General features: G+C 53.0%; 65 protein-coding genes and 1 tRNA gene (1 of these 66 only partly in view). 41 read left to right on the plus strand and 25 right to left on the minus strand.

Annotated features, from left to right (window positions below; translation table 11 throughout):
• Positions 1 to 202, plus strand: partial view of an inositol-3-phosphate synthase gene (locus ACYOR7_RS06355; protein WP_294804210.1) — the 3' portion only. The gene continues 902 nt to the left of window position 1, outside the view; only the last 202 of its 1104 coding nucleotides appear in the window; its start codon lies beyond the left edge, outside the window; it ends in the stop codon at positions 200 to 202.
• Between the two features lie 96 nt (positions 203 to 298).
• Entirely contained in the window at positions 299 to 3853 is a 3555-nt protein-coding gene (locus ACYOR7_RS06360; RefSeq protein WP_479913431.1) for an AAA family ATPase, read from the plus strand.
• 31 nt (positions 3854 to 3884) lie between these two features.
• On the opposite strand, the gene ACYOR7_RS06365 is transcribed toward ACYOR7_RS06360, so the two are convergent.
• Positions 3885 to 4058 carry a hypothetical protein gene (locus ACYOR7_RS06365; RefSeq protein WP_158385245.1) on the minus strand — a complete coding sequence of 58 codons (174 nt, stop codon included), beginning with the start codon at positions 4056 to 4058 and terminating at the stop codon, positions 3885 to 3887.
• A gap of 307 nt (positions 4059 to 4365) precedes the next feature.
• On the opposite strand from ACYOR7_RS06365, the gene ACYOR7_RS06370 reads away from it, so the two are divergent.
• Positions 4366 to 4671: a hypothetical protein gene (locus ACYOR7_RS06370; protein ID WP_294804217.1), complete on the plus strand. Its 306-nt coding sequence runs from the start codon at positions 4366 to 4368 to the stop codon at positions 4669 to 4671.
• Here ACYOR7_RS06370 and ACYOR7_RS06375 read toward each other — a convergent pair.
• From ACYOR7_RS06375 to ACYOR7_RS06390, 4 genes are all read right to left on the minus strand, one after another.
• Positions 4668 to 5336 (minus strand): YqaA family protein, encoded by a 669-nt coding sequence (locus ACYOR7_RS06375; protein ID WP_294804219.1) that lies wholly within the window; start codon positions 5334 to 5336, stop codon positions 4668 to 4670. The genes ACYOR7_RS06370 and ACYOR7_RS06375 overlap by 4 nt on opposite strands.
• 34 nt (positions 5337 to 5370) lie before the next feature.
• Complete coding sequence (gene proS / locus ACYOR7_RS06380) at positions 5371 to 6801, minus strand: proline--tRNA ligase (RefSeq protein ID WP_479914452.1); 1431 nt, start codon at positions 6799 to 6801, stop codon at positions 5371 to 5373.
• 68 nt (positions 6802 to 6869) lie between these two features.
• Positions 6870 to 7163: a hypothetical protein gene (locus ACYOR7_RS06385; RefSeq protein WP_479913432.1), complete on the minus strand. Its 294-nt coding sequence runs from the start codon at positions 7161 to 7163 to the stop codon at positions 6870 to 6872.
• A 40-nt stretch (positions 7164 to 7203) separates the two neighbouring features.
• Positions 7204 to 8391 (minus strand): hypothetical protein, encoded by a 1188-nt coding sequence (locus tag ACYOR7_RS06390; RefSeq protein WP_479913433.1) that lies wholly within the window; start codon positions 8389 to 8391, stop codon positions 7204 to 7206.
• 144 nt (positions 8392 to 8535) lie between these two features.
• Between ACYOR7_RS06390 and ACYOR7_RS06395 the strand changes: the two genes are divergently transcribed.
• The gene (locus tag ACYOR7_RS06395) at positions 8536 to 9165 is read left to right on the plus strand and encodes an FAD synthase family protein (protein WP_479913434.1); all 630 of its coding nucleotides are present in this window, start codon (positions 8536 to 8538) and stop codon (positions 9163 to 9165) included.
• On the opposite strand, the gene ACYOR7_RS06400 is transcribed toward ACYOR7_RS06395, so the two are convergent.
• The 3 genes from ACYOR7_RS06400 to ACYOR7_RS06410 all read right to left on the minus strand — a co-directional run bounded on the left by ACYOR7_RS06400 (position 9153) and on the right by ACYOR7_RS06410 (position 11848).
• A complete protein-coding gene (locus tag ACYOR7_RS06400; RefSeq protein ID WP_479913435.1) occupies positions 9153 to 9866 on the minus strand; it encodes a DUF120 domain-containing protein in 714 nt (237 codons plus the stop codon). The genes ACYOR7_RS06395 and ACYOR7_RS06400 overlap by 13 nt on opposite strands.
• Positions 9867 to 11315, minus strand: a complete 1449-nt coding sequence (gene dnaG, locus ACYOR7_RS06405; RefSeq protein ID WP_294804230.1) for a DNA primase DnaG — start codon at positions 11313 to 11315, stop codon at positions 9867 to 9869.
• 95 nt (positions 11316 to 11410) lie between these two features.
• On the minus strand, positions 11411 to 11848 hold the full coding sequence (locus ACYOR7_RS06410) for a toprim domain-containing protein (RefSeq protein WP_294804232.1): 438 nt from the start codon (positions 11846 to 11848) through the stop codon (positions 11411 to 11413).
• An 88-nt stretch (positions 11849 to 11936) separates the two neighbouring features.
• Between ACYOR7_RS06410 and ACYOR7_RS06415 the strand changes: the two genes are divergently transcribed.
• From ACYOR7_RS06415 to ACYOR7_RS06440, 6 genes are all read left to right on the plus strand, one after another.
• On the plus strand, positions 11937 to 12620 hold the full coding sequence (locus ACYOR7_RS06415; protein WP_479913436.1) for a type 1 glutamine amidotransferase: 684 nt from the start codon (positions 11937 to 11939) through the stop codon (positions 12618 to 12620).
• A 39-nt stretch (positions 12621 to 12659) separates the two neighbouring features.
• Positions 12660 to 14783, plus strand: coding sequence for a 3-hydroxypropionate--CoA ligase (locus tag ACYOR7_RS06420; protein ID WP_479913437.1), 2124 nt, complete (start codon positions 12660 to 12662; stop codon positions 14781 to 14783).
• A gap of 70 nt (positions 14784 to 14853) precedes the next feature.
• Entirely contained in the window at positions 14854 to 15423 is a 570-nt protein-coding gene (locus ACYOR7_RS06425) for a hypothetical protein (protein ID WP_294804238.1), read from the plus strand.
• A gap of 286 nt (positions 15424 to 15709) precedes the next feature.
• A complete protein-coding gene (locus ACYOR7_RS06430; RefSeq protein WP_479914453.1) occupies positions 15710 to 16339 on the plus strand; it encodes a poly(R)-hydroxyalkanoic acid synthase subunit PhaE in 630 nt (209 codons plus the stop codon).
• Positions 16336 to 17505, plus strand: coding sequence for a class III poly(R)-hydroxyalkanoic acid synthase subunit PhaC (gene phaC / locus ACYOR7_RS06435; RefSeq protein WP_294804240.1), 1170 nt, complete (start codon positions 16336 to 16338; stop codon positions 17503 to 17505). The genes ACYOR7_RS06430 and phaC overlap by 4 nt, the downstream gene beginning before the upstream one ends.
• A 96-nt stretch (positions 17506 to 17601) precedes the next feature.
• A complete protein-coding gene (locus ACYOR7_RS06440) occupies positions 17602 to 19770 on the plus strand; it encodes a penicillin-binding protein activator (protein WP_479913438.1) in 2169 nt (722 codons plus the stop codon).
• Between the two features lie 1469 nt (positions 19771 to 21239).
• Here ACYOR7_RS06440 and ACYOR7_RS06445 read toward each other — a convergent pair.
• A tRNA-Ser gene (locus ACYOR7_RS06445) sits at positions 21240 to 21367 on the minus strand.
• Positions 21368 to 21447: 80 nt separating this feature from the next.
• Between ACYOR7_RS06445 and ACYOR7_RS06450 the strand changes: the two genes are divergently transcribed.
• Positions 21448 to 21879 (plus strand): hypothetical protein, encoded by a 432-nt coding sequence (locus tag ACYOR7_RS06450; protein WP_294807910.1) that lies wholly within the window; start codon positions 21448 to 21450, stop codon positions 21877 to 21879.
• On the opposite strand, the gene ACYOR7_RS06455 is transcribed toward ACYOR7_RS06450, so the two are convergent.
• Positions 21845 to 22162, minus strand: a complete 318-nt coding sequence (locus ACYOR7_RS06455; RefSeq protein WP_479913439.1) for a PqqD family protein — start codon at positions 22160 to 22162, stop codon at positions 21845 to 21847. The genes ACYOR7_RS06450 and ACYOR7_RS06455 overlap by 35 nt on opposite strands.
• Before the next feature lie 98 nt (positions 22163 to 22260).
• Between ACYOR7_RS06455 and ACYOR7_RS06460 the strand changes: the two genes are divergently transcribed.
• A complete protein-coding gene (locus tag ACYOR7_RS06460) occupies positions 22261 to 22671 on the plus strand; it encodes a Mov34/MPN/PAD-1 family protein (RefSeq protein WP_479913440.1) in 411 nt (136 codons plus the stop codon).
• 88 nt (positions 22672 to 22759) lie between these two features.
• Entirely contained in the window at positions 22760 to 24223 is a 1464-nt protein-coding gene (locus ACYOR7_RS06465) for a HEAT repeat domain-containing protein (protein ID WP_294807919.1), read from the plus strand.
• 46 nt (positions 24224 to 24269) lie between these two features.
• Here the strand turns inward: ACYOR7_RS06465 and ACYOR7_RS06470 are convergent, their stop codons facing one another.
• The gene (locus tag ACYOR7_RS06470) at positions 24270 to 24491 is read right to left on the minus strand and encodes a hypothetical protein (protein WP_294807921.1); all 222 of its coding nucleotides are present in this window, start codon (positions 24489 to 24491) and stop codon (positions 24270 to 24272) included.
• A 198-nt stretch (positions 24492 to 24689) separates the two neighbouring features.
• Here ACYOR7_RS06470 and ACYOR7_RS06475 point away from each other — a divergent pair, with 198 nt between their 5' ends.
• The 5 genes from ACYOR7_RS06475 to ACYOR7_RS06495 all read left to right on the plus strand — a co-directional run bounded on the left by ACYOR7_RS06475 (position 24690) and on the right by ACYOR7_RS06495 (position 28063).
• Positions 24690 to 25001 (plus strand): hypothetical protein, encoded by a 312-nt coding sequence (locus ACYOR7_RS06475; RefSeq protein ID WP_294807924.1) that lies wholly within the window; start codon positions 24690 to 24692, stop codon positions 24999 to 25001.
• A gap of 9 nt (positions 25002 to 25010) precedes the next feature.
• Positions 25011 to 25331: a hypothetical protein gene (locus ACYOR7_RS06480; protein WP_479913441.1), complete on the plus strand. Its 321-nt coding sequence runs from the start codon at positions 25011 to 25013 to the stop codon at positions 25329 to 25331.
• An 86-nt stretch (positions 25332 to 25417) separates the two neighbouring features.
• Entirely contained in the window at positions 25418 to 26161 is a 744-nt protein-coding gene (locus tag ACYOR7_RS06485) for an ATP-binding protein (protein ID WP_479913442.1), read from the plus strand.
• Positions 26162 to 26192: 31 nt separating this feature from the next.
• Positions 26193 to 27218, plus strand: a complete 1026-nt coding sequence (fen, locus tag ACYOR7_RS06490) for a flap endonuclease-1 (RefSeq protein WP_479913443.1) — start codon at positions 26193 to 26195, stop codon at positions 27216 to 27218.
• A gap of 110 nt (positions 27219 to 27328) precedes the next feature.
• A complete protein-coding gene (locus ACYOR7_RS06495) occupies positions 27329 to 28063 on the plus strand; it encodes an MIP/aquaporin family protein (protein WP_479913444.1) in 735 nt (244 codons plus the stop codon).
• Here the strand turns inward: ACYOR7_RS06495 and dps are convergent.
• From dps to ACYOR7_RS06510, 3 genes are all read right to left on the minus strand, one after another.
• Positions 28041 to 28646 (minus strand): DNA protection during starvation protein, encoded by a 606-nt coding sequence (gene dps / locus ACYOR7_RS06500; RefSeq protein ID WP_479913445.1) that lies wholly within the window; start codon positions 28644 to 28646, stop codon positions 28041 to 28043. The two genes, ACYOR7_RS06495 and dps, sit on opposite strands and share 23 nt — an antisense overlap.
• A gap of 261 nt (positions 28647 to 28907) precedes the next feature.
• The gene (locus ACYOR7_RS06505; RefSeq protein WP_479913446.1) at positions 28908 to 29795 is read right to left on the minus strand and encodes a DUF6414 family protein; all 888 of its coding nucleotides are present in this window, start codon (positions 29793 to 29795) and stop codon (positions 28908 to 28910) included.
• Positions 29796 to 29902: 107 nt separating this feature from the next.
• Entirely contained in the window at positions 29903 to 30625 is a 723-nt protein-coding gene (locus ACYOR7_RS06510) for a hypothetical protein (protein ID WP_479913447.1), read from the minus strand.
• 363 nt (positions 30626 to 30988) lie between these two features.
• On the opposite strand from ACYOR7_RS06510, the gene ACYOR7_RS06515 reads away from it, so the two are divergent.
• Positions 30989 to 31498, plus strand: coding sequence for an Hsp20/alpha crystallin family protein (locus ACYOR7_RS06515; RefSeq protein ID WP_294807445.1), 510 nt, complete (start codon positions 30989 to 30991; stop codon positions 31496 to 31498).
• Between the two features lie 16 nt (positions 31499 to 31514).
• Here the strand turns inward: ACYOR7_RS06515 and ACYOR7_RS06520 are convergent, their stop codons facing one another.
• Complete coding sequence (locus ACYOR7_RS06520; RefSeq protein WP_294807444.1) at positions 31515 to 31946, minus strand: archease; 432 nt, start codon at positions 31944 to 31946, stop codon at positions 31515 to 31517.
• Between the two features lie 78 nt (positions 31947 to 32024).
• On the opposite strand from ACYOR7_RS06520, the gene hisS reads away from it, so the two are divergent.
• Positions 32025 to 33293: a histidine--tRNA ligase gene (gene hisS / locus ACYOR7_RS06525; RefSeq protein ID WP_479914454.1), complete on the plus strand. Its 1269-nt coding sequence runs from the start codon at positions 32025 to 32027 to the stop codon at positions 33291 to 33293.
• On the opposite strand, the gene ACYOR7_RS06530 is transcribed toward hisS, so the two are convergent.
• A complete protein-coding gene (locus ACYOR7_RS06530) occupies positions 33290 to 33547 on the minus strand; it encodes a hypothetical protein (RefSeq protein ID WP_479913448.1) in 258 nt (85 codons plus the stop codon). The two genes, hisS and ACYOR7_RS06530, sit on opposite strands and share 4 nt — an antisense overlap.
• Before the next feature lie 387 nt (positions 33548 to 33934).
• On the opposite strand from ACYOR7_RS06530, the gene ACYOR7_RS06535 reads away from it, so the two are divergent.
• Positions 33935 to 34258 (plus strand): hypothetical protein, encoded by a 324-nt coding sequence (locus tag ACYOR7_RS06535; protein WP_479913449.1) that lies wholly within the window; start codon positions 33935 to 33937, stop codon positions 34256 to 34258.
• Positions 34259 to 34546: 288 nt separating this feature from the next.
• Positions 34547 to 34873, plus strand: a complete 327-nt coding sequence (locus ACYOR7_RS06540) for a winged helix-turn-helix domain-containing protein (protein ID WP_479913450.1) — start codon at positions 34547 to 34549, stop codon at positions 34871 to 34873.
• Between the two features lie 712 nt (positions 34874 to 35585).
• Here ACYOR7_RS06540 and ACYOR7_RS06545 read toward each other — a convergent pair.
• Both ACYOR7_RS06545 and ACYOR7_RS06550 read right to left on the minus strand, forming a co-directional pair.
• Positions 35586 to 35945, minus strand: a complete 360-nt coding sequence (locus tag ACYOR7_RS06545) for a hypothetical protein (protein WP_294807439.1) — start codon at positions 35943 to 35945, stop codon at positions 35586 to 35588.
• A gap of 42 nt (positions 35946 to 35987) precedes the next feature.
• The gene (locus ACYOR7_RS06550; protein WP_294807436.1) at positions 35988 to 36374 is read right to left on the minus strand and encodes a hypothetical protein; all 387 of its coding nucleotides are present in this window, start codon (positions 36372 to 36374) and stop codon (positions 35988 to 35990) included.
• A 218-nt stretch (positions 36375 to 36592) separates the two neighbouring features.
• Between ACYOR7_RS06550 and ACYOR7_RS06555 the strand changes: the two genes are divergently transcribed.
• From ACYOR7_RS06555 to ACYOR7_RS06570, 4 genes are read left to right on the plus strand one after another with little or no spacing between them, the layout of a single operon-like run.
• Entirely contained in the window at positions 36593 to 38308 is a 1716-nt protein-coding gene (locus tag ACYOR7_RS06555; protein ID WP_479913451.1) for a succinate dehydrogenase/fumarate reductase flavoprotein subunit, read from the plus strand.
• Position 38309: 1 nt separating this feature from the next.
• Positions 38310 to 38762 carry a succinate dehydrogenase/fumarate reductase transmembrane subunit gene (locus ACYOR7_RS06560; protein ID WP_294807431.1) on the plus strand — a complete coding sequence of 151 codons (453 nt, stop codon included), beginning with the start codon at positions 38310 to 38312 and terminating at the stop codon, positions 38760 to 38762.
• Entirely contained in the window at positions 38759 to 39118 is a 360-nt protein-coding gene (locus ACYOR7_RS06565; protein WP_294807429.1) for a succinate dehydrogenase/fumarate reductase transmembrane subunit, read from the plus strand. The genes ACYOR7_RS06560 and ACYOR7_RS06565 overlap by 4 nt, the downstream gene beginning before the upstream one ends.
• A gap of 11 nt (positions 39119 to 39129) precedes the next feature.
• Complete coding sequence (locus tag ACYOR7_RS06570; RefSeq protein WP_479913452.1) at positions 39130 to 39972, plus strand: succinate dehydrogenase/fumarate reductase iron-sulfur subunit; 843 nt, start codon at positions 39130 to 39132, stop codon at positions 39970 to 39972.
• Here the strand turns inward: ACYOR7_RS06570 and ACYOR7_RS06575 are convergent.
• On the minus strand, positions 39969 to 40340 hold the full coding sequence (locus ACYOR7_RS06575) for a metal-sulfur cluster assembly factor (RefSeq protein WP_479913453.1): 372 nt from the start codon (positions 40338 to 40340) through the stop codon (positions 39969 to 39971). The genes ACYOR7_RS06570 and ACYOR7_RS06575 overlap by 4 nt on opposite strands.
• A gap of 59 nt (positions 40341 to 40399) precedes the next feature.
• The gene (locus ACYOR7_RS06580; RefSeq protein WP_294805313.1) at positions 40400 to 40687 is read right to left on the minus strand and encodes a hypothetical protein; all 288 of its coding nucleotides are present in this window, start codon (positions 40685 to 40687) and stop codon (positions 40400 to 40402) included.
• 117 nt (positions 40688 to 40804) lie between these two features.
• Here ACYOR7_RS06580 and argH point away from each other — a divergent pair, with 117 nt between their 5' ends.
• The 10 genes from argH to ACYOR7_RS06630 all read left to right on the plus strand — a co-directional run bounded on the left by argH (position 40805) and on the right by ACYOR7_RS06630 (position 50295).
• A complete protein-coding gene (gene argH, locus ACYOR7_RS06585) occupies positions 40805 to 42298 on the plus strand; it encodes an argininosuccinate lyase (RefSeq protein WP_479913454.1) in 1494 nt (497 codons plus the stop codon).
• Between the two features lie 144 nt (positions 42299 to 42442).
• On the plus strand, positions 42443 to 43669 hold the full coding sequence (locus ACYOR7_RS06590; protein WP_294805309.1) for a LeuA family protein: 1227 nt from the start codon (positions 42443 to 42445) through the stop codon (positions 43667 to 43669).
• Positions 43670 to 43681: 12 nt separating this feature from the next.
• A complete protein-coding gene (gene lysW/argW, locus ACYOR7_RS06595) occupies positions 43682 to 43852 on the plus strand; it encodes an alpha-aminoadipate/glutamate carrier protein LysW (protein ID WP_294805307.1) in 171 nt (56 codons plus the stop codon).
• Positions 43849 to 44715 carry a lysine biosynthesis protein LysX gene (lysX, locus tag ACYOR7_RS06600; RefSeq protein ID WP_294805305.1) on the plus strand — a complete coding sequence of 289 codons (867 nt, stop codon included), beginning with the start codon at positions 43849 to 43851 and terminating at the stop codon, positions 44713 to 44715. The genes lysW/argW and lysX overlap by 4 nt, the downstream gene beginning before the upstream one ends.
• 13 nt (positions 44716 to 44728) lie before the next feature.
• Positions 44729 to 45877 carry a M20/M25/M40 family metallo-hydrolase gene (locus tag ACYOR7_RS06605; protein WP_479913455.1) on the plus strand — a complete coding sequence of 383 codons (1149 nt, stop codon included), beginning with the start codon at positions 44729 to 44731 and terminating at the stop codon, positions 45875 to 45877.
• A gap of 39 nt (positions 45878 to 45916) precedes the next feature.
• Positions 45917 to 46978 (plus strand): diphthine synthase, encoded by a 1062-nt coding sequence (gene dph5 / locus ACYOR7_RS06610; RefSeq protein ID WP_479913456.1) that lies wholly within the window; start codon positions 45917 to 45919, stop codon positions 46976 to 46978.
• Positions 46979 to 47017: 39 nt separating this feature from the next.
• Positions 47018 to 47500, plus strand: coding sequence for a pentapeptide repeat-containing protein (locus ACYOR7_RS06615; protein ID WP_294805299.1), 483 nt, complete (start codon positions 47018 to 47020; stop codon positions 47498 to 47500).
• A gap of 45 nt (positions 47501 to 47545) precedes the next feature.
• The gene (locus ACYOR7_RS06620; RefSeq protein WP_294805297.1) at positions 47546 to 48160 is read left to right on the plus strand and encodes a Rieske 2Fe-2S domain-containing protein; all 615 of its coding nucleotides are present in this window, start codon (positions 47546 to 47548) and stop codon (positions 48158 to 48160) included.
• Positions 48138 to 49769, plus strand: coding sequence for a cytochrome b (locus ACYOR7_RS06625; protein ID WP_479913457.1), 1632 nt, complete (start codon positions 48138 to 48140; stop codon positions 49767 to 49769). The genes ACYOR7_RS06620 and ACYOR7_RS06625 overlap by 23 nt, the downstream gene beginning before the upstream one ends.
• Positions 49770 to 49821: 52 nt before the next feature.
• The gene (locus tag ACYOR7_RS06630; protein ID WP_479913458.1) at positions 49822 to 50295 is read left to right on the plus strand and encodes a cupredoxin domain-containing protein; all 474 of its coding nucleotides are present in this window, start codon (positions 49822 to 49824) and stop codon (positions 50293 to 50295) included.
• Between the two features lie 12 nt (positions 50296 to 50307).
• Here ACYOR7_RS06630 and ACYOR7_RS06635 read toward each other — a convergent pair whose 3' ends face one another.
• Entirely contained in the window at positions 50308 to 50676 is a 369-nt protein-coding gene (locus tag ACYOR7_RS06635; RefSeq protein ID WP_479913459.1) for a hypothetical protein, read from the minus strand.
• A 100-nt stretch (positions 50677 to 50776) separates the two neighbouring features.
• Here ACYOR7_RS06635 and ACYOR7_RS06640 point away from each other — a divergent pair, with 100 nt between their 5' ends.
• A complete protein-coding gene (locus ACYOR7_RS06640; protein ID WP_479913460.1) occupies positions 50777 to 51025 on the plus strand; it encodes a hypothetical protein in 249 nt (82 codons plus the stop codon).
• A gap of 69 nt (positions 51026 to 51094) precedes the next feature.
• Positions 51095 to 51268, plus strand: a complete 174-nt coding sequence (locus tag ACYOR7_RS06645; protein ID WP_479913461.1) for a hypothetical protein — start codon at positions 51095 to 51097, stop codon at positions 51266 to 51268.
• Between the two features lie 21 nt (positions 51269 to 51289).
• On the opposite strand, the gene sso10a is transcribed toward ACYOR7_RS06645, so the two are convergent.
• Complete coding sequence (gene sso10a, locus ACYOR7_RS06650) at positions 51290 to 51577, minus strand: Sso10a family chromatin protein (RefSeq protein WP_294805286.1); 288 nt, start codon at positions 51575 to 51577, stop codon at positions 51290 to 51292.
• A 163-nt stretch (positions 51578 to 51740) separates the two neighbouring features.
• Here sso10a and ACYOR7_RS06655 point away from each other — a divergent pair, with 163 nt between their 5' ends.
• On the plus strand, positions 51741 to 52577 hold the full coding sequence (locus ACYOR7_RS06655; protein ID WP_294805284.1) for an alpha/beta fold hydrolase: 837 nt from the start codon (positions 51741 to 51743) through the stop codon (positions 52575 to 52577).
• Here ACYOR7_RS06655 and ACYOR7_RS06660 read toward each other — a convergent pair whose 3' ends face one another.
• The gene (locus ACYOR7_RS06660) at positions 52578 to 52892 is read right to left on the minus strand and encodes an AbrB/MazE/SpoVT family DNA-binding domain-containing protein (RefSeq protein ID WP_294805282.1); all 315 of its coding nucleotides are present in this window, start codon (positions 52890 to 52892) and stop codon (positions 52578 to 52580) included. It lies immediately after the preceding gene.
• Between the two features lie 90 nt (positions 52893 to 52982).
• Here ACYOR7_RS06660 and ACYOR7_RS06665 point away from each other — a divergent pair, with 90 nt between their 5' ends.
• Positions 52983 to 53852, plus strand: coding sequence for a DNA-3-methyladenine glycosylase family protein (locus ACYOR7_RS06665; protein WP_479913462.1), 870 nt, complete (start codon positions 52983 to 52985; stop codon positions 53850 to 53852).
• Positions 53853 to 53861: 9 nt separating this feature from the next.
• Here the strand turns inward: ACYOR7_RS06665 and ACYOR7_RS06670 are convergent, their stop codons facing one another.
• Positions 53862 to 54038 carry a hypothetical protein gene (locus tag ACYOR7_RS06670; RefSeq protein WP_294805278.1) on the minus strand — a complete coding sequence of 59 codons (177 nt, stop codon included), beginning with the start codon at positions 54036 to 54038 and terminating at the stop codon, positions 53862 to 53864.
• A gap of 140 nt (positions 54039 to 54178) precedes the next feature.
• Between ACYOR7_RS06670 and ACYOR7_RS06675 the strand changes: the two genes are divergently transcribed.
• Positions 54179 to 55339 carry a cation:proton antiporter gene (locus ACYOR7_RS06675; RefSeq protein ID WP_294805320.1) on the plus strand — a complete coding sequence of 387 codons (1161 nt, stop codon included), beginning with the start codon at positions 54179 to 54181 and terminating at the stop codon, positions 55337 to 55339.
• A 3-nt stretch (positions 55340 to 55342) separates the two neighbouring features.
• On the opposite strand, the gene ACYOR7_RS06680 is transcribed toward ACYOR7_RS06675, so the two are convergent.
• Positions 55343 to 55528 carry a hypothetical protein gene (locus ACYOR7_RS06680; protein WP_294805276.1) on the minus strand — a complete coding sequence of 62 codons (186 nt, stop codon included), beginning with the start codon at positions 55526 to 55528 and terminating at the stop codon, positions 55343 to 55345.
• Between the last annotated feature and the right edge of the window lie 36 nt (positions 55529 to 55564).

Below are 55564 nucleotides of genomic sequence, written 5' to 3' on the forward strand. Positions count from 1 at the left end.
GCTAAAAGTGGTGGACGCCTACAACTCGGCCGGCGTCATGATAGACGCGGCAAGGTGCGCAAAAATAGCAATCGACAGGGGGATATCCGGCCCGCTTGACAGCATATCTGCCTACTGCTTCAAGCACCCGCCAGTCCAGATGCCATATTCTGTGGCAAAGGCCAATTTCCTAGAGTTCGTAGAGGGCAAGCGGGAACGCTAGCCGCAGATCTGATTAAAAATACTTGACCAAAAGGAAGCGCGATTGAGTGCCAGCACAGATATTTAGCCCTGCGTAAAATCTCATCTCAGAACCCACTTGGTCCACATCAAAAAGCTCGAAGTGTACGGGTTCAAGTCGTTTGGATTCCGCAATACTATCGTGCAGTTTGAGAAAGGGCTAGTAGCCATCACGGGGCCAAACGGCTCGGGCAAGAGCAACATCCTTGACGCCATCATGTTTGCGATAGGTGAGAACAGCCCCAAGGCCATGAGGGTAGACAAGTTCCAGTCGTTATTCCACGACGCCAATAACCCCGGCCACAGGCTCATACGCGTCAGCGTCACGTTTGACAACGCGGACAGAGGGATACCGATGGACGAGGACGCAGTCACCCTTACAAGGGAGATGGAAGGCCAGAGCGGCGAGTCGCAATACCTGCTCAACGGGAAAAAGGTGTCCAAGACTGCCATAATGGAGCTGCTTGAAGTGGTGCTGTCGGCTCCAAACAAGCTCAACATCGTGCAGCAGGGCATGATAACAAGGATTTCAGAACTGAACTCTGAGGAGAGGCGCAAGATAATCGAGGACATTGTCGGCCTCTCGTATTTTGACGAGAAAAAGGCAGAGGCGCTAAAGCAGCTCGACGAGGCCGACAGGCGCCTTGAAGTCGCGTTTGCAAGGATGGGCGAGATCCGAAAGCGCATAGACGAGCTGGAGGCAGAGCGCAACGACCAGCTGCGCTACGAGCAGACGGGTTCCGAACTAAAGCGGTTCAAGGCGGTGCAACTTTCAAACAATATCAGGGTCGTGAGGAGCAAGCTTGCCACCAGCACGCAGATACTTGATGGCAACAACCAGCGTTCGGCGCAGCTTGCAAAGCAGCTGGACGAATTGCGGCAGGAGATAGAAGGGCTAGAGACTGAAAAGGCCAAGTTCATGGAGGAGGTAGATGCGGCAAACAAGGCCAAGGCGCAGCTTGCAAGCAGGACGGCTGCAATCGTCCACGACTCGGAACGCGCCAAGGCGATGCTCGGCGAGTCGCAGCGCAGGATTTCCGACATTGAAAGGAGGCTTCCACAGATAGAAGGAGGCAAGCAGGCAATTGCCCGTCGGGCAGAAGGCATGAAGGCAGACGCGGAAAAGATACAGACCTCGATGGCCCAGAAAAAGGAAGCGCTTGCCACCTTGCGCACAAGATTGGACCAGATAAACGTCCAGGTCGAGGAGGTCTCGGCCGTTATCTCACGCTACACTGGCCTGCGGCAGAAACTCGAAGGCAGGCTAAAGCGCGTTTCGTCGCTTGGAAATTCAGTCGAAATGTCTGCGGCAAGGGTAGAGGAAAAGATCAAGACCAACGCGTACAAAAAAGACGCCGGCGACTCGGCCCTTGCTTCCCTTGCGTCAGAGGTCGATTCTGCAAAAACTAGAATATCAGAGCTGCAAAAGTCGCTTGAATCAGACAGGTTGCACTTGCAGGAAACAACAAGTACACTCGATGCGCTCACAGAAACCAAGGCCGCGCTGGAACGCGAGCTTGCCGACTCTGCAGCGATACTTTCAAAGGCAGATACGATGGCGACCAAGTTCGAGGAGCGGGCAAGTGTGGCCAAGCACGCTATGAACGAGGACTTTGCAATCGCGGAACTCACAAAATACAGCGAGAAATTTGGCATCAAGGGGACCGTCCACGACCTGATAAGGTGGGACAAGGGCTACGAGCGGGCGGTGCTTGCTTCCGGCTCGGAATGGATGAAGGCGTTTGTGGTAGAGGACGTCAAGTCCATGATAGCAATCGCCGCATACGCAAAGGAAAAGAAACTCCCGCGTCTTCGCATAATCCCACTTGACATCGTCGGGCGCCACAAGACAAAGCCCGCAAAGGAGTTCAAGGGTGACACGAACGTGGTCGGGCGCGTGTCAGATTTTGTGTATTCAGAATATGAAGCATTACCCGAGTTTCTGTTTTCAGACGCAATCGTGGTCAGGAACTCGTCTGCGGCGTACGCGCTTGCAAGGCAGGGTTTCCGGACAGTGTCTGTGGAAGGCGAGCTGTTTGAGCCGGAAGGAGGCTCGATGGCACTTGACTTTGGCTCAAAGATCTCCGATCTGACAAAGGCCATCATCCTTGGCGACTCGGTCGAGTCGCTCCGGGACATGCTAAGCAGGCTGTCAAAGGTGGTGGAGAAAAAGAACGCGCAGCTGCGCGAGGCTGCAGAGCGCATCGCGTCGGCCGAGGGCGAGAAGATAAGGCTAGAAATCCAGATTTCAAGTAGCGAGACCCGCCTTGCGCAGGAATCATCGTCCGTTGTGGGCAAGGAAAAGACGTTGCTAGAGATGCAGGCGCATGGACAGGCGCTCGTACAGGAGGCAGAATTGCTAGTCGCAGAGCTAGAGAGATACAGGCGCAGGCTGGCGCTGATTTCTCCGACAGTCAACAAGTTGTCTTCTCGCCTGCAGGGAATCGACGAGTCGGCCGCAAAGGCGCGCCTTGCAGAGATAAACGTCGAGCGCAACCAGATAGTGAAGCAGGCAGACACCGCAAACATCGAGCTGAGCCAGATTTCAAGCTCGCTTGGCGGGATTGAAAGCAGGTTGGAATTCGACCAGCGCCAGCTTGCACAGATGGACGAGGAAAAAGAGCGACTGACGACGGAGCTTGGCCAGCGAAAGAAGCAGATGGAGGAGATGCAGGGCAAGTCGCAGGCGCTAGAGACTGAGCTAAAGGCGCTCAGGGACCAGGAGCAGCAGATAATCGATTCTTCCGGCAATGCCTACTCGGTCCTCCAGGAATACGAGCGCAAGATAAAGGGGCTGTCGGAGGAGGAGCGCAAGGTGTCAAAAGAGAACAATATCATCGAGCGCGAGTCCGCGCTCTTGCGCAAGGACGTATCTGACCTGACTGCGCAGGAATCCCGCCTAGTAAACGACCTCGTGTGGCTCGGGTACAAGAGCCTGCTTGACCCGATGGATGTTGAAGGCGCGATAAAAGAGCTGTCAGATGAGTACGAGCAAGTAAAGTCGAGGATAAACCTGCGCGCCGACGAGTCGTACGTGCAGGTGATGGAAGGCTACCGTGGCATGTCCACCCGGCGCAACCAGCTTGAAAGTGAGCGCAACTCTATCGTCTCGTTCATAGAGCAGATAGTTAAGGAGAAGAAAGAGATGTTCATGGACGCGTTTAGCAGAGTCGATTCTGACATACAGACGACGTTTTCCAAGCTGACTGGCGGAAGCGCAAGGCTTGAGCTTGAAAACCCGGAGGACGTGTTTGCCGGTGGCGTGATGCTGCTCGTGGCGTTTCCAGGCAAGGTCGCAAGGGAGTCGACCGCGCTTTCCGGCGGCGAGAAAACGATAGCCGCTACTGTGTTTTTGCTTGCTCTCCAGTCGTTAAAGCCGTCACCGTTCTACCTGATGGACGAGGTGGATGCGCACCTCGACGCGCAGAACACCGACAGGCTGTCAAAGATATTGGTAGAGCGCTCAAAGGACAACCAGATAATCATGGTGACGCTCAAGGACTCGACCGTGTCCAAGGCGACTCTAATTTATGGAGTCTATCCGAGGCAGGGCGTGTCGCAGGTAGTGAAATACAGGAATCCCGGACAGGTGCCGCTTGCGCAGATCAACAGCAGCACCGCTGAGGGCAACTAGGAAAAACGCGTTGCGATTCTACGAGGCTTACTTATAGCTCGTCTATAGAGAACTTGGACATGCATGACGTGCACTCGTAGATTTCCTTGCCCACGTCGCCGGAAACCTTGAACTTGACTATCGTGGTGCACTTGGGGCACTTGCCGTCTGTCATGCGGGCCCTGCTCATCGGCCGGGCTGCTGCCTTTCTTCTTCGGCTACCCATATTAGATTACACCGGCAAGTGGAACCACCGTTTTATAAACCAAATTGGGATTATTTTCTAGGGCAGGGTGGCGCACAAAGGTTAATAATTTGATAGTTTGACTATGATTGGCCACGAATTATCTGTTATGGACCTGTCTCTAGTGAATTCCGGTTTCGACAGAGGGAACTCCTGTTAGACCGATAATATATCGAGAGCACATTCTGCTTTCTTTACAGAGACCGGACCTCTCTCATCCATTACAGACATCATTAGGCAAATTTCTTGCCGCGAACGGATTTTATATCGAGTATGCCTCACAGATTGTGTGCTCCTTCCAGAATCCTGCTCCGTCAAGGTCGGTGGGACGGAATGCCGCCTGCCACCGTCCCACGTGGTTTCCATAAAGTCGCACGACGGCGAGTACATGGTCGCAGTGGTATGCGACGACCACAAAGACGGCCTTGAGCACAAGCTGGAATCCATGCAAAAAACAGGCAAGGCACCGGCTGGCAAAATCCACTTCCAGACGGTCAGGGCGGTAGTCACTGACTGCGTCGCAGGCATGGAAGAGGATTATGTCGAGATCGAGCTAAAGCGCGGCGTCAACTCTGACAGGAAAAACCCTAGCTAGTCTTCTTCCTTCTTTTCAGGATTGCCTTTTGTCTCTTCTTTCTCGTCTTCCTTGACGGCCCAGGGAAACCACCTGCCGATGAGCTTTCCCCAGTCTATCTTGAGCGAGAAGTAGATTATCACGCCCATGACAGCGATGCTTGCCACCGTGATTATCACAAGCGTCGTGTTGTCGGTGTTTGACACGACATCCTGCACGAGCGGCCTGCCAAGAAAGACCGTGCTCCACACTATCGCCTCGTTCATCACGACCTTGCCTGCAAACGTCGAAAGGGCGAACTTCCAAGGGCTATACCTTGCCAGGCCGAGCGGGATGTAGACGATGTCGTCCGGGATTGGAGTCGCGGCTGCAACAAAGGCCCCGGGCCAGCCATACTTGCTCACGAGCCTCTGCAACGGAAGCATCCGCTTTTGCGTCTTTTGGCTGAGCATCTTGCGGCCGTAATAGCTGGCAAAGAATATGATGGTCTTGGCGATGACCGTCCCAAGCGCGCTCACTATGGCTATCATGTGCGGGTCGAACTTTTCGCTCAGCGCGGCCGCAAGGATCACCGGAAAATACGGGACCGGAACAAACACTATGATGCTCCCAACAAAGCTTACCAGAAAGATGCCTAGGTATCCAAGCTCGCCATCAAGTGGGAACAGGCTTGCGATATCGACCAAGCGTAACTAGCTCTCGCGCTGTATCCCTTAATAATTAGTATGCCCTTCCAAACATGGCTACCTTTTTTGCGGCCTGCCCGCAGTAGATGCACTTGTCCGGCATTCCGTCCTGTTCAAATGGGATGACGCGGATGTCAGCCCCTGTCTCCTCCTTTATTGCCAGCTCGCACTTTTGGTCGCCGCACCAGCCAGCGCGCGCAAAGCCGCCCTTGCTTTCGATTATTGACTTGAATTCAGAGTAGCTTGCAGGGCTTGAAACATAGCCGTCAAGGAGCGCTTTTGCCTTGGCATAGAGTTCCTTTTGCACCTTGTCCAAAAGCTCATTTGTCATCTTGACAAGGTCTGCACGCGGTGACTGGGTTTTATCGCGGTTGTCGCGCCTAGCAAACTCAACCTGCCCCTTTTCAATGTCTCGGGCTCCGATGTTGATGCGCAAGGGCACGCCCTTTAGCTCCCACTCGTTGAACTTCCAGCCTGACGTGTACTCGTCTCTGTCGTCGACGTGCACGCGGATTCCTGCGCTCTTTAGCTCTTGCGCGATTTCATGTGCCTTTTCCTTGACTGCCTGCGCGTCCTTGTCCTTGTGTATGGGAACGATGACTACCTGTATCGGCGCAATCCTTGGCGGAAGTACCAGCCCCTTGTCGTCGCCGTGCACCATGATTATCGCCCCGATGAGGCGCCACGAGACTCCCCACGAGGTCTGCCACGCAAGGTGCTCCTTCGTGTCTTTGCCGAGGTATTTTATCTCAAACGGCTTTGAAAAGTTCTGGGCAAGGTGGTGCGAAGTTCCCATCTGGAGCGCTTTTCCGTCGGCCATCATCCCTTCAAGCGTCGTCGTGTACTTTGCGCCTACAAACTTTTCCTTGTCGCTCTTGAAGCCTCGGACTGCCGGGACGGCCAGGTGGTCCTCAATGAGCTCGCGGTAGATGGCAAGTATCGACATCACTTCCTTTTCCGCGTCCTCCTCGGTTGCGTGCACGGTGTGGCCCTCCTGCCAGAGGAACTCTGACGTGCGCACAAACGGCTTGGTCGCCTTTATCTCGGCGCGAAGCGCAGTGTTCCAGAAATTGATCTTTAGCGGAAGGTCGCGGTAGCTCGTTATCCACTTTGCAAATATAGAATATGCAAGGGTTTCAGAAGTGGGGCGCAGGGCAAGCCTTTCTCCGAGGTCATTGTTGCCTGCTTTTGTGACCCAGAACACCTCGGGGGTAAAGCCCGCAAAGTGGTCCTCCTCCTTTGAAAGCAAGTCCTCCGGTATCAGCACAGGAAGAAAGCCGTTCTGGTGGCCGGTTTCCTTGAACCGCCTGTCAAGCATGTCGCGGATTGACTCCCAGATGGCATAGCCGTACGGCCTAAGGACGATAAAGCCCTTGACTGGCGCATAGTCGGCAAGACCGGCCTTCATCACCACCTGCGTGTACCATTCGCTGAAATCGTCATCTTTCTTGGCGGTAATGCCCATTGCTTCCTTTGGCGGCTGCTGAGAACTCAACAGGTATGCAGCGTTGTGGCAGGGTTTATGAAAGTTTCCTAGAGGGGCTCGCCCTTGCAGTACACCTGGCCGGAGATCCTGCTGTGGAAATTGCGGCAGACGTAGCACTGCACAAAGGCGATGTCCTGCTTTAGTACAGGGCAGGCGACCTGCTCCTGCTTCATGCGCTTCAGCATCTTGGGACTGACGCCTTTGATCTTTAGTTTGCCCTTTTCATCCATCATGCCCACGCCCTTTAGTTCCGCCTTTGCCTGATCGGTGATTTTCGGGGCCTTTTCTACCGGCACTATTGGGACAAGGTGCTTTACGCCTTCTGGAAGGGCGTCGCTCATGCTCGAGACTTCGTAGTAGCAGTATATGACCCTTTGCGTGTTAAAAATCAGTAATCCTTGTCTGCGACCTGAAATTGCGGTACAGCTGGCTGTGGCGCAGCATGTCCGTCCTTGACTGAGACATTGTCGAGCACGCAAACGCCACCGCGCCGTCGAGGCCGTCAAATGCTTTTGCAGGTTTTTTGAGCGCCTCCCGCACGCCCTCCCGTATCTGCCACACTCCCACGGGCATCACGTACTCGGGATGTATTTCCCGCAGCACGAGCGCGGCGGCCTTTCTGCGCCTTTTCGATAAATGCTCGGCGACTGCAAGCCGCGCTGCAAAATACGCGCCGGCGATTGAAGGGTAGTGGTCGAGGCCCCTTGCGTCCTCATAGTCGGCGCCGGTGGCCATCTTGCCGTCGCCGGCGTACCACGACTCGATCATCTCGAAACTCCAAATGCTGTCGGGTATCAATATGACAGAGTAATAGTTGCCAAGGTGCGAGTACTGCCTCACTTCAAACATATCGATGCTTTCGTTTGCCTCGTTCTGCCTGACGACGCTTGCAGAGATGATGTCGTCTGTCGCAGTTATGCTCCACCTTGTTGGCACCAGCTTGCGGTTCTTTTTCAGCCCGAGCATCCCAACGCTCAGGACGCGGTGTATACTGCTAGTCTCTATCCCCTTTTTGTAGAGCTCCATCACCGCGTCTTTGGCGCGCAGGTCGCCGTCGTAGAACGCCGACTCGATTTTCTGGTCTGCCGAAAGCGACGACGCCTTGAACGTCTTTATCGGCGCAGCGGGTCCAAAGGGCGCCGCTTCCGTGTTTAGCCGAAGCTCCCGGCCAAGCTCTGCGTCTGCAAGCGGCTTTTTTTCAAACGTTGCCTCGCTTTCTGCGGGCCTCTCTGACATGGCAAGCTCTTGAAGGTTCTCTATGTAGCGGCCCGTCGTGTCGCCGACGTTTACGCTCATTACTCCTCGTACAAGCGACAGGCGCAGGTTGGCAATCTCCTCAAGCGTCTTTCCCACCCACATCTCGGTCTTGTCGTAGACCGTCGTGTCGCCGTGGATGGGCGGTATCATCGGCCCGATTCTCACCTTTGGGTAGCCGTATCTTCCTACAAACACGGACGGCGGGCTTGCGCCGTCAAGCGTGTCCATCGAAAGCCGGGCAGAGTTTGCAGCCAGGAACTGTATCCAGTTCAGCTCCAACCTGCGCTTTATCTCTGCCGGCGATAACGACATGTGTGTATATACATGAAAAAAGAGGCATCGCTTGCTTATTTGCCTAATGCAAGTTTGACTCCTCTTTTTACAGGTATTAAAAAAGTCGAATGATTTATAGCGTTAACAGCTCCACACCCTGTCGCTTTCGGAGACCACATACAGATGGAGCCTGAAGACAAGTCTATCCTCGCCTCGATTTACGCAAGCACGCTTGACCCGTCCGTGTCAGCGTACGACAGGCTCGTGGCAAAACTGCCAGTCGGCAGGAAATTCTTTGACGAAAGGGTAAAGCATCTGGCGGCAAAAGGAATGGTTGAAAAGGGAAGCAACCCGCCAAAGCTGACATTCATCGGCCGCGATGCGCTCAAGGTAGTGCTCGTGGGAGGAGTCTTTGACCTGATACACCCCGGCCACATCCACACACTAAAGGCGGCAAAAGGCGTAGGGGACGTTCTGGTGGCAGTCATCGCAAGGACCGCGACTGCGCAGAAGATAAAGAAGGACCGCAAGATATACCACGACGAGAACCTCAGAAAAGAACTTGTCGAGTCGCTCAACTTTGTAGATCTTGCGCTCATCGGCAGGGAAGGAACGCTCTACGACACGGTCGAGTTTGTCAGGCCGGACGTGATTGCGCTCGGCTATGACCAGGCGCATAGCGAAAAGGACGTTGCAGAGAACTGCAAAAAGCGCAACCTCAACGTACAGGTGATGAGGCTTTCGACTCCAATACCCGGGTCAAAATCGTCCAAGATAAAGGAAGAGCTTGGCGACACCATCTACGGCATCTGATGATTGTTATTATCGTTGTTTATCATTACCTGCACCCTTATCCTGTCGCCGTTCTTTATCCCGGTCGCATCCTTTATCGAAACCGGCGCAATGACTTCAAGCATACTGTCGTCATAGTGCGTGCGTTCCAGTACAAGGACGGCGGCGTTTTCCATCGCGCTGCCGTTTATTGACGCCCTATAGCACTTGACCCAGCCATACGTGCGCGTGCCGTCTGAAAAGCCGTCAAGGAATACCGAAGGGTGGCGTCCAAGCTCCCGCCTTGCGTTCATGTACACCTGGTCCGTCAGGCGCACATTGAGCGTGCCGGGGTACGGCTCATAGCCCAGCTTTTCAAGGAACTGCTTTTTGTAGCCTTCAAGCGACATATAGTAGGCGCCTTCGCCCATGCCTGAAACGACGCTTCCCTCAAAGTCGACGGCAGCCGGCGCGGATTCAAGCGCCGACTTTAACGACGCAAACAGGCTCTGGATCTCGGTGTTGCCCTTGTCAGTCACGCGCACCGCGAATTTCTGGCCGCGCCTTGTACGTTCTATATATCCCGCAGTCTCTAGATCCAAAAGGTGTTTTGAAGCGGCCTGTTGAGATCTTCCGATGTTCTTGCCAAGGTCCGCAGTGGTCACTTCGATAAAATTGTGGCGCGCCCCCTTTGACAGGAGCTGCACCATCGTCAGGATGTGCTGCAGTTTTATTTCCGGCATTTAGTTCGTGATGCCCACGTCGCCAAAGGTCCGCACCTTGATGTCGCTTGGCTTGACCCCGGTGGTCCTGTGGCCCACGACGTACTCAATGCCCGCCTTGTCGGCAGCCTCGACCAGCCTCTGGGTCACGATGCCGTCAATGACTAGGTACTTGGCGCCTTCGGCAGAGTCCAGCCTCTTGATTACTTCGGATACCGGAACCTTTAGCAGCTGCTTCATCGAGCCATCGAGGATGATTGCCTCAAGCGTCTCGTTTATCTGCGGGTACACGTCGCGGATTGCAGTCAGGAGCTCTGGCGCGTCGTTTGCCGCCGCTGCCGATGGCTGTCCGGGTGTCACTGGCGCTTGTACAGGCTCTTCTTGCGGTGCTGGCGCAGGGGCGTAGGAATCTTCGCGGCTGCGGTCCTGATAGTCGTCCCTTCTGCCACCGTAGCCTCCTCCTCCCCCGCCGCGGTCGTCGCGGTCGCGGTAGCCGCCCCTGTCCCTGTCGCGGTAGCCTCCGCGATCCCGCCTTCCATATCCTCCGCGGTCTCTTCTGCCACCGTAGCCTCCTCCTCCCCCGCCGCGGTCGTCGCGGTCGCGGCGCTCGTGCCTGCGCTCTTCTTGTTGCATAGGCGGCTGCTCCTGCTGCGGTCTTGCTGGAACGTCAAGAGAATACGCGTCTTTTAGTATCTCGGCGACTTCAAGGGGTGTGCATTCTTCCACTTCTCTCCCGGTCGGTGCCCGGAGGACCTTGTCTATCTTGACCACGCCGGCCAGCTCCTTAAGTATCAGGTCGCCAGCCCTGTCGCCGTCAAGGAAGGCGATAACCTTCTTGCCCTCCGTCAGCTTTACTACGGTCTCGTCGATCTTGGCACCTTCAATAGCAATAGCGTTGTCATAGCCTGCGCGCAGCAGATTGATGACGTCTGCCCGACCTTCCACAAGTATTATCCACTCTGAATCGAAAACGCCTGTCCCGCACGCAAGCTGCGCTTTTCCGTATGACGTGAGCTTGCCCGGTTTGCTTGCGTCGTAGACGTCCTTGAGCATCTCTTCGCCCTCTGATATGGTCTTGGTAGCCCAATCCTGCACTATTTTCTTGGCCCTGTCGACGATGACCTTTTTCTTTATTGCGCGGATGTCGTCGATGCCCATCAGCTGGAACTTGGCCTGGAACGGCCCGACCTTGTCGATGCTCTCTATTGCCGCGGCGATAAGTGCGGCGGTAGAGATGTCGGTGCTCATGGGTATCAGAGCGTCGCCCTTGGCCACGTTGCCCTTTGTCTCGACGTTCACTTCGATTCGTCCAACCTTTGACACTTTTTGCAGCTCGTTGAGGTTCATCTCAGGTCCAAGGAGGCCTTCGGTCTGTCCAAAAATAGCACCGATAATGTCGGCCTTCTCGACCAAACCATCAACTTCAAACTTTAGCTTAACATGATACTTTACGATTCCTGTGCTAGGCAATTTTTATTCATAACCTCGTTTACTGGTTTGTCCGTAACGATTTGAAATTCGCGCTCGCTTGAATATAAGTGCTTTTGTGTGTCGAAAGATACGTCTCATGTGTAAAAGTAGAGGTCCTTGCGGGCGCCTGTCACCCCGGCCATCTGCTGCGCATAGATAGACAGATCCTCAACGTGCCTCACCTTGCCGTTTGTTATCTTGGCCAGCGCGTGCTTGTAAAAGAGGCTGACGTTGTTCCTGCTTGACTGGAGGTTTGAAAGGAGCCTGCTTGTGAGGTACTTGCCTGTCCGGTCCATGTCAAGGAGCAGGATTATCTTTTTTTTCTCGTGGCCGTGGCAGTCCACAAAGTCGGCAATGCCCTTGAAGTTGTGGAACACGGCTAGGCTTCCTGTAAAGCCGATGCTGGAGAGTGCCTCGGCGTCGCGTCTGCCCTCCACTACGATGACAGAGCCTCTTTCAGACTCTTCGTTAAGCATCCCGACAAAATGCCTGAGCTTCTCAAGGACTTGCTCGTCGTTTGCCTGATAGCCCATAGGCAGCTGTAATTTAGCATTGCTGCGATTTAATATTTGTGCCATGCTGGCGACACAATAAATACCGCCCGGCACGACATTGAGGTGCTTGAAGAAAAAGGTCCTTTCCATCCAGAACATCGCCTGCGAGACGCTCGGCACGCTTGAAGGCATGTTTAGAGAGGACGGCTTTGAGATAGAAAACGCCAATGCGCAGGACGACGTACCCGTTAAATCGTCTGATTATTCTGCAATCGTCGTTCTTGGAGGCCCGATGGCAGTCTATGACAATCTTCCACATCTGCAGAAAGAGCAGGACCTGATGAGGGACGCAATCAAGAACAACATCCCGGTCCTCGGCGTGTGCCTTGGCTCGCAGCTGATAGCGCAAGCGGCCGGCGGACGGGTGTTCAAGGGCAGAAAAAAAGAGATAGGGTGGCACGACGTCCTACTGTCGCCGCAAGGAAGGGATGGCCTGTTCTCGGGCATCGGCGAGAAAAAGATGAGGGTCTTTCAGTGGCATGGCGACACGTACGAACTACCCAAGGATGCAACCGTGCTTGCATACACCGACCTCTATCCGCAAGCATTCAGGATTGGCAGCGCGATAGGCATCCAGTTCCACTTGGAAGTGAACGAGCGCCTCATCAAGAGCTGGATGAAAGAGTATGAAGCAGAGACGAGAGCTGAAAAGATTGACGCAAAAGACATCCTCCCGGCTCCCGGCGACTTGCCAGAACTTGAAAAAAAGTGCAAGGTTATGTATAGAAACTTTACAGCGATGCTTAGGTAACTATAAAAGAAGCTTGAGAAGCTTTTCCTCAGATTCAATATGGCGAATCAAAAGGTCCAAAAGATCTTTGATGATGTTTTTGCAACCAAAGAAAAAGTAATCACAGAAGAATTGGCTAAACAGGTTTTGACAGAGTACGGCGTCAAGGTGCCGCCGTACGCGCTTGTCACAAGCGAGGCAGACGCCGCGGCAAAAGCCAAGGCAATGGGCTTTCCGCTTGTCGCCAAGATAGTGTCGCCGGAGATCCTGCACAAGACAGATGTCAAGGGCGTCAAGGTCGGCCTGCAGAACGAGGCACAGCTCAAAGAGGCTTTCAGCGACATGCACGGCAGGCTTTCCAAGCAATACAAGACGGTCAAGGGCGTGCTCCTTGAAAAGATGGTGCCGTCCGGCGCAGAGCTCATCGTCGGCCTGCAGAATGACCCGCAGTTTGGCCCGATTATCATGGTCGGAATCGGCGGCATTTACACCGAAATCTTCAAGGACGTAGCATTCAGGGTACTGCCGATTACAAAGCAGGACGCGCTGGACATGATAAACGAACTAAAGGGCAAGAAGATCCTCGAAGGGTTCCGCGGCGCGGCGCCGGTCGACAAGGACATGATTGCAAGCGCCCTCGTGAGCATCGGCAACCTCGGCACAGAAATGGCCTCGTACTACGAGAGCATCGACTTTAACCCTGTCATTGCCTACGAGAAGGACTATTACGTTGTCGACGCCAAGATAATCCTAAAGCAGGCAGTCGACGCAAGTGCAATTTCAAAGGCGCAGCCAGACTCGTCGCACATGGACCTGTTCTTTAATGCAAAGTCGATTGCGCTCATCGGCGCTTCGCCGGAAGCAGGCAAGGTCGGCAACTCGGTTCTTGAGAGCATGATCAAGCACGACTACAAGGGCAAGGTATTCCCGGTAAACGCCAAGGGCTACCCGGAGATAATGGGCATCAAGGCGTACAAGAGCCTCGACGACATCTCTGAAAACGTCGAGCTCGTAGTCGTGACAGTTGATCTGAAATTCGTGCCGGACCTGATGAGGTCGGCTGCAAAGAAGAACATACACAACTTTGTAGTCATTTCCGGTGGAGGCAAGGAGCTCGGAGGCGAGCGCGCCGCCATCGAGGCAGAGGTAAAGAAGCTGTCGCAAGAGCTGAAAATTAGGATCATCGGCCCCAACTGCATCGGCATGTTCAACGGCGCAAACCGCCTCGACTGCGCGTTCCAGGGCCACGCAAGGATGCTCCGTCCAAAGAACGGCAACGTGGCATTCCTCTCGCAGAGCGGAACGGTCGGGATCGCTTTCATGGAGAGTTCCGACGTCTTTGGCATGAGCAAGATGATCTCGTACGGCAACAGGTCCGACGTGGACGAAGCCGACATGATATGGTACCTCTCTGAAGACCCAAACACCAAGGTAATCGGCCTGTACGTCGAGGGCCTCGGCGATGGCCGCAAGTTCATGAACACCGCCAAGAAGGTCATTACCGAGCGCAAAAAGCCAATCGTAGTTTTCAAGAACGGCAGAAGCGCAAGGGGCGCCAAGCAGGCTGCTTCGCACACAGGGTCGCTCGGCGGCTCGTACGGCGTCGTAAAGGGCGCGCTGGACCAGGCAGGGATCATCGGTGCAGACAGCTATGAAGAACTGACAGCGGCGCTAAAGGCGCTGAACTGGCAGCCTGTTCCAAAGGGAAGCCGCGTGGCAATGGTCACAAACGGCGCAGGGCCAATCATTGCAGCGATTGATAACTTTGAGCGCCTCGGCCTGCAGGTGGCAGAGCTGTCGGAGCAGACCAAAAAGGCTTTCAAGGAGCACTATCCTGCGACGTACGTCATCGGCAACCCGTGCGACATCACCGGCTCTGCAAACGCCGACGACTATCGCTTTGCGATACAGGCGTTCATGGATGACCCCAACGTCGACATCATCATGCCGTGGTTCGTCTTCCAGGACGACCCGCTTGAAGAAACGATTGTTGACGTTCTTGCTTCGTTCCAGAAGCAAAAGAAAAAGCCCATACTCATCGGCGCGATGGGAGGCCCGTTCACCAAGAACATCTCAAAGCGCATCGAGGACGCCAACGTGCCGGTCTACCACTCGGTAATAGAGTGGGTCACGGCGGCAGGCGCGATGGCAAAGTGGGCCAAGGTGTCCGGCGCGGCAAAGTAAGGGCTTCCTTCTGCCCCCTCCTTTCCCTCTTTTACGATTTGCTTTAAATTAGATATATGGCCCATACCGGGTGTTGGAAAACTCGGCGCTCCAGACCAGGCGGGCGTTTGGCGTCCTTTTCGTGGCAGTGTCAGCGGCCGTTGGCGCCGGCTCGGTTCTTTCAGAGCTTGTAGCACTCAACAACATGCCGCTTTACTGGTACGCAATAATATGGATAGGCAGTTTTGGCGGAGCGCTTGCCGGCGCAGGCCCGCGCTTTCGCAAGGCAGTCCCGGCCATCCGCGGGCGCATGAAGACCAGTATCAAGTGGTCGACTGGTGCAAAGGTGGTAAACGGTGTGTCATGGGCCGGTCCGTTTGCGGCCATCGGCGCGTTTCCCCACTCCTACCAGTACCTCATCCTGCTTGGCATCGGCCTGGGCAACCTCTCCACTTACATCCTGATGAGAAAGTACAGCGGCCAGAATAACCCGGAGCAGCTGCTGGTGGGCGCAATATCGCTCGTGGCCCTGCCCGTTGCCTTTGTGATAGACAGCTCGCTCTTTGCGGCCAACCAGGACGTTGCGGTCATGGTCTCAAGGATACTGATAGCAATAGCGTACGCGGTCGGCGGGGCGTACGCACTGTTGTCAAGAAAATAACAAGTAAAAGAAGCGGGCCCGGTGGGCTTCGATCCCACGACTTCCGGCTGTCTTCAGAAACAGAGGATGTTTAGAAGGCAGGCGCTCTATCCATGCTGAGCTACGAGCCCGCGTTTTGAAATGCGGACAGTTCCTTTATAAAATGTTTTTTTAATAATTGAAAGATCTCGCTCCATGTCAACTGTCGAACAATTGTCTCAGCTGCCAAATGCAGTTTCTACAATTGTAGAGGCTCCAAAATGTGTACTGAATAGTAGAGATTTTACATAATATTCTATATATTAGCATAAATTCTGGACAGACAAACTATAATAGTTGGCGGGTGAATTTTACCTTAGCCAATAATAGAAGTGGTTCAATGACCGATGACACTAACAACAGCAGCAGTTTCAAGCCCGGGCTGACTCCGGACCCGGCAAACAAGATGTTTGACATGTGGTCCGAGGTGCTAAAGCTGCCAACCATAGGCCCCATGTACGCATTTACGAAGGACTTTAACAGCTATGCAAACGAGTTTGTCAGCCTAGGCAAGATAATGGCAGACATGAAGACCCACATGGACGCCTACTGGGCCATGATAAACGCCGCGTACGCCAAGGCGTCAAAGGAGACCGTCGAAAGAGCGCCAAAGCAGTTTGCGACCAAGGACGACTTTGACGGCTACCGCAAGGCCATGATAGAGGCGTTTGAGGACGCGTTCACCGGCCTGTACGCGTCGCCCGAATTTTCGCAGGTCTACGGCAAGCTGTTCAGCAGCCAGCTGGACATGTCGAGAGCCATGCAGACCATAACCGAGCGCAACTTCAAGGCACTCAACCTGCCGACGAGGGGCGAGATGGACGAGATCCTCAAGGACATTCACGAGCTAAAGAGGACCGTCCGTGACCTGAAAAGGAGTCTGGAAAAACAGCCATGACGCAGCAGGAAACTCTTCCAGACAAGCAAGGAGAGGAGCAGCAACAGCAAAAACAGCAACAAGAGCAGCAAAAGGCGCCTGCTGTTGCCACTGTGACAGAGCCGGCAAAGAAAAAGCCGGTCGAAGACCCGGCAAAAGAGGCGCAGGAGAACCTCCGCAAGATTGAAAAGACAAGGGAAGTCCTGCATGCCGCGGGAAAGGTCGAAGTAGGCCAGACGCCGCACGAAGTGCTGGCAGAGACGAGGGCCTACAGGCTTTTGCATTACCAGCCCCTTGTGAGCAAGACATTCAAGACGCCGATACTTGCGGTGTATGCACTAATCAACAGGTCGTACGTGCTTGATCTCCAGCCCGACAAGAGCTGGATAAGGAGCCTTTTGACGCAGGGCTTTGATGTCTACCTCATCGACTGGAAAGACCCGTCAACGGTGGACAAGTACGTGACGTTTGACGACTATGTCAACGGCTACATCGACGACTGCGTCGACATTGTGCTGAAAAAGAACAAGGAGGACAAGCTGACTCTGCACGGCTACTGCATGGGCGCATCTATGTCCATAATGTACACCGCTCTCCACCAGGAAAAGGTGCGCAACTTGGCGGTGATTGCGCCAGTCATTGACACCGAAAAAGACTCTACCGTCATCGGCAACATGGCCAAGCACATGGACGTGGCCAAGATGGTCGACACGATAGGCAACCTGCCGCCGGAGCAATTGTTTGCCTGCTATTCAGCGTTAAAGCCGTTCAAGCAGGGAGTAGCGAAGTACTTTAATTTAGTACAGAACATCGACAACGAGCCGTTCGTCGGCAACTTTTTGCGCATCGAAAAGTGGCTGTACGACACGCCTCCGATAGCCGGCGAGACTTTTCGTCAGTGGATTTCCGACATCTACCAGGACAACCTGCTTGCCAAGAACGAGTTCTACCTTGGCGACCTAGTCATCGACCTGTCAAAGATAACCGTGCCCCTGCTCAACCTGGTCGCAGACGAGGATCACCTTGTTTCGCCGGAATGCAGCGTGCCCCTCAACGACATGGTGTCAAGCACCGACAAGCGCCTTATGCGCTTTCACACTGGCCACGTCGGGCTAATCGCCAGCTCGTACTCGCAGAACAACGTGCTCCCAAAAGTGGGGCAGTGGCTCAAGGCAAGGTCTCAGTAGTAGCAAGAAAAAAGCGCCAGGCTTCTACTTTCCTTTGGAATATGCAAAAGGGAGTACAAGTTTCTTATATAGAGCCAACCTCCAACGACTGTGATAATGACGATGATGGCAGGGGCGCGACTTACGCCAACCGTGCTTTTGCTCGGGTTAATCGTGTCTATCACTGCCGCTAATTCCATCCTCTATTTCGCGCCTGCCGAAAGCAGGGGCGCTTACGCCGAGGTGATAGTAACTGCCACAGTAACCGTCGCGGCGGCCCTGGCAATTATCCTGTCGTACAGGCAGGTTCGCCACAACCGCTCGCACGCAAAATCATATCTTTCCCTTGCCGCGGGCCTCATACTGTGGTTCTGCGCCGACATCATCTGGGCGGGCTACGAGCTTGTTTACCACGTGGCGGCGCCTATGCCTTCGCTGTCGGACATACTCTGGCTTGCAGGGTATCCGTTTTTTGCGTACAACCTCTTTGCCACCTATCACGAGTTTCGCAGCAAATCCAGCAAGCGTGTTCTGCTTGCAAGCATTGCCTGCAACGTAGCTTTCCTTGCATACCTTGTCCCGCTCACGGCGGGCCTTTTGGACCTGTCAAGGCAGGAAGGCTGGCTGATGTTTGCAGTCCTTGCGGGGTACCCCATAATGAACGCGGTCCTGATGATCCCCGCGCTTCCGATACTCTTTAGACTATGGAAGGAAAGGCCATGGTCGATACCCTGGATTTTCAAGGCGCTGTCCCTCTTTTGCATCGTCATAACCGACAGCTGGTTTGCGTTCATCATCATCTCACGCCTTTACGAGCAGGTGTGGCTGTCCTCGCTGCTCTTTGGGGCGGAATACCTGCTTCTCGCCGGCGGGTTATTGTGGTTCAACAAGTACCTGGCGGCAGCCTATACGGACCACCACGGCGCAGAGAACAACAGCACGGCTTCTTCTGGCCTCCCAAGGCACGAAAAGTCAGAGGCGTTGTTTGGCAGAAACAGGACCACAAACAGGACCCGATACCTCCAGATCGCAGTGGCAGTAATCCTGATCGGAGGAATGCTCAGCTACGGCTTTATGACTTCGCAGGTGACAAAGTCTGAGGAACTTGTCCTGCCGGCGGCAGGAAGCGACTCGGTGACGCTGGTCGGGGCGCTTTTGCCACTCACTGGTACTAGGTCTTCCTACGCCCAAGAGTACGAGACGGCGCTGCACATAGCTGTGGACGACGTAAACGACAAACTGGCGAAATCCGGCTCGACAAGCAGGGTTGGGCTTGCCATCGAGGACACAAAGACGGACCCCAAAGTCGCGCTTGAAAAGCTAAAAGTGCTAGAGTCAAAAGGGATACGGATAGTTGTCGGCCCGGCAACAAGCGCAGAGGTCGCCGCAGTCAAGCAGTACGCCGACGAAAAAGGCATCCTGATAGTCAGCATGAGCAGCACCGCTCCCGACCTGTCGATATCTGGAGACAACGTGTTTCGGTTCGTCCCTGACGACACTCACCAGGCAAAGGCGGTTGCAAGGCAGATGTGGGACGATGGCGTGAAGGTTGTCGTGCCGATGGTGAGGGCGGACGTCTTTGGCAACAACCTCCAAAAGTTCCTAAAGCAGGAATTTGAAAAACTAGGAGGCAAGGTGGTTGACGGGGTGCAATACGACCCTCCTGTCGGCGATTTTTCTTCCAGCCTGCACAGGATCAATTTCATAATGTGGGAACAGGAGCTGAGATCCCTAGAGTCAAAAGTAAAAGAGGCCAAACAGCAGTATGGCTCGCAGGCCGTCGGAGTTTACATCGTCGCCTTTGACGAGGTGACGCCCATCCTGCTCCAGGCAGACAGGCATCCGGACCTTGCGGCAGTAAGATGGTACGGAAGCGACGGCTCGGCGCAGAACATCAACGTGGTAAAGAACACGGACGCGGCCGCGTTTTCGGTAAAGACGCATTTCATAAACCCGATTTTCGGGGTCAAGAAAGACGAGGCTTTCCAGAGTGTGGAAGGAAAAATCGCGGACAGGATAGGGAGGACGCCCCAGTCGTACACAGAGGTGACGTACGACGCGCTGTGGGTGTCGGCCCTGACGCTGGAGAGCCAAAAGGATGACAGGGGCACGCCCCTGCGTGACGCCTTTATCCACGCGGCCGACTCGTACACGGGAGCGACTGGGAGCACAGGGCTGAACGATGCTGGCGATAGAAAGTCAGGCTTGTACGATTTCTGGGCCGTAAAGGCAAAAGACAGTACGTCATTCAAGTGGGCAAACGTCGCCACGTCAGAGAGCGAGTGATTGAATGTACGCCCTTTAGACTAGAAGCGCCGAGGGTGGAACTCGAATCCTCCACGCTTGCCCGAGGGTTCTTTTTAGATTCCCTCGACACATCATCATAATACTCGGGGTGCTTAATATTCTTCTTAGCGGCTCGACTCGCAATGCGAAGTTGGTTCTGTTACTGGTCAATACAATTTTCTCTGAGGCTCGCTAGGACGCCCACCTCTGTAATCATTTTTGGGACTATCCTTGCTATCATGAAAATAGTGTTTTTGATGATTTTCTAACTGTTCTTTAATGGTAAACTCTTGGCCGCACTTTTCACATTTGAATGGACTTTTGGGTTTATGTACAAATTCGGTGTGCATTTCAAGCTGGTAACCTATCTCAAATTCGCGGCCGCATGTATTACATTTGAATACCGGAGAGTCCAATGTCTGCCAAAAGGTCAACATAGGATAAAAACCTACTCAATCCGGGGATATCTTACATTTGGATGCTTTTTCAATGAGGTTTTTGCTCTTTGGTAGGCGATTGGTGATATGCCCGCTTATGATTTCTGAGCTAGAGGGTCATCAATAACCCCGCCTTTCGGGTGTCTAAGGTGGGGGGGGATAAAACCGGTAAAAAGGGCTAGATGATGTGTAGTAGAAGCTTTGCATACTTTTCACGATAACACCATGATGGGCGGAGCCATTCCTTGAAACAATCGATTCGTTAGTCCTTAGGTCCTTGTGGCATTTCCAACAAAGGCCTTCCTGATTGAACAATCATGGCGTTTTTTCTTCAGGAACTTTATGCAGCAGAAACGCAGCCAAAAAGGCGATCCCTGCAGACAGAATTATCAAGGGGGTACTAAGGAAAAAATCGTGATGCGTGCCTCCTACTACTACAGCAAGTAATAGCCGATGTGCAAACACTTCCGTAATGTATATGACCAGAATTTCCCAGCTGCAGGCGGGGCTCTTGAACAATTCAACTCTGCGGATTTTGTTCAATATGAAAACCGTGGCTGAAGTGGCTCCAACGGCTAGCGCGTTCCATACAAACCAATTCTCTGGCTCGAAGTAATTTAGAATGATAGCCGGAATGTTTACAGAAAATACGACAATCAATACTTCTGCGTACCAGAATTTTTGCTTAAACAAACTAACTGTCTTGTTACTTCGCTGCAATGAAGATTTGTTCGCTAACCAGCCATACTAGATAACGAGTGAGTAGTCTAACTTTAGAAGCCACTGCTATTAGCTGAACATGAACATCTCTCAATAATTGCCGCTTTTGGCCAGTCTGGCTCGGAGGTTTACCGTCAAAACCTGTCACATTTCAGAAGGAATGCGTGCCAAAAAAGGCATTGACAGGTTCTTTGTTACTGATTCCATCAGGCCGTCCAGGCCTGCGGTTGCTTCTTCTAGTTTTTTGCGCCACTTTACGAGTATTTTGCTTGCGGGCATCTTTAGCTCTTTTGGTAGAACCTTTGGGAAAAGCGCTGAGGGTGGGACTCGAACCCACGAGTCCCGAAGGACATCAGCTAGCACGTCAAGTTTGCGTGTATGATCTCGAGGCTGACCCCGTTCAGGGTCTAGGACGACTTACCTAGCTTGGGTACCTCAGCACCCCTTCCTGCAAGGGCGTTGCAATTTATGCCTTTGTAAGGCTGAAAAATTATATAATCAGGCAAACTTGATAACAGGCGTGTTGGCGACATCCATCAGGCCACCGTACATAGAAGAAGTGAGAAAGCTGACCGTTTCCGACCTTGCAATCGCTTCAGGTCTTTCAGACGCGCTGCGCGACAGGATGAAGGAGTACGTCGCCATCGACCCATTCACCGTGGTCGACCCGTTTTCCGACAGCGATGACTGCACGTACTCGGCCGTGGTAGACAGGGAGAACCCAAACCGCGTCGTTGCAATGATAGTGAACAAGCGCAACTCGCTTCCGCAGCTCCCCTGGTCCTCGATTCTTGGCGAGCGCCTGGCCAAGGTGTCGATGACAAAGGAGGAGGCAAAGGCGCTAAAGCACGAGATGATGCCAAAAGAGTGGGGCAACTTTTACCCGTACCGCAGAAACGGCAGGGTTGCAGGCTACTTTATGTTCGCATTCCAGGTCTGCGGTCTGCGCTAGGCCCCGCTTCCTTCATTTCTACCACGGAAATCTTGTGGAACTGCTTTACCATCTTTTCCAGCGACTTGCGCACGTCGTCCTCGTCGCCGGAGGAGATACGGAGGACTTCAAGGTAAAGGTCTTCAAAAGTAATGCCGTTGCACATGTTCCACAGAGAAACGGCAGTGTCGTTTACGCGGTAAGCCTCGCCCCGGTAGTTTATCAAAAGAGGAGTCCCGTCCCGGTCGTTGCCAACTTCGCCCCGCCGTATGATTATCTTGTCTTCTTCCCTTTTCAGCAGCATCCTTGCGTCACGTTCAGCTACCCTACCATGTTCTGGTTATTATCCATTCTGCCTGCTTGCAATCAATCTTAAAATAAGCACAGCGGCAAAAAAAAACCATGTTCAAAAAGGCGGAGCAGGAGAAAAAGAAAGAAAAGATGGTCCTGCTCACGCGCCAGGCCGCAGACGGCATTATCACGTTTTCCAAGACGTACCATCCAAACGAGGCGATACTCATCTTGCAGGGCAAAAAGAAGGGCAACGAGATAATGATAGACGGCCTGGTCATCCCGCCGTTTTCGTCAAACGGCCCGTTCTACTCGGGGTTTTCGCTGTACGACCTGCCGTTTGACAACTCGTACATCGGCACTGCGCACTCGCACCCCGGCCCGTCAAACAGGCCGTCGCTTGAGGACCTGAACCACTTTTTTGGCTTTGTGTCGGTGATAATCCACTTTCCGTACGAGTACGAGAGCATAGGCGCGTACGAAAGGACGGGCAAGAGCATGGAAGTCAAGATAGTCGACTAGCAGAGAGCCGGGATCAGAATGATATGGCACCGCGACATTGCAGCGGATATTTATTAATAATTGATAATAGTGATGTAAGGAAGATTCGATGAAACCAGGGAAGGTCAGCCTAGGAATTTCGGATGATTTTCCGACGCTGGTTTCAGTTGTGCAGGACACGGATTGTTTGTACGGAAAACTCCAAACATCTTCTTTAGACAAGCAGTACTCGGTAGTTTTCTGCGACGGCTACATTGATGATCAAAAAAACAATGCCAGAAAATGGATAGCTGGCAAGACATGCCTGATAAAAAATGATGAAGACACTTTGCTCTGGATAAAAGATGTTGAAAGGCCAATTAACGCGGCTGTTTCAGATACGGGCACCACCGCGTTGCTGCACACCACATACAGAGAGCCGTCAAAGACTTTGCCGCGACAATTTGTAGACTTGGGCGGCACTCTTGCAGTAATAGGACTGTCTGGCAATGAAATCTTTGCAAACGAGTTTGGATCGAACATCCATGCGTGTGCTATATCTCCGGAAGGAAAGCTGGTTTCAGTCGCCACCCTGGCACCAGATAATTCAGTATACTGTTTTCATGCGCTGGAGAAAAGGCTCGTCTGGAAGTACAAGAACCGTTCAAAGAACATGGTGCTCGGCTTGGCTTTCAACGGAACCCAGATAGATGTTTTTACAGGCAAGACCCTTGCCAAAATGGAAAAAGAATATGCCCTGTCTTTGACTGACGGCAGTTTGACGCCAGAATATCAGAAAGAGCTTGAACCAGTCAAGAAACATCAGCCTTCACAGCAAAAGGCCGAGGCCCTGATTGCCAGACTAGGGACAGCGAACGATACTCGTGATGTAATGAATGCGCTTGAGGAGTTGAAGTCATTTGTGTCTACCAAGGGTTCGATAGCGCATTACGGCATAATCCTGAACGCCCTAGGGGACCGCCTGCAGGAAGAAAAGGAGGTATTTAATGCGGTGTGGAAGGTCCTGCGCGTGATAATGAAGAAAAAGCCGGAGATGGTGGACCCGTATATTCCGGAAATTCTTGCTTTACTAAGAGGCAGGTCGGGCGAGGAAGTTGAAGGTGTCCTGATCATGTTGGGCGAATTGGGGAGTGCCAACCCGGCGTGGGTGAAAGATGAACAGCCGTTCATCATGGAAAAATTGGTGGAAAGCAAGGTTTGGAACGAGAGAAGATATGCAGCTCTTGCGATGGGCTCCATCGGCTCTTCAGAACCATCATTCGCCAAAGACGCAATACCTATCATGATAGGATATGTCGCCCATCCCAAAGAGGTAGCAAGAGAGCTTGGAAATCTGGCCAAGACAGATCCAAAAGTGTCCATCGACCTTGGAGTTGCGGCGTCCATGGGAGCAGACCCTGCAGTTTGGCTTCAAGACGCTTGCATTGACGCGCTTGGGATGATTGGCGAGAAATCGCCCGAGTCTGTAGGTGGCGCAATAGCCCTGCTGGAAAGCGTCGCCAAAGAAGATAATTCGCCTTATACCAGAACAAAGGCTGCACACGCGCTAGACCTGATACGCAGAAAGAGATAACGATTTCAATACGCATCCTGACCGTCAGATAGAGCATATGTATTACTTAGGAGACGCCGTTATTTTTGCGCCTGAAAAAGTCCAGTTCCACCCCGCGCTTTTCATCATAGCTGAAGGTGAACGCCTCGTCAGGCATTATCGGAAAGCTGGAAAGGGTAGAACCAGAGCAAGTGACGCACCTGTCGCCCGCTCTCGACTTGTCCGTGTACGTGACGCACCAGCGGCACGTTTCGCACAGTAGAAAAATAGACGGCTGCGCCTTTTGCATTCCAGTAGTAGAGTTACATGGCCATGTTTTTAAGCTCTGTTGCCAGCCCCGGAAGCAACTTGCATCCTATTGCGACTACTATTACTATTCATCGGGTAGCAAGTCGCGTCTTGCCGCAGCGCGTTACATCTAGTGAAAAGTTACCAGATGCAGGCTCGGAAAACTTAATAAAAGAAACAGTTCAAGTATCCATGACTTATGAACTGGATGGCCCAGACGATGATGTGGATAATGGTGTCACTTGGCATCAGCATCGCACTCAATTTCCTGCTGGGCCCATACCTAGGATGGCTGACCATAATCCCGATAATCGGCGTGTTTCTCGCCATGTCGTATTTCATCCGCAGGCGCCAGATGGCCCGCATGGGCATGGGAGGCCAGGGCGGAGGCTTTGGAGGGATGCTCGGAGGCGGCGGTGGAATCAACTATGTCTGCATCGCCTGCGGGCACAAGTTCAAGGGCGGTGCGTGCCCTCGCTGCGGCTCCAAGATGAGAAGGGCCGACTTTTAGATACAGGAAATGTCGCTTGAACTACTGCGCAACAAAGCGTTCTTTCAGAACACCATAGACATCTGGATAGCGTACTGTGAAGAGACAAAACGCGATTGGTACGACACTGGCGCGTACCGCAAGTTCATCCAGCACCTGAACGCAAGCGGGATAAAGATGCAAAAGTTCCCACTGTGCATCAAAGAGTCAGGTGGCATGTACGAGCGAGGCAAGGACAAGGCGCAGTTTTTGGAGGAGTTGTCGAAAATGTCATCGGACGACGCGGCGGCGTACACGGTGAAACTGAGCGAAAGCGTGCTTGCCGCAATCCGCTCGTTTGCAGCAGCTTAATCACTACTCGGGTCTAGAAATTTAGAGCAGGCAGGCACCTAACTTTAGCAGGCACGGCTAATACCGATTTTGCCGAACTCATCCGAGTGTCCGAAGACCTTCCTGTCGGCGTCAGCGAAGAGGAATTTTCAGAACACAGAGTAGAGAAGGCAGCAGAACAGCAACAACAGCAGCAAAAGCAAGATACAGCCGTTGTTTTTGACAGCATCGTCGGCTATGACGACGTGAAGCGCTTGTTCCAGATGTCGCTTTCATCTGACAAGCCGGTGCACATACTGCTCGTTGGCCCGCCGGCGTCAGCCAAGACGCTTTTCATGCTGGAGTGCATGAAGCTAGAGCGCTCGTATTTCACGCTTGGAAGCCACAGCACCAAGTCAGGCATGATAGACTATTTGTTCGAAAAGAGGCCCCGCTACCTCATCGTCGACGAGATAGAGCACATGCCCATGAAGGACCAGACCGCGCTTTTGAGCCTCATGGAGACAGGCATCGTGGCGGAGACAAAGTTCCAGAAAACGCGCAACACGCAGCTGAAAACGTGGGTGTTTGCGACAAGCAACGGCACCGAGCGCATGTTGACTCCATTGCTGTCAAGGTTCATAGTGCTCCACTTCAAGCAGTACTCCCTCGGCAGTTTCACCGAAATCTGCACTCACCTTCTTGCCCGGGAAGGAGTCGCGCCCGACGTCGCGGCCGCCACGGCGGACGCGGTGTGGAACAAACTGAAATCCAAAGACATACGCGACTGCGTAAAACTGGGCCGCCTTGCAAAGAACAAGGAGGATGTCGAGTGGATAGCCCAGACGATGCGCAACTACAAAAAGCAGTAAATTCTTATAATTTCGTGCGCTAGAAACCCTAATGGGGCTTGACCTAAAGCCGCTCATAAGCGCAGTTCCGATAAAACTTGCAGAATTGTCAGGCAAGGTAGTCGCCATCGACGCCTTTAACACGATATACCAATTTCTCTCCACCATCCGCGGGCCCACAGGCGAGCTTCTCATGAACGGGCGCGGGGAGGTGACGAGCCACCTCAGCGGCCTATTTTACAGAAACGTCAACCTGCTTTCGGAAAACGTAAAGCCGGTGTACGTCTTTGACGGCAAGATGCACGAGCTAAAGGCGCAGGAGATAGAGCGCAGGTACAAGTTAAAGCAGGAGGCAGTCGCGCAGTACAACCACGCGCTTGAAGAAGGCAGGATGGAAGATGCGGTGAAATACGGCAAGCGCACGTCCGTCCTGACGGACAGCATGGTGGAAGAGTCGAAAATGCTGTTGACTGCGCTTGGCATACCGTACGTGCAGGCGCCTGCCGACGGCGAAGCGGCTGCCGCTCATTTGACCAAGATGGGCGTGGCGCACGCGTCTGCAAGTCAGGACTATGATTCGATATTGTTTGGCGCAAAAAAACTGGTGCGCAACCTTGCCGCGTCTGGGAGGCGCAAGGTTCCCGGCAAGAGCGCGTACATTGACGTCGAGCCAGAGATGATAGAGCACGACAACGTCCTGAAAGAGACTGGCCTTTCGCACGAGCAGTTGGTGGACGTGGGCATACTCATTGGCACCGACTTTAACCCGGGCGGCTTTTCCGGGATAGGACCCAAGACTGCGATAAAACTGATAAAGGAAAACGGCAGGCTGGAAAACGTCGGCAAGATAAAGAGCCAGCTTGCTGAAATCCCGTACCAGGAAATACGCGACATATTCCTAAAGCCGGAGGTGCCAAAGGCTGACGACGTCAGGTTTGGAGAGGTCAACCGCGAAAAGGTGCTGGATTTTCTGTGCGTGCAAAAGAGTTTTTCGACCGACCGAGTGGCCGGCACGCTTGACAGACTGCAAAAGGCGCAGGACAGCAGGAGCCAGTCGCTTGAAAAGTGGTTTGGTTAACCTACTGCGCATGACATAGATGCACAGCTTTTCTTGCAGTGACGAAATTCCCTAACAAGATCAGGTAAAGGTCGATGCTTTTATATAGACACGCGAAAAGCTATGGAGCCGTGGTAAACCCGAGAGCATGGCTTGCAGAAGCCATTGGAACTTATGCGCTGGTCTTCTTTGGACCGCTTGCAATCACTATAGCGATAGCGATGTTTGGCCTCAGCATGGGCCCCGAAGCGCTTTTGATAATATCGTTTGCGCACGGCGCGGTCATCGGCCTGATGGTGTATGTCTTTGGCCATGTATCAGGCACGCATATCAACCCGGCAGTCACGATAGCGATGATGGCGACGCGCAGGATAAACGTCAAGGACGGAGGTGCCTACATCGCGTTCCAGCTCATCGGCGCAATTGCCGCTTCTGCGACGCTTGCCGCGATAATCCCAACGTACGCAAGTCAGGTCAACTATGGCGTACAGGGCGGTCCGAGCCAGTTCCTCAACAATAGCGCGGCTTCCGGCTTTGCCGTAGAAGCGATACTGACCTTCTTTTTGCTGACCACGATATTCATGGTAGCGGTGCACAAAAAGGCGGCAGCAGGCTTTGCAGGCATTGCAATCGGCGGCATGATATTTCTGCTCCACCTGGTAGGCGTTCCGCTGACAGGCGCAAGCATGAACCCGGCAAGGACTTTTGGGCCGGCGCTTGTATCAGGCCACTGGGACTTTCACTGGATCTACTGGGCAGGGCCGATTGTCGGCGCGCTCATCGCAGCCTTTATCATGAACTACATATTCGTGAAAAAGGCAGAAAAAGAAGAAACGGAAGCGCCTAGAGCTGAGAAAGCGCTCTAGAGTGCTTTTGCGTGTGCGGCCGCTCGCCGGCGTATTTCCGGCGCATGTGGCCCGACGGCCTGCCGTAGATTAGCTCGAGGAACCAAGCCTCGTGCTCTATCTCTTCTTTTAGGATGTCTTTTGCAATCTCGTAGGTGGCAGGGTCCTTGCCGATTGTTAGGTTGCACAGCTTGTTCCAATTGACGATTGCGCCCTGCTCGGCTGCAAGACACTTTTTCAGGATTTCTTGTATGTTCGTGGTCGGCGTTGGCAGCTGCAGGAACTCGCATCCGGACATCCTTACGAATTCCATCGCATCGTTTGGCAGCGTTCCGCCCAGCTCGTAGATGCGCTGGATGCACGACTCGAAATGGCTCAGGTCTTCAAGGCGCGCGTCTTCGATGACGCCCTTTAGCCCCTCGCCGTCAAGCCCGGTGCAGTGCGCGCGCAGGTTCGTGAAATAATAGTACGCGGTGAACTCGACTGACGAGTTGTACACCAATAGCCTGACTATCTCGTCCACGTTTGCCCCGTTCTGCTTCAGCACGTTTATCCCTACTACGTTTATCTTGTCATTATTGTTGTGGTGGTTGTCTTCGCTCATCTTTTGTCACGTGTCACTTGTGACAGGGCGGGCGCGCAGGATCTAATAAGGTTTGATATCTTGCCAATTCGTAAAGAGCTCAGGGATAAGGAGTAAAAAAGGGATCTCCCTGTTTACGCACAAACTTGTACTGCTTTTTTAGGAGACGTTCAAAAATATTGAGAATTGATCAATCTTACCTTGCAGATGCAGCTATAGCCATGTTAAGACAAAAAAGCGCGTAAATTAGTGTTCAGTCGATTGTGTAATGTCGAGTTACGGCTAAATGTAGACTGCAATTGGAATGATTTCCAAGATAGGTGGAGAAATTTTTGTTTCAATATCAGGCAGTTTTATTCCAAATTTCCCTGCCCCTTTCAGCGCGTCCAAAAGCGGCGCAAGGACATTGTCTGTAACTGCTGAAAAGACTGAGCCTTTAAGAAGATCTATTGAAGGTCCCGAATCTATCTTTCTCACGACTTTTCCCAAAACCTCGAACTCCCCATAAGGAAGTTCTCGGCCGGCTCTATCTCTCAGGTACTCTGAGAAAAGAGACATTACAATCTTAGAGTTCGATAATTTTGTCAATTCAACTACATAGGTTTGAAAGTTACCGTTTTCTGTCATTTTTCCAATTGTCTCAAATGTATCACGTAGTTGTTGAAAATCTTGAGGAACCCCAGCAGTACTTGTTTGAGTATTCTGATTGAATTTAACTTTGGTAAGAAGATCCAACAAACTCACAAGCTTTTGCAAAGAATCACTTAGTGTATTTGGTACAAATCTACCGCGTGTTTCTATGAAATCCGAGACTTCAATATTTTGCCATGAATTTGCATCCTCGATTTCCTTGAGCAAGCCTCCTTCTACGAGATTTGATCGGAGGCGATTCAATAGCGAACCATAGGTATGATATCGTTCTGTATGATGCTCCTCTGAGCCTTCATCTCCTTTTGATTGTGCCGCCGAACCCTTGAGATCCAACCTAAAAATGCTGAGCACGCTAGATATTCCAAATTCGCCCGCTCCTTCAATTGTTGTACTCTTGGACTCCGACGACCTACTGCTTACTTTCTCAACTACGCTGAACCCGCCATCAATCGATGCAAGTAGGTCCAATAGGGTATTGGTATCAAGATATATCGGAATCATGAGCGACTGTTTGCTCAAGTAATTACTGGCAATTGTTATAGAATATTTGAATGCTACCTTTTGCAAATCATGAATCTAGATCAAGTCAAAAAAAGAAAGAGAGGAGTCGCCAGACTCGCTCTCCATCATTGTGGTATGTATGCGACAGCCTTGACCGAATAGGTCACAGTAAACGGCTTTCCATCCAGCGTGTGGAAAGCAAGTGCCGTGCCTGTAAAGTGGGTAGAGCCGCTTGGAGCAGGTGTGTCACTTGGGTCCTTGTAGAGAGTTATTGCGACTTTGTTTCCGCTGCCGTCGGGGAGCGCCGCATTAAGGGGCTCGCCATGTTTGTCATCAACTCCAGTGCTGTTGTACATGTGGAGTATGACAACTTCGACTGGCTGTGAAGAAGTCCAGCTCACATCTCCGTCCCATATCTTGCCATCTGCCCTCGGAGGCACTACCATTACCAGCTGGTGCATTGAATGCCCCGGAAGCGGGTCGGGCGCAGAAATCCCTGTCTTTTGTGCTACGAACATCCTTCCTTGCGGTTTTGCTGCAGTAGGTTCTGACGGTGTTGTTGCTGTTGCATTGCCGTTTGCAGTCGGCGCCGAAGAAGTGTTGTTGCTATTTGGTGGCGCAGTCATTGTTGTTGTAGAGTTGGTACTGTTTTGCGTACTGTTAGTCATCGTACTGTTGGTCATCGCAGTGCTGTTGTCGTTGGTTTGATTGCTTTGCGCTTGTGCAGATTGCAGGTGAGCCAAGGGCGCGACTACCGCGACCAGGCCAAAAACAACTGCCGTTGCCACAAAAGCCACTGCCACCCCTACTGTCAGTGACTTTTTCGTACCGTTTCGATTGTCGTGCATATTTTCTTATGCATTATTTATTGTATAATAGAAACAAGGTAAGACGTATGCAGAATTAATGATTTTTCTAGTTAATTCTTTTATAATCTGCGGATTATTGCAGCGATTATGCTTTCCAGATTTATCTATACATAGCCGCCACTCTGCCTCCTTCTGTTCTCAGACTCTGTTTTTTCTTCAGGTTGCGCGTGTGTGTCCCTCACGCCAGTTCTCTGTTCTAGTCTGCCATCCTGATAATAACAGGAGCCGTGACTTTTGTTAGCATCTAGGCCGATTTCGAGCTTGCAGAGATATCAACTGAAATTTTGATCTGTATTGTACGGTAGTCAAAGCTCTCAAATAATTTGACAGCGTAATGAGTGTATGAGCTCCAAAGAAGGCAAGGAGTCGAAAAGAGACGATGAAAACACAGCCATTGCGCCAAGGAGGTTTGAAAGCATGTTTGACAACTTTAGGCGCGACATGGAACGCATGATGAGACCCTGGCCGCTGGCAACGATGAACTGGCCGGACATGCCATCGCTATTTGAGGCGAGGGACATGAGGATGGCGCTGTACGACCTGATAGACAAGGGCGACAGGTACGAGCTGCAGGTAGAAGTGCCTGGCATAGAGAAGGAAAAGATTGACGTCAAGGCGACAAGGTACTCTGTCGAGGTATCCGGCAAACACTCTGAAAAGACGGAGGAAAAGGGCAAGCGCTACCTCTACACCGAAAGGCTGTACAGATCGTTCTACAGAAACGTCCCGGTCCCTGAAGAAATAATTCCTTCCAAAGTCAATGCAAAAGTGGAAAGCGGCATACTGAAACTCGAACTGCCGAAAAAAGTCCCGACAAGAGGCGAGGATGAGACCAAGGTAGATGTGAAGTAACCTCTCTTTTTTTCTTTCAGAGGTCCATCAGGAAACGTATAGTCACCCGGCCTTGTTCCTGTCGGACGAGCATCTCGTGGTACGTTATCGCCTTTATCTCTACCTTGTAGTGATGCCGGGCAAGGTCTATCTTTTCTCCCTTGGCAGTCCCGTCCAGCGAATAATTATTGTCGCCTAATTTCCGCATCTTTACTGAGAATTCCGACATGGCTATGCTGTCTGCCACCAGCAACAGCATGACCTTGTCGAGCCAGTCAAACAATAGTGATTCAAGGTCGTGGCCCTCTGCCTCTATCTTTACTTCCGTAATGGGTTGCACGGTGGCAAGATCCACCATCGTGTCCACGAGCCCGCGCGCACCCTGTACGAACGCCTCCTCCAAGGTGCTTCCGTACGCCTCTATCACGGCGTCGGTCATGTGGTCGAGGAACCGGTAGCCGCCTGCCATCACGCTTATTCTGGCAATTTGTTATAACAACCTAACGCAAAATCTAAATGCCAACAGCCTCGTGCTACTGGTGTGAAGATGGAACTTCCCCGCGGCATGAGGGACATTGAAAGCAACGACCTTGCAGGCATCAACTTTGTCCGGGAAAAGTTCTTTGAAACCGCGCGGCTGTTCAACTTTCGCATGATGGAGCCCTCGCCACTTGAGATGCTCGCCACGCTGGAGGCAAAGAGCGGAGCTTCCATTTCCAATGAAATTTACGCGTTCAAGGACAAGGGTGAACGCGATGTTGCCTTGCGCTTTGACCTGACGATTGGCCTGACGCGCCACGTCGTCGCAAGGCGCGACCTGAAAATGCCGGCGAAAATAGCGGCATTTGCCGGCGTATGGCGCTATGACGAGCCACAGGCGGGGCGCTACAGGTATTTCCACCAGTGGGACATTGAAATGTACGGGCCGTTTTCGCAAGAGTCCGACGCGGAGGTGATTGAGTTTGTGTCGGTGTTTTTCAAGAAACTTGGACTGGCAGTTTCCATCCAGGTAAACGACAGGCAGCTGGTGGAGGAGTACATTAGAAAAGTGCTCGGCATCACGGAGGAAGAAAAGGTGCTTGAAATGTTTCGAGCAGTCGACAAGGTGCCCAAAAAGGGCGCGCAGGGCGTGCTTGCAGAATACAAGGACAAAATAGAGCCGGCAAAACTGCAGTCGCTCATCGACTTTTCAAAGGTGACGGGAACGGCAAACGAAGTCATGGCAAAAGCAGACGTGAAGGGCTTGCAGGCGTGGCAGAAACTGTCCGGCCTGATGGACTCGCTTGCTTCAAGGGGCGTGGCAAATGCCGCGATAAACCTTGGCATCGTCAGGGGCCTTGACTATTACTCGGGCATCGTCTTTGAGGTGTTTGACGCCTCCGGCGAGGGGGGCGCGCTGGTGGGCGGCGGCAGGTACGACAGGCTCACGGACGCGTTTGGGAGAAAGGACATCGGCGCGACCGGCGCGGCAGGAGGAATAGAGCGCATCGTCCTTGCGCTGCAAAAGCACAACGCGCAAGCAGCAGTTACAAAGCCACTTGCGTACGTCGCGTACGCAACTGATGATTCCAAGAGAAAGGCGCTTGAAATCGCGTCTATGTTGAGGAACGCAGGCATTGCTACCGACTATGACATGCTCGGAAGGGCGCTGCGCAAGCAGCTGGAAGACGCATCCACAAAAGGCGCTGCGGTGGCAATAATCGTCGCGCCGGCAGAGCTTGCAGAAAACAAGGCGACTATAAAGTCGTTAAAGGACGGCTCTGAAACCAAGCAGGATATTCCAAGTATCATAGAAGCAGTTTCAAGGATGCTCTAGAGCTTTATCATCGCCACGCTCTTCATCTTTACTATGCCGCTTGGCTTTTTGTCGTACACTGCCCGGACGACAAGGTCCGGCGGGTCGTAACTCACATTAAGGTCGCCGATGTCGAGTTGCTGCATGTCATAATTGACCTGGATAAGATCTTCGCGCAGACCGTTTTCCATCAGCAGTTTTTTTGCCTTTTCCACCACTTCCGAGTCTGACGTGTTTGGCGCAAGGAACACCTTTGGGTTTAAGGTATTTGTCAAATACTGCGAGAGGTCTAACATGCTTGATTGACTACCACTCGGAGCACGAAGGCTTCAACTATTAACGTTTCCAGTTTGCATGTTATCGAATTACTGCGATGACACGCCCACAAGCTGATGCGATCTTGAAGGCGTTTAAGGAGTGTAGCTGCTACTCCGAAATGATAAAAGTCAAGCCAGCAGGCCATAGCGAAGTTCGGGATGGGAGGATAGATGGCAAATCCCAGAGCTTGTCAATGAAATAGAAAGGAAATGGACTAGTGAAGTCGCTCTTCACGTTTCCAATTCTTGCACGTTTTAGGGCGATAGGAGAGGTCTGTCATGGATGAGAAATGTCCAAAAAACGTTAAATAGAGCAGGATATGCTCGGTATAGGGAGACAAAATTATGGTATTAAAGCCTCGGCAAGAAGCCATAGCGGATGCTATCTTGGCGAATCTAAAGGAAATTTTTGGTTGGAGTGTATATGATATGCTAACGAAAAAAATCACTCAGAATTATTTGAACAATAAAATAGATATCAGGATAGCGATAATAGAACAGCCTGCAGTTTTCGAGCGAGCTTTCATTGGATTGATTGGACCGCTAGGTGAAAAGTTTCTTGCAGACACCTGCGAAAAGGTACAATCAGAGCTTGACCTTGATAATTATGCCACCTATTCAAGGTCAGGAGATTTTGCAAAATACATCAAAGCAGTTAGCAATGCTTAGGCGGCAACGACATTTATGTTTCTATGCTCAAGTGGAGAAAGATACCGACAATTAACGTATTCATGATTCAAGACGCCATATAATGCATTAAATGTGCATTTATATGTCATAAAGTGCGCTAAATGCGCAATGCAAATGGAAGCACCAATTGATCAAATATACGACAGACTTCAAGCTTCAGGAGTCAATGTGAATGCGATAAAGAGGCTAAATCTATCACATAGCCAAGTCGAAGAACTTTGCCAAAGAATTGAGCGCCTCATGGCCGAAGCAAGGTGCTAGCCTCACATGATGAAGAACAGGAGCAACTGGGACAAAACTGCAGCCATTCTTAAAGCGACTCAAAATGGTCAGCTGAAAACCAGAATAATGTATGAATCTCGCACATCAATGGAGCAACTAAACGGATATCTGGAAATGCTCATCGAAACAGAAATGATAGGACAACGCAGGTCGGAGAAAAGACTTTACTACTATACTACGGAAAAAGGAATGCTGTTTCTAACCAGTTATGAACAAATTTGGCACATCATCCTGCGTGAGAGGACCAACAAATGCTCAAGACAAGATACCGCTCCTATTATAGGCGTAAATGACAGTCCAATTAGGAATTAGCTGACACTCTGGAGAGACAGCGATAGATGAGGATTTAGTGAGGCTCCGGCTCGTTTAATTGAGAAATTTTGTCCTGTCTGCAGATATAGCAAGTTCTAGGTAGCATCAGTAACAACGGTGACAGGCTGCGCAGAGTCCCCGCGACATGATAATTGAAACTCCCGTCAAGCTCAACCTCGGCTCCCCTGATCACCTGAAGTCATAAAAGTCTCGTGCACCCTGCATTCTTGCTATGCCATAAGCGAGCACGAGGATGTTTTTCAGATTTGCGTTATTGAAGACTATGCAAGATGTAATTCGCCATCTCTTCTTAGAAATTCCCAATCTGGTACTAATTTCGAGAGGCATTCAACTACATTAGATAAATGGTTGAATGTTTGAAGGCAATTTGAGGGGGAGTGGAGATTCACGGGTAATCCGATTTACTCCAAATACACGTATTGTTCTTCATGTGCAAAAAGGAGGCCGTTGGGAATTCTTTACTGCCCAGAATGCGGAAGAAGAGTACGGACTCATAGTTCACATCGGAAGAAGCCACATACCGAGGCGAGTCAACTTGAATACAACGTCAGTTAGGAGAGTGTGGCATCAAGCAAACAACATCACAAATATTTCAAATCTGGGCAGATTAGGCACAAGGAACACCTTGGGTTTTCCTTGTTGGTCAGGAACTGGCCGAGATCCATGATCGTCGAAATGACGGCAGGCTGCTTCAGGCATTAACCTTTTGGCTGCCCACTACCTTGAAGCGGTACTGGGTAAAGTTCTTTCTGTACATGCGCGCATAGCTTTCCGCCGCGTCGTACGTTTTGAAGGTTTGTCGGACGCCATCTATTGACACCTTTTCCCCGTAGACGTCGACTATCTCCACCATATACGATTTCGGCAGCTTCTTTGCCTGCCGGAGCATTATGAACATGCTTGCAATGATGAATATGACTGCCACCGTGCATATCGCGGCAAACTGAAAGTCTTTAGCAAATGCCGCAAAAGGCTCGCCGAGGTTGTGCGCGAGCCACGAATAGGTCACCGCAAGGGCGATTGCTGGAGCGCTTATCCAGTCCTCGAACATGGGCAAGAGAGGTTCGGCTGTCTTAAATAATAAGGATTGTGGTCAGCTTTTCGCCTTGCCCATCTTTTTTGCGCCATGCGCGGCCTTGAACCCGGACTTGGCCATCTTTAGCCCCTTGACCAGCTTTATGGAGAAGTTGGCCGCCTTAAAGCCAGCAAAGAGAGGCATCATGCACAGCATCAGTATGTCCAGCCAGTGTTTTTTGACAAACAGTCTCAGGTCGCGCACCTTTCTGTACTTCAGGTAAATGTCGAGGGCAAGAACGCCAAACACCGCCCAAGTAAAGAGATCCCAGAACTCCTCGACCTCCTTTGTGACGGGTATTGGCTGCTGGTGCAGGCCGATGATGTCTGCGTGTATGTTCAGGTAGCCGGCGAAAAAGAACATCACCAGTGCCGAGACAAAGATGTCAAAGTAGGCCCTGCCCAATACTAGTCCTGTACGTAAGGGTCGCCTATTAACGCCGCTTCAGGATGGTATATGATTGCTCATATATGCAGCGAAAACGGCATATTCGCCCAAATAGTCAGCTGTCGACGCATTCCTGCTCGTTAGAATAAACGCCGCTGCTTACTACTGCCCACCGAAACATAGTCACAAAGATATTTAAGAGAATGTAAATCCCGGTAGAAGGGACTGTCCGGAATTTGGTTGACACCATATCTCACGATATCCTCATAATCGGCTCGGGTCTTGCCGGCCTTCGTGCGGCGATTGCTGCGGCAGCCACGGACAAGAGCCTGAGCATCGGAGTCATCTCCAAGGTGCAGGTCATGCGCTCCCACTCTGTTTCCGCAGAGGGCGGAACTGCGGCCGTGCTGTACGAGGAGGAAGGCGACAACCAGGAATCCCACGTGTACGACACAGTAAAGGGAAGCGACTTTCTTGCGGACCAGGACGTGGCAGAGCGTCTCGTGCGCAACATGCCGTTTGAAGTGTACCAGCTGGACCACTGGGGGATGCCATGGTCGAGGCGCAAGGACGGCAGGATTGCACAGCGCAAGTTCGGAGGATACTCTTTTCCCAGGGCGACCTTTGCTCAGGACAAGGTCGGCTTTTACGAGATGCAGACGCTGTACGACACGTGCCTAAAGCACGACAACATCCACTTTTACAACGAGTGGTTCTGCACGTCTATACTGCGTGACTCAGCTTTTCAGGGAATAACGGCCATTGAAATCAAGACCGGCACCTTCACAATCTTCAAGGCGCCGGCGGGCATAATATGCACCGGCGGAGCAGGCAGAATATACAGTTTTTCCACCTACGCGTTTTCGTCGACTCCAGATGGCATCGACATGGCGTTTCGCGCCGGCCTTGCCATGAAGGACATGGAGTTCGTCCAGTTCCACCCGACAGGCATCATGCCGTCCGGCATACTAATCACCGAAGGGGCGAGGGGCGAGGGCGGCTATCTGATAAACAACAAGGGCGAGCGGTTCATGAGCAAGTACGCGCCCGGCAAGATGGAGCTGGCTCCCCGCGACGTGGTGTCGCGTTCCATGATAAGGGAGATACAGGAAGGCAGGGGCTTCAAGCACGAGACAGGCTTTGACTGCCTGAAACTTGATTTGACGCACCTCGGCGGCGAGCGAATCAAGGAGGTGCTTGCAGGCATACGCGAGATAGGGATAAAATTCTCCGGCGTCGACATCATCGACGAGCCCATCGAAGTGAGGCCGGTGTGCCACTACATGATGGGAGGCATCCACGCCAACATCGACGGCGCGACTGAACTGCCCGGATTATGGACCGCTGGCGAGGCAGCATGCAACAGCACGCACGGCGCCAACCGGCTCGGCGCCAATTCCACTTCAGAGTGCATAGTGTGGGGCAGGATAACCGGCGAGCTTGCCGCGCAGTATGCGGGAGCCCGCAAGTCAAAATCGTCAGATATTTCGCAGGCACAGGTCGCAGACGAGGAAAAGCGCATCTACGACGGCCTGTTCAGGGGCTCTGGAAGCGTAAACCCGTACCAGGTTAGAAAAGAGATGACCGACACGATGGACGACAAGGCTTATGTCTTTAGGAACGAGGAAGGGCTGTCGTCCGCGCTGAAAAAGGTGCGCGAGTTGAAAGCGGCAATGTGGAAGCATGTTGATGACAAGGCCAAGGAATACAACACGAATTTCGTAAACGTCATGGAGACAGACTCCATGCTCCGCACCGCAGAAGTGGTGCTTATGGGAGCGCTAAACCGCAAGGAATCCCGCGGGGCGCATTCTAGGACCGACTATCCAAACCGCGACGACACCAACTTCTTAAACCACACTCTTGCTTACCATACACCGGATGGCTCCCCCAGGATGGTCTGGCATCCGGTGACCTTTACGCGCTATGCTCCAGTGGAGAGGAAATATTGATATGGAAACGTCATCGCCGTCGGCTGACCGCAACAACCGCGAAGGAATAGCAGGCTGGCTCAACCCGGCAAGGTACGGGTGGGAGCGCGTCTCGTACTGGCTGCAGAGGCTGACAGGCGTCGGCCTGCTTGCGTATTTCATTGGCCACATCTACGAGACAAGCAACCTCACAGGAGGCGTTAACGCGTGGAACGCGATGATGGAGCTAACTCAAACGCCGCTGGGCCACATGGTGCTCATACTCGTGATAGGCATGAGCACGTTCCATTCTGCAAACGGCATACGCCTGATATTCACGCACGGAGGCAAGTGGCTCGGCAAGCCGGGAAGGCCCGACTACCCATACGACGCCGTGTCGCTCAACTACAAGCAAAAGTCCGGGATATGGATAGCGCTAATACTGGCCGCAGTGGCAATGCTGTACGGCGCGTCCGTGCTGTTTGGAGGCGAATGATAGAATTGCTCAAAGAAAGCGAGATAATGAAAATCCACTATATCACGGGGATAGCCGCGATATTCGTAGTGGCCGTGCACATCATGATGCGCCTCGTGATGCCGTTTGGCATGAGCCTAGAGTACCAGAACGTCATAGCAAACTACCACAACATCCCCTACGCCGTGCTGCTAGAGTCGATACTGGTGTTGATAGCAATACATGGCTTTAACGGTCTGCGGGTAATCCTGCTTGAAATGAGGCAGAGCAGGAACTGGGAGGGCATGGTGACGGCAGTCACAATCGCGGCGATGATAGGAATAGTGGCGTACGGGACCCGCACGATAATCGTGGCAAACGGGCTTTCACTAGGGTGATGACAATAAAAATGGCAACAGAAACAATAGAAAAAATCGAACGCCTTGACAAAAAGCGTGCAGAAAAGCACAAGGAAATACAGAGGACATCCATCACACTAAAGGTGCTCAGGGGCAACAGGGCCGCCGGCGAGCACACGAAATACGACCTCTTTGAAGTGCCAGTTCAGAGGTCAACCACCGTCCTCGACGCGCTCTTGCACGCCAAGCAGTACCAGGACCACAGCATCGGCATTCGCTACTCGTGCAGAATGGCTTCTTGCGGCTCGTGCGGCATGAAGATAAACGGCATCCCGAGGCTTGCCTGCTACACCAAGGTGTCCGAACTTGAAGGCGGCGTGATAACGGTAGAGCCGCTTGCCAACTTTCCGCACATACGTGACCTCGTGACGGACTTTGAACAGTTCTTTGCGCACCACAAGGACATGCAGCCGTACATACACAGCGACTTGGCAGACATGGAGACGAAACAGGTGAACAGGATGTCCGAGTTCATGCAGAACCCCGAGGAAGTGGACAAGTTCCTGCAGTTTTCATACTGCATAAAGTGCGGCCTCTGCTATTCTGCGTGTCCGACAGTGGCCACGGACACAAAGTTCCCCGGCCCGCAGGCGCTTGCGCAGGCATACCGATATTTCATCGACAACCGCGACGAGGCTGCAAAGGAGCGCCTCGACCTTGTCGACGACAGGCACGGCATATTCAGGTGCCATTTTGCCGGCTCGTGCAGCACGGTCTGTCCAAAGGGAGTCGATCCTGCGCTTGGCATACAGCTGTTGCGCGGTCACCTGCTTGGCTTTTCAAGCAACGAGAAAAAGAAGGCCGAGCTGAAGGACAGAAGCAAGCAGACCTAGGCGGCCTTTGCAGGGTACTTGCTCTCGTTGACCTGCTTGTTTATGGCGTCTGCCATAAAGTGGTTGCTCACCTGCACCTTGACCTCGTTGATGCCCGTCACCCTGTAGATGTTGTCGCGGACATCTTGCGCTATCTTGAAGCCAAACACGGCAGGGCAGAACGGGCTTGTCAAATGCAAGTCGACTGCGACCTTGCCGGAGTTGATGTCCACCTTGTCGACAAGCTCTAGCTCCATTATCGACACCCCTATCTCGGGGTCGACTATCTTGGTCAATTCGTCGAAAATCTTCCTGCGGGTCTGCTGCAGGTCGTCGCCCTTTTGAGGGGTGGCGGAAGGATTAGCGTCATTCTTGGCGTCAGTGCTCATTTCTCTAACAAATAGATGGAAAACTACCGTATTTAATCATTAACAAATTAACAAAAGTGTTAGAGGAAGAATACCTGCGCGTCAGCGTATTCCTGAGCAAGCGACCTTGCGAGCACTTCCTTTATAGCTGCCCTGTTCCAGTCGTCAACTGGCTCTATCAGGTCCTTTGTGACAAAGTCTTCCTTCTGCCCGGCGTAGTAGCCGAGGACAATCACAAAGTGCTTGCCTGCGTCGCTGTTTGAGCACATGTACAGCAGGCGCTTGCTTCCGATCTCGACAGAGTCGCATCCAGAGAGGTCGTTTGGGTATTCTATCAGGCGCACTGGTGGCGCTAGCGCTGATTCCATGCGAAAATCATTGCTAAAATGTATAGAAGCGCCCAAGCTAGCTTCTGTTTACAAGCCGATGGACGTCAGCTAGCTGGTTGTAAAATATTAAAATAAAGCGCGGAACGATGCACTTGCGTGTACCGCTCAAGGCCAAAGGGCAGGATGGACGACGACGTGCTTGCGTTCCTCTCGTCGATGGAGCACGACCAGTCCATACTCTACTATGATATCGTAGGAAGTGAGGCCCACTCGGTGATGCTCCACGAAACAGGCGTCATCAGTCAGCATGAGCTGAAGAAAATCCTGGCAGCCTTGGAGGCGGCGAAAAAGAACCCAGGCGTAATCGACACAGAGGGCGCCGAGGACATCCACGAGGCGCTTGAAGCTTTTGTGATAAAGCAGGCAGGGATGGACGCGGGAGGCAAGATGCATACCGCCCGGTCGCGAAACGACCAGGTGGTGCTCGATGTCCGGATGAAGGTGCGCGACGACATTAACGAGTTGTGTATGGCCCTTGCAGACCTAATTGACGCGCTCGTGAAAAAGGCAGAAAAGAACAAGGACGCAATTATGCCCCTCTACACCCATCTGCAGCAGGGCCAGCTGGGCACGTTTTCGCACGTCATGCTTGCTTATGCAGACGCGCTTTCCCGCGACTTTGAGCGCGTCTACAACACCTTTGGCAGGATAAACCAGTCGCCTCTTGGCGCCTGCGCCATCGCAGGAACCAGCATAAACATCGACCGCAAGCGCACGGCAGTGCTCCTCGGATTTGACGGGTTGGTGCGCAACTCGCTTGACGCCACAACTTCCCGCGATTCGTTTCTGGAATACGTCGCGGCCCTTGCGATACTTGCCTCCACGCTTGCGAGAATGGCAGAGGACCTCATAATATGGTCCACGCAAGAGTTTGGCTTTGTAGAGCTTGACGACCGCTACAGCTCTACTTCGAGCGCTATGCCGCAGAAAAAGAACCCGGACCCGCTAGAGTTGACGCGGGCCAAGGCGGCGATAATCGCAGGCAGGCTTGCATCGGTGCTCGGCATGGTAAAGGGCCTGCCGTCAGGCTACAGCCGCGACCTGCAGGACATCAAGCCGCAGCTGCTTGAAGCGTCTGCTACTGCAATAAGTACAGTAAAGGTGATGGAAGGCGTCATTAGCACGCTGACGGTGAAAAAGAAAAAGATGCTTGATACTTCTGCAAAGAGCTATGCGATTTCGCTTGATATTGCCGAGCAATTGGTAGCAACAAAAGGTGTGCCGTTCCGCAGCGCGCACAAGGTCGTCGGCGCGCTCGTTTCGCTTGCTGCCAAAAAAGACGTTCCGCTTGCAGCGCTCGGTACTAAAGAGATCGCCGTTGCAATAAATCAGGCCAAGCAAGAGGGAATCAAACCTGATGAGCTGGCCGAGATAGTGAAAGAGATGACGCCGGAAAAGTCAATCCAGCTGCGCAGGTCCGCCGGCTCGCCAAATCCAAAAGAGCAGGACGAGATGATAAGGATAGCAAGGTCAAGGGTGGCGGGATACCGCGAAGGAACCACAAAAAGGACGAAATACGTCAAGGGATGCGTTGACAGCCTTGCGAAAACCGTCGCAAAGTACATGCAAGCCTGGCCGGGCGCCCGTTAGCGCACTTTATCCCCTTTTCGAGTTTGGTTTTCGTGGTTTTCAAGCTCGCATTTAGCGGTTTTCCTAAAAAATAGGTGTGGAATTCGCTGTTTTAGTTGCGATAAGGTTTATATCAACTACGAATATAGTTACACGGTAGCAGAAATGTCGCTAAAATCAGACGATCCGAACTACTACGCGCACATGTACAACAGGATGGGAGGCCCGGACGCCGCAACTTCGGGCCGCAAGATAAGGATCCTGGACAGCACGCTCCGGGAAGGCGAGCAGCACCCGGGAGTCAATTTTACCATAAAGCAGAGGATCCAGATAGCATGGATGCTCGACTCTTTTGGCGTCGACCAGATAGAGATAAGCCCGGTAGTCTCGCCGGACCACGTTGAAGCTACAAAGACGATAATCAAGCAGGGCCTGCGCGCAGACATTGTCGCACACGTGCGTGCTATCAAATCGGACGTCGACATTGCGATAGGCTGCGGCGCGACGTGGGTCGCAACCTACATGGGAATTTCCGACATTCACCTTGCGGCAAAACTAAAGATTAGCAGGGAAGAGGCCAAGATACGTGCCCTTGAAGTGGCGGACTACATAAAGTCGCACGGGCTGAAATCGCGCTTTACAATGGAGGATGCAAGCAGGACCGAGCCAGAGTTTCTCATCGACATGTGCAAAGAGATGAACAAGCGCGGAATCGAAAGGATAAGCATCCCCGACACGGTGGGAATCATGCGCCCGCGGGGCATGTTCAGCTTGGTCAAGATGGTGTACGACAACATTGACAGGTCCAGGACATCGCTTGACGTGCACTGCCACAACGACGTGGGGCTTGCCCTGGCAAACGCGCTTGCTGGCTGCGAGGCAGGAGCGGATCAGATACATACCACGATAGACGGCTTTGGCGAGCGCACCGGAATCCCGGCGCTTGCCGAGACTGCCGTCGCGCTCTCGCTCATATACAAGGCCAACAACGACCTGCGCCTGCACATGACAAAGGACTTGTCAAGGACGATGTCAGAGTACATAGACCTTGGTATCCCCGAGTCAAAGCCGATTGTAGGCGACAGCGCGTACAAGCACAAGGCCGGCACGCACCTTGCAGCGATACTGCGCAACCCGGCGGCGTACGAGATACTGGAGCCAAAGGCGGTAGGCAACAGGCGCAAGATAGTCTTTGGCGAGCTTGCAGGCAAGAACGGCGCGGCGTACCTGCTGTCGCTTCTCGGCCTTGAAACAAGCAAGCACGAGGCAGAGCAGCTGGCAAAGGGTCTGAAGGAACTTCGCATGGGCGACATCCTCGAACTGTATCTGGACGACAGGCTGGAGAGAAAGATACTTAATGACGCGCCGATGAAAGTAGGGCAGAAGGAGTAGGAAGCAGAAGAGATGGTCAACTGTCCAGAATGCGACGCAGAGGTCAAGATTCCCGCCGACTCGATAGAGGGCGAAATAGTCACGTGCCCCGATTGCGGTGCCGGCTACGAGCTGGTAAAGGCAGCTTCAGGGGGCTTTGACATAAAACCAGCTCAGGTTGTCGGCGAGGACTGGGGTCAGTGAGCTCGGGTAGCGGAAATCCCCTTACCATACTGTACGACACTATCCGCTGGGAGGAAAAGTCCCTAATAGAAGCGGCCAAGAAAAAGGGCGTCGAGACTGAAAACATCGACGTCAAGAACCTCACAATCCGCCTCGACGACGGCAAGAAATACTCCGGCAGAGTGGTTCTCCAGCGGTCAGTGTCTTATTTCAAGAGCCTGCACGCGACAGCCGTGCTTGAGGGCCTTGGCGCAAGCGTGATAAACCCGCTCAGGGTCGCAAGCATCACGGGCAACAAGATGTTTGCCCACATGGAGTTCCAAAAGGCAGGCGTCAACACGCCAAAAGCAATTGCAGCATTTTCAGAAGAATCCGCAGCAGCGGCGCTTGAAGAGTTTGGCTACCCCGCGGTGATAAAGCCGACGGTCGGCAGCTGGGGCAGGATGATAGGGCTTTTGCGCGACAGGGACGCGGCGCGTGCGGTCATAGAAGACAGGGAGCACATGTTTCCGCTGTACCACATCTATTACTTTGAAGAGTTTGTGAAACGCCCTCCGCGCGACATCCGCGCGATCGTAGTCGGCGATCATGTAGTTGCGGCAATCTACCGCTACTCGGGCGACGGTGAGTGGAAGACCAACATGGCCCTTGGCGGGCGTGCAGAGGTCTGCCCGGTCACAAAGGAGCTGGAGGACATTTGCATGAAGGCGACACGCGCAGTTGGCGGCCAAATAGTCGGAGTCGACCTGATGGAAAGCGACAAGGACGGCCTCATGGTCCACGAGGTTAACAACACGACAGAGTTCAAGAACACGGTGCGCGTGACGGGCGTGGACATACCGGGCCAAATGGTTGATTACGCCCTTGCATTGAACAAAAGGTAGAGAGCAAGCAGAATTGGTGTCGCCAAGCTACGCTGTCGAGCTTTTGCAAAAGGCGCTAGAACTATACACGCCTTCAAGGTCCGAGGCCGCGCTTGCCAACATGATAAAGGACAAGTGCACGAACGAGCTCGGCTTTGAGCAGGTGAACATCGACAGCGTCGGAAACGTCATCGCGTCAAAGGGAGCCGGCGAGCCCCGCATACTCTTGTGCGGCCACATGGACACCGTCCCAGGACAGGTGCCGGTGCGCATCGAGGACGGCTACCTCTACGGCAGGGGGGCGTCTGACGCAAAAGCTCCCTTGATAGCTATGCTCCTTGCCGCATCGCAGTTTCCAAAGCAGAGCGGCACCGTGATTTTTGCTGGCGTTGTCGACGAGGAAGGAAACGCGACAGGAGTAAAAAACTTGGTAAAGAGCAAGATAGGGCTCGACTACGCCATGTTTGGCGAGCCTTCGGGCATCGATAACATCACGATTGCATACAAGGGCAGGCTTGCCATACGCTTAACGTGCGATGTCGGAGACAGCGCGCACGCAAGCGCGCCTTGGCTTGCGCGAAACTCGATTGAAGAGATGCACGATTTCTGGCGCGCAATCAAGGCAGAGATTGAAAGGGTTGGGACTGCCGACAGCAAGGCCAATTCCATCAGCTGCACGCTGACAGAGATAAGCGGAGGATCGAGCCACAACGTGACCCCGCAAAAATGCAAGATAACGATAGACATGCGCATACCCACGGTGACGACCTGCCAGAATGTGCTTGACACTGTGGACGATGTCATTACAAAAGTCGCAAAAGAAAAAGGGGTAAAAGCCACCTACAGGATAGAGGACAGGACGGACCCGTTCGAGGCGGACCATTCTTCGGCGCTTGTCCGGGCACTGTCGCTTGGCATTCTAGATGTCCGCAAAAAGAGGCCAGTGCTCCTGCGTAAGACAGGGACGGGCGACATGAACGTGCTTGGCAACACCTTCAAGATACCCGTTGTCACGTACGGACCCGGCGACCCGCACGCTTCGCACACGGCAGACGAGCGCGTCAATGTTGAAGAATATGTCAACAGCATAGAGGTGTTCAGCAGGGCGCTCTTTCACATGTCGCGCATACACCACATCCGCAAGCAGAACGGCGGTAGCAGTGGCGACAAAAAAAGCAAGTAACAAATCATATAGGCGCCGCCACGCTCTACCTCTCATAATATGCTCTGGTTGGTAGGCGCAGGCATCAGCGGCCACATGGGGCTCAGCCTTGAGGCGGTGCAGGTGTTGAAAAAGTGCGACATTGTTTTCATTGAAAGGTTCACAAGCGCCCTTGCGGACAGCGACCTTGACGGGATAAACACAACAATCGGCAAGAGCGCAAAACCCGTGCAGCGCTGGTTCGTAGAGGACGGCAGGGAGATACTTGAAGCCGCAAAGGAAAAGCAGGTGGCGCTTGTCACCTACGGCGACCCGCTTCTTGCCACTACCCACACCGAGCTTCGCGCGAGGGCGGCAAAGGCGTCGATAAAAACAGGCGTCCTGCACGCCGCGTCCGGCATAACGTCAATCATGGGCGAATGCGGCCTGCACATGTACAAGTTCGGCAGGACGGTCACGATGATGTCAGAGCCAAAGTCGGCGATGAGCGTCTACAACACGGTGTTTGACAACCTGCTTTCTGGAAGCCACACACTCATCCTGACTGAATACAGCCAAGACGAAAAGACGGGCGCGCCGTTCTTTCTTGATCCTGCTACCGTGCTAAAGATGCTCCTTGACGCCGAACGCGACCTGCGCCACCGCGTATTTTCAGAAGAGACGTTCGTAGTCGTCGCATCAAGGCTTGGCTCTGACGACTCGCGCATAGTGTCAGGGAAAATAAAGTCGCTTGCCGGCGTCGGCTTTGGCACTGGCCCGCACTCTGTCATCGTGCCGGCGAGCCTGCATTTCACGGAGGAGGAGGCCCTTGAAGCGCTGACCGTGTGCCTTGACAGCCCGGCGGACAATTCGGCGCAGGTAAAGCGCATTTCTGCGCAGATGATAGAGCGCTATGCGCCAAAGGCAAGGGAGGCGGTCCGGCACATGCGAGACATCCTGCGGAAGGAGGGCGAAAGCAAGGGTATGCACGAAGTGCTGGACAACGCCGAATACTATATCGACGACGCCGAGCGTTTCTTGCGGCAGGGCAAGCACGAGCTTGCGGTCCTGAGCATCGGCTATGCTGAAGGGCTTGTGGACGCGTTGAGGTTCCAAAAGGGAATCAACCCATGGAACCCCTGAAGTGTAGTTATATATGTGGCAAAAATGCTGCAAAGAAACGTGTCGATAGAAGCCCTGAACCTTCTCCGCGAAGGCAAGGTACAAGAGTTCAACGCGTGGAGGATGAAGAACCTGACTACGAAACTGGACCTCACCGGCGAAGATTTTACGGGCAAGAACATCGCCGGCGCGTACCTCAACGGCGTGGTGGCGACAAACGCCAACTTTGCCAGGGCGAACCTTTCAGGCGCAAACTTTGTACAGTCCGAGATGAGCGGCGCAAACTTTGAAGGTGCAGACTGCAAGGAGACGATTTTCATGTACGCAGATATGAAGGGTGCCAAGCTTTCCGGCGCCGACGCCACGAAAGCCAATTTCATGTGGGCCAACCTGTCCGGCGCAGACATGGGCGCAGTCAGGATGTCGCAGACGGTGTTTGTAGAGGCAAACATGCAGAACGCCAACGTGGCCGGCTCTGACAGGATGGGTGCGTATCTGAAATACGCCAAGCTGGACGGAACCCCCTGGAACGAGAAGCACTAATTAGGACAAACGTTTATTAATTAAATCCAAGCCAGTTTTTGGCATATGGCGCAGAATCCTCCACTACCGCCAGGAGGTAAGGTGTCAAGGCGTGACTTTTTAAAGCTCATGGCCGCTGCAGGCACCGTCATGACGTTTACGCCGTTTGTGGATTGGGGCAAGTTCCTTCCAAACCCCCAAGGAAACGTGGGCGAAAAGCAGCCCGTAGAGCTTCCAGACGGCAGTCAGGCAACGGTTAAAGATTTTCCGATTAACCATTCTGAGGCTATCATATACCCCAAGAGCAAGGACGCAGTCCTCAACAAAGAGGCTTTCCGCACCTGGCAGTTCATCAGGCTGCCTCCAGAGCTTGGCGGCGACAAGACCGACGCTTCTGCTTTCCGCGCTTACAGCATGGTGTGCCTCCATCTCTGGTGCCTCTGGAAATACTTTCCAGACACAGGCCGCAAGAGGGGAGAGTGCCCCTGTCACGGTAGCATGTACGACCCATTCACGGGCAAGGCATTTGCAGGACCGGCTTCACTCCAGGGCCCGCCCTCAAACGTGCTCCCAAGGCTAGACCTAGAGGTCGACAAGGACGGCAAGATATGGATACTGCCTCCGACATGGAGTCCGAATAAAAACGGGATTGTTGGTTATGGGCGCTTCCTTAACGTATGAGAACAGTCTGACGAGATTCTTCCGGTGGATGTACGCCGGGGTAGAGCGAACCATATTCATGGGAATGAAGTTCACGTTCCCAGGAAGGTTCGTCAGCCCGCTGGGCTTCCTCGGAATGCTGACCTTCGTCGTATTCATCATCCTGGGCATCACCGGCGCGCTTCTCATGCTCTGGTACGAGCCAATCCTCGACAGGGCGTGGAACAGCGTCAAGAACATCAACGACACCATCCCCTACGGGTTCCACATACGCAACATACACTACCACGCTTCAAACGGCATGGTCATGCTCGCCCTGCTCCACATGTACTACCAGTACTTTAGCGGCAGGTACAAGATCAGAAACGAGATCCTGTGGGTTACAGGCATCATACTGGGCGTGCTCACCATCCTTGAGGCGTTCACCGGCTACGACATCATATTCTCAGAGCGCGCAGAATTGGCAATCTCGATTGCGGCTTCGCTCACAAACTCCATACCTATCATGGGACCGCAGATGCGTGAAGCGTTCTTTGGCGCAGGGTTCCACGACTTTATCCTGCGCTTTTACACATTCCACGTGTTCATGCTGCCTATCGCGCTGCTGGGCCTCATGGTAGTCCACTTCCCCAGGTTCCTGGTGTTCGACGTGCCGATGGTCATGGCAATCTCGGGCGCAATCATGCTCACAGGAGGAGTGTTCCCAGTAGGACTCGGGCTCCCATTTGATCCCCACGTTCCTCCGGGCATTACCGTGCCAGAGTGGTACCTCACTGGCCTGTACGCATTCCTCAGGACGATGTACGACAAGTTCGTCACAGGCGTCGCGTGGCCGGGCCTGTTCATAGGCGCACTACTACTCGTACCGTTTGTCGACAGGTACAAGAAATTCTCCTGGAAGGACAGGCCGATCGTCACCGCGGTAGGCATTACCAGCCTTGCGCAGATATTGGTTACCACGTACTGGGGATTCTACATTGACCCTGACACGCACAAAGCGCTGCTGGAGAGGCTCGTCATCGACCCGATATTCTTCTATCTGGTCATGATATTGCTGGTGCCGCTCTCGTTTGGCTTTACATACATGATGATAAAGCTGGCCAAGCACGCAGAGGCAAACGCCAAGGCGCAGCCCAAGAAGGCGGGCAAGTCCTCGATAGAGCTTTCGCAAAAATGGCTCTACGCCCTGTTCGTAGTGCTCATCGGGTTCCAGGTGTACCTAAACATCGCCGCGTACTATGCGATGCTTGACGGGATGAAGAACTACTCGCTGTTCATAGTAGGCATCATGATGCTGGTCTTTGCAGGCATGTTCCACCTGTACAGGTACGGCAAGGCACAGGCAAAGGCTCCACCGCCCAAGCCCACCCCGCCGGCACCCAAGCCAGCGGCAGCGCCTCCAAAGCCGTCTCCGGCGACACCGACGCAGGAAAAGCCGCTTGCAGCTCCACCGTCTGCTACGCAACCGGCGGCCAAGCCTGCAGAAAAGCCGGCACAGCTCCCCCCGCAAAAGGCCGCGACTTCATCGACTTCTGGGCCTGCCCCGGGAGCCAAGACGGCAGCAACAACAACAGGCACAACAACAGCAGCAGAAAACAACCCAGACATCAAGGGCCCGAAAAACCCATGACGGCTCAACAAACAAACTTTATATGTGAAAATAAAGCCACGGTGATCAGCAGATGACAAACCAGATGTCAAACCACGCCGGCGGCATCAGCATCATCGCGTTCGTCATCGCAGTAGGCATAAGCATGGCCTATTACCAATACATGTATGTCCCGGCGGTAAACGCCAAGCCAATCTTGCCGGCGGCAGTGCTGCATCCCGCAGAGAGCCTGACAGTCAAGATAACCCCAGGCTCTTCGGTCCAGTCAAACCCCAAGTTCTTTGACCCAAAGGACATACGCTCTGCACTTGGCACAAACAACCACATCATCTGGAAGAACACCGATGAAGTCCCCCACAGCATCACTAGCGACGAAGGGTACAAAGACAAGATAAACGGCAGCTTTAACTCCATTGACACAATCGGTCTGGTTCCTCCCGGAGCCACATACGAGTTTACGTTTACGGCTATAGGCACATACCATTACCACTGTGAGCCGCACCCGTGGATGCAAGGCTCTGTCGACGTAACAGAAAGCTTCGCCTAGTCAGTCAGCAGATTAGGCGCTCTTTTTTACTACTTTTATGTAGGCAATGTCGGAAAAGATTTCCTTATGCTCCTGGATGAGAGTCACGCGGAACTTGACGCTTGTATAATCTCCTGCAGGCACGTGGTTCGTCGACGAAACAAACTCTACTACAATCCTGCCCTTCAGCTCGTCTTTGAATATCGACAGTCGGGCGTACGGGTGCTTGATCTTTTTGCCATTTAGCAGACTGTACGTAAAGATGTCGCTTGAATTCTCTATCTGAGAGTTTATTACCACGCTGTCCCACCTGCCGGCATAGTTTATCACGATAGTCCCATGCAGTTCCTGGCCGGCGGCCACCTCTTTTTCTGCGAGCGAGATTGCGACTTCGTTTGCCAAGACGGGTACCGGCACGCATAGACGAGGATTTAAACTAACTAATTCCAGCTGTTTATCTAAAATCGTTGAGCAATGTAATAGAAAAGCAATCCTGCGATGAATGTCGATGTCGTTTGCTTGCCCGACGTGCGAAAACGCGGTATACGAGTACCGCGACGGCCGCTGGACAGAGTGGATATGCTGGCGCTGCGGCCACTACCAGGCAGACACGCCGGCTTTTGTCTCGCAGCCGGACTTGTACCGCGACATCGTGCGCAAGAACGGCAGGTACTTTATGCAGAAATACGCGCGCTATGCATCATCAACAGTGGCGGCAAGGGCAGTGCGCAGCCCCGGCAGCCTCACATAGCATTACGATAACAACAATAGCCGCACCCCGGGCGGTCTGCGTATATACGAGTTTTGTGTTGAATAGCCCATGCCCGAGATTCACCCCCAAGAAAACGAGCAGGCTGTCCTGCTTGGAGAGTTTGGATCGCTCGGCCTGTCTTCAATCAGGCTCAACGAATTCAACGATAACGCCGAGCTCCGTAGCTTGGCAAACGGCATCAAAGAGGCATTTCTAAAGGAGTACTCTAAAGGGCCTGAATAGTGCACATACGCATGGCGCTTGTCAGTGCAGGCCGGCAGTAGCTATCCTCGTTATCTTGCTCTCTTTGGGGTACAGCGTCTGTCCCACTTCTTTGTATGTCTTTAGAAATCGCCTGCCACTCTCCGTCGTGCGGTACACTCCTTCTTTGGGGGCGTATTCCAGCATTCCCCTATCTACCAGGATTTCCAGGTATTCCTTCAGCTGCGGGAACGAGATAAAGGCGCTGTACATTATCCGTGTCTTTATCGCCCCGCCCTGAGCTATCTCAAGCATGGCCGAAGCGATATCCATTCTACTCCTGTTTTTCATAAAAGACCTACGAAATTATATTTTAAAAGAGTGTTGTACTGGCCGGCAGTACTTGCGCGACGGGTGAACAATTCTACTAAAGACAATAACAGCCGGCTTTGCCGCCGTTTTTGACCGTATAACTATATTAACTGACTGGAGGTAGAATTATAGACAAAATCTGTTGCAGGAACAAGCTATGCCGCAGCGGATGACAAAGGTCAACGGGCTTGCCACAAGATACCTCGACTACGGCTCCCCGGCCAGGGGCGCCAAAGACCTTGTCCTCCTGCACGGCCTAGGCGCCTCGGCGGAGCGCTGGCTCCTCGTGGCACCCACTCTGTCAAAGTATTACCGAGTGATAGTGCCGGACATTGTTGGCTTTGGGTATAGCGAAAAGCCCACGGTGGAATACACCATGGACTTTTTCGTTGATTTTTTTGAGGGATTTTTGCAAAACCTCGGAATTGAGAGGCCGCACCTAGTCGGCTCATCCTTTGGCGGCCACCTGGCAACCGAATACGCCATCCGCAACAGGCGCAAGATAGACAAGCTGGCGCTTGCCTCGCCGGCGGGCATTATGCGCACTTCGACTCCAATCCTTGACCAGTACATAATGGCCGCGCTTTACCCCACGTACGAAAACGCCCAAAAGGCTTTCCGCGACATGGCAACCGACCCTTCCATAGTAGACGAATGCACGGTGACGGATTTTGTCAAGAGGATGGGCCTGCCAAACGCGAAATACGCGTTCATGTCGACGCTCCTTGGCATGAGGCACTCGCAGCCGCTCCGGGGCAGGCTGTCGTCGGTAATCGCGCCGACCCTGATAGTGTGGGGCGACGGCGACAGGATGATACCGGTCCAGTACGCCAAAGAATTCAGAGAAGTGCCAAACAGCGAGCTTGTGGTGATAAAGGACTGCGGGCATACGCCCTACGTCGAAAAGCCGATGACCTTTAACAGGATACTGCTAAAGTTCCTTGCGGGAAAGGAAGAGCTAGAGTCATCTCTCAGCTAGTTAACCGTCGGATTTTTTCCTGCGGCGCTCTATTGGGATCACTATCACCTGCACCAAGTCGCCGTCTTCGATGTCAAGCGCCTGCCTTTCGGCCTCGGGTATAGAGATCCTGCCGCCGCTCTGGACCGTTGTCTTGAACATGGCGTTGTAAAAGCTCAGGCCGCGCAGCATGGCAAGGTAGTTCTGCATCGCGTCTGCCTGCATTGCGGAAAACTGCCGGGCAAAGTCCTTCTGGGCCTCGCCACCCTTTTCCATCGCCTTCTTGAAAGCCTCGACGGGATCGGTCGGGTTGTCGTTGCTACTGCTACTGCTCATTTGCAGGCATGTGGGGGTCGGGTCATTTATTTAACGTTTAGCGGCACAGAAAAAAAGTTCAATAAGCCATGCCCCAAGAAGCAGCACAGATTGAGACAGCCGCCGCTCCTTGCCCGTTTTGACCCCGAGACAAGCGTCAACAGCGGCCAGGTTTTTCTCTGGGAAAAGGCAGGGCAGGCATGGTACGGCATACACGCAGACAAGGTAGTCAAGTTTTCAAGCCAGGATGGCGCGCCCGTCTTTTCATCGTTCCCGGAAGAAAAAGACATCGAGCGCAGCATGTTCCGGCTCGACGACGACATGGATTTGATATTTGCAGAGATTGCCAAGGACCCGCTCATGCAGAGGCTAGTTGCGTCGTACCCCGGGCTCAGGCTCATGAGGCAGGACCCCGCGCAGTGCATCATCTCGTTCGTGTGCGCAAGCAACACCAACATACCTATGATAAGGCGGATGCTCGGCACACTTTCAAAAAAATTCGGCCAGAAAATAGTCGCCGACGGCAGGGAATTCCACACTTTTCCCTCGGCGAAGGCACTTGACAGGGCTTCTGAAAGCGAACTTCGCGCATGCGGCCTGGGCTACAGGGCAAAGGCGATAAAAGCGGCTGCAGGAGCAATGGCAAAAGGCTCGCTCGACCTTGATTACCTGAAAAAAACAGGCTATGACGAGGCCAAAGAGGAGCTTTTAAAGGTGTACGGCATTGGCCCCAAGATAGCAGACTGCATACTGCTGTTCTCGCTTGAAAAGCTGGACTCCTTTCCGATAGACGTCTGGATAGCGCGTGCCCTTGCAAGCCATTACAGCTGGCTTGCAGGCAAGAAGATGAGCGAAAAACTGACGGGACGGCAGTACGCAAAGGCGTCAGGCGCCACGCGGGGCTACTTTGGCAGGTACGCCGGCTATGCGCAGCAGTTCCTCTACTACCACATGAGGCAGGACGCGGGCAAAAAGTGGTAATGGCTGTCCCTATTGCGTCAGGTCGATGATGGTCCTCTTTATGACCATCTTGGCCTGCGGCGAGACGTTGTATGTTTCAAGAACGGCCACAGGGTCGCGTATGAGGCTGTTCCGAAATTCGGGCTCGCTGGCTGCCTTGAGCAGAATCTCGCTGATTATCTCTGCTTCCTTTTCTTTTGGCTCCAAGCATCTCCCTCAGAGCGACGCAAGTATTTAATTCTAGTGCACAATTCGTGCATCAACAAAATGGTCGCTGTTTGAAAAGTATTGTTGACTTGCCGCCATAAAGCAATTCCAGGATTGTTCTTGGTAGAAAAGCGTTGGCGGTGGGCATAGAGCTCGTAGGGGACCTCGGGTACTTGCTTCTGATATGCGCAGGCATTGGCGCGCTGGCGTACATCTTCAAGCAGCCGATGATCCTGGGCTTTCTCGTCGCCGGCATACTCATCGGCCCCTTTGGGCCGTTCAAGCTCATTCACGACACTGCCATGCTCAACAGCTTTACCGACATTGCAATCGTGCTCCTGCTCTTTGGCGTCGGCCTCTCGTTTCCCCTCAGGCAGCTGCGCGCAATAGGCAAGCTCGGGACCGGCATCGCGGTTATAGAAGTGCTTGTCATGCTCGGGATAGGCTTTGCGGTGGGCGCCGGCCTTGGGTGGTCGTTCTACGACGCCATGTTCCTAGCAGCCGCCCTTTCCATCAGCTCGACTGCGATAATAGTCAAGGTGCTGGAGGACATGGGCAAGATGGAAGCGACTTCTTCCATACTCATGATAGGCGTCCTTGTCATAGAGGATCTGGTGGCAGTCGTCATGATAAGCGCCATGCACGCCGGCGTGGTCAGCGGATCGTTTGATTTTGTGCAGATTCTTGAGACAATCGGCAAGATAGGGCTCTTTATCGGAGGGACGATTGCCGCAGGAGTCATCCTCATGCCCAGGATATTTGCGCTCATTGCAAAACTGGAGCGCTACGAGATAACAGTCATGTTTGCCCTTGGCACCGCCTTTGGGCTTGCGTTTCTTTCCAACGAGCTGGGATTTTCAGCCGCGACGGGCGCGTTTCTCGCAGGAGTCATCATCGCCGGCACGAGGTTCTCGGAGCAGGTGTCAAACCTCATCACACCCACCAGAGAGATATTCACCGCGATATTCTTTGTGACCATCGGCGCGCTCATGGATCTGTCAACCATCTCGCTTTACTGGGTGCCCGTCGCCGTGATTACCGCAGTCACCGTGCTTGGCAAGATGGGCGCGGTCTATGCCGGCGTCAGGGTGTTTGGCTTTGAAAAGACGTTTGCAATCGGTATCGGCCTGAGCATGGCGCAGCTGGGCGAGTTTTCATTCATCGTGTTAAAGACAGGACAGGACCTTGGAGTGGTGAGCCCGTTCCTGTTCCCCATAGTGGGCATGGTAGTCGCGCTGACCACATTTATCGGGCCCATGCTGGTAAAGCTGGGCACAAGGGCAGTCGCAGTCTACGAATAGCTACTATATACCAAGCTCTGGAAACGACGCCTGTTTTACCCCAAGTTCGCCCTGTAGGGTGCGTATCTTGGTCGCGTACTCTTTCATCTTGCTGCTGTCTCCCTGCACCTTGGCTATCTTGTACCCCCTCCACGCCTTTTTCAAGGCCCCCCACGTCTGGCCCTTTGTAAAGTTGCCGCGAGAACTCATATGTGTATATCCCAAGCAAGCGAGAGGCGCGCATGG

The sequence above is a fragment of the Candidatus Nitrososphaera sp. 86-2 genome (genome assembly GCF_056726185.1).

Coding starts and splice junctions, on each gene's coding strand:
- ACYOR7_RS06560 (WP_294807431.1), top strand. CDS start 38,310: ATGGAAACGTCATCGCCGTCGGCTGACCGCAACAACCGCGAAGGAATA.
- ACYOR7_RS06475 (WP_294807924.1), top strand. CDS start 24,690: ATGAACTGGATGGCCCAGACGATGATGTGGATAATGGTGTCACTTGGC.
- ACYOR7_RS06625 (WP_479913457.1), top strand. CDS start 48,138: ATGGGCGCTTCCTTAACGTATGAGAACAGTCTGACGAGATTCTTCCGG.
- ACYOR7_RS06535 (WP_479913449.1), top strand. CDS start 33,935: ATGGTATTAAAGCCTCGGCAAGAAGCCATAGCGGATGCTATCTTGGCG.
- ACYOR7_RS06420 (WP_479913437.1), top strand. CDS start 12,660: ATGGCGAATCAAAAGGTCCAAAAGATCTTTGATGATGTTTTTGCAACC.
- ACYOR7_RS06470 (WP_294807921.1), bottom strand. CDS start 24,491: ATGCAAAAGGCGCAGCCGTCTATTTTTCTACTGTGCGAAACGTGCCGC.
- ACYOR7_RS06590 (WP_294805309.1), top strand. CDS start 42,443: ATGTCGCTAAAATCAGACGATCCGAACTACTACGCGCACATGTACAAC.
- ACYOR7_RS06540 (WP_479913450.1), top strand. CDS start 34,547: ATGATGAAGAACAGGAGCAACTGGGACAAAACTGCAGCCATTCTTAAA.
- proS (WP_479914452.1), bottom strand. CDS start 6,801: ATGGGCATTACCGCCAAGAAAGATGACGATTTCAGCGAATGGTACACG.
- ACYOR7_RS06385 (WP_479913432.1), bottom strand. CDS start 7,163: ATGAGCGACGCCCTTCCAGAAGGCGTAAAGCACCTTGTCCCAATAGTG.
- ACYOR7_RS06520 (WP_294807444.1), bottom strand. CDS start 31,946: ATGGCAGGCGGCTACCGGTTCCTCGACCACATGACCGACGCCGTGATA.
- ACYOR7_RS06660 (WP_294805282.1), bottom strand. CDS start 52,892: ATGAGCAGTAGCAGTAGCAACGACAACCCGACCGATCCCGTCGAGGCT.
- ACYOR7_RS06440 (WP_479913438.1), top strand. CDS start 17,602: ATGACGATGATGGCAGGGGCGCGACTTACGCCAACCGTGCTTTTGCTC.
- ACYOR7_RS06680 (WP_294805276.1), bottom strand. CDS start 55,528: ATGAGTTCTCGCGGCAACTTTACAAAGGGCCAGACGTGGGGGGCCTTG.
- ACYOR7_RS06400 (WP_479913435.1), bottom strand. CDS start 9,866: ATGCCGGAAATAAAACTGCAGCACATCCTGACGATGGTGCAGCTCCTG.
- ACYOR7_RS06645 (WP_479913461.1), top strand. CDS start 51,095: ATGCCCGAGATTCACCCCCAAGAAAACGAGCAGGCTGTCCTGCTTGGA.
- ACYOR7_RS06620 (WP_294805297.1), top strand. CDS start 47,546: ATGGCGCAGAATCCTCCACTACCGCCAGGAGGTAAGGTGTCAAGGCGT.
- ACYOR7_RS06545 (WP_294807439.1), bottom strand. CDS start 35,945: ATGTTCGAGGACTGGATAAGCGCTCCAGCAATCGCCCTTGCGGTGACC.
- ACYOR7_RS06565 (WP_294807429.1), top strand. CDS start 38,759: ATGATAGAATTGCTCAAAGAAAGCGAGATAATGAAAATCCACTATATC.
- fen (WP_479913443.1), top strand. CDS start 26,193: ATGGGGCTTGACCTAAAGCCGCTCATAAGCGCAGTTCCGATAAAACTT.
- ACYOR7_RS06395 (WP_479913434.1), top strand. CDS start 8,536: ATGGAGCCTGAAGACAAGTCTATCCTCGCCTCGATTTACGCAAGCACG.
- ACYOR7_RS06640 (WP_479913460.1), top strand. CDS start 50,777: ATGTCGATGTCGTTTGCTTGCCCGACGTGCGAAAACGCGGTATACGAG.
- ACYOR7_RS06390 (WP_479913433.1), bottom strand. CDS start 8,391: ATGTCGTTATCGCCGGCAGAGATAAAGCGCAGGTTGGAGCTGAACTGG.
- ACYOR7_RS06510 (WP_479913447.1), bottom strand. CDS start 30,625: ATGCACGACAATCGAAACGGTACGAAAAAGTCACTGACAGTAGGGGTG.
- hisS (WP_479914454.1), top strand. CDS start 32,025: ATGGAACTTCCCCGCGGCATGAGGGACATTGAAAGCAACGACCTTGCA.
- ACYOR7_RS06570 (WP_479913452.1), top strand. CDS start 39,130: ATGGCAACAGAAACAATAGAAAAAATCGAACGCCTTGACAAAAAGCGT.
- ACYOR7_RS06410 (WP_294804232.1), bottom strand. CDS start 11,848: ATGGGCTATCAGGCAAACGACGAGCAAGTCCTTGAGAAGCTCAGGCAT.
- ACYOR7_RS06480 (WP_479913441.1), top strand. CDS start 25,011: ATGTCGCTTGAACTACTGCGCAACAAAGCGTTCTTTCAGAACACCATA.
- sso10a (WP_294805286.1), bottom strand. CDS start 51,577: ATGAAAAACAGGAGTAGAATGGATATCGCTTCGGCCATGCTTGAGATA.
- ACYOR7_RS06580 (WP_294805313.1), bottom strand. CDS start 40,687: ATGGAATCAGCGCTAGCGCCACCAGTGCGCCTGATAGAATACCCAAAC.
- dph5 (WP_479913456.1), top strand. CDS start 45,917: ATGCTCTGGTTGGTAGGCGCAGGCATCAGCGGCCACATGGGGCTCAGC.
- ACYOR7_RS06460 (WP_479913440.1), top strand. CDS start 22,261: ATGTTCAAAAAGGCGGAGCAGGAGAAAAAGAAAGAAAAGATGGTCCTG.
- ACYOR7_RS06630 (WP_479913458.1), top strand. CDS start 49,822: ATGACAAACCAGATGTCAAACCACGCCGGCGGCATCAGCATCATCGCG.
- dps (WP_479913445.1), bottom strand. CDS start 28,646: ATGAGCGAAGACAACCACCACAACAATAATGACAAGATAAACGTAGTA.
- ACYOR7_RS06515 (WP_294807445.1), top strand. CDS start 30,989: ATGAGCTCCAAAGAAGGCAAGGAGTCGAAAAGAGACGATGAAAACACA.
- ACYOR7_RS06465 (WP_294807919.1), top strand. CDS start 22,760: ATGAAACCAGGGAAGGTCAGCCTAGGAATTTCGGATGATTTTCCGACG.
- phaC (WP_294804240.1), top strand. CDS start 16,336: ATGACGCAGCAGGAAACTCTTCCAGACAAGCAAGGAGAGGAGCAGCAA.
- ACYOR7_RS06365 (WP_158385245.1), bottom strand. CDS start 4,058: ATGGGTAGCCGAAGAAGAAAGGCAGCAGCCCGGCCGATGAGCAGGGCC.
- ACYOR7_RS06455 (WP_479913439.1), bottom strand. CDS start 22,162: ATGCTGCTGAAAAGGGAAGAAGACAAGATAATCATACGGCGGGGCGAA.
- lysW/argW (WP_294805307.1), top strand. CDS start 43,682: ATGGTCAACTGTCCAGAATGCGACGCAGAGGTCAAGATTCCCGCCGAC.
- ACYOR7_RS06575 (WP_479913453.1), bottom strand. CDS start 40,340: ATGAGCACTGACGCCAAGAATGACGCTAATCCTTCCGCCACCCCTCAA.